Source organism: Streptomyces sp. NPDC001606, assembly GCF_053596835.1.
This window is the reverse complement of the sequence record NZ_JBSFHC010000016.1, coordinates 57348-112245: the sequence shown is the minus strand read 5'-3', so window position 1 is coordinate 112245 and position 54898 is coordinate 57348. Positions and strand designations below refer to the sequence as shown.

At 72.2% G+C, this 54898-nt stretch carries 53 protein-coding genes (2 of these 53 only partly in view); 19 read left to right on the top strand and 34 right to left on the bottom strand.

From position 1 onward, the window contains the following. From ACWCV9_RS26575 to thpD, 6 genes are all read left to right on the top strand, one after another. Positions 1-455 carry the 3' portion of a pyridoxal-phosphate-dependent aminotransferase family protein gene (locus tag ACWCV9_RS26575; RefSeq protein WP_450790192.1) on the top strand. It extends 595 nt beyond the left edge of the window, so the window shows 455 of its 1050 coding nt (coding positions 596-1050); the start codon falls outside the window, past its left edge; it ends in the stop codon at positions 453-455. 61 nt (positions 456-516) lie between these two features. Continuing rightward, positions 517-1053, top strand: a complete 537-nt coding sequence (locus tag ACWCV9_RS26570) for a DinB family protein (RefSeq protein ID WP_450790190.1) — start codon at positions 517-519, stop codon at positions 1051-1053. Positions 1054-1307: 254 nt separating this feature from the next. Continuing rightward, positions 1308-1826: a diaminobutyrate acetyltransferase gene (gene ectA, locus ACWCV9_RS26565; RefSeq protein WP_450790189.1), complete on the top strand. Its 519-nt coding sequence runs from the start codon at positions 1308-1310 to the stop codon at positions 1824-1826. A gap of 13 nt (positions 1827-1839) precedes the next feature. Continuing rightward, positions 1840-3111, top strand: coding sequence for a diaminobutyrate--2-oxoglutarate transaminase (ectB, locus tag ACWCV9_RS26560; RefSeq protein ID WP_450790187.1), 1272 nt, complete (start codon positions 1840-1842; stop codon positions 3109-3111). 24 nt (positions 3112-3135) lie between these two features. Continuing rightward, entirely contained in the window at positions 3136-3540 is a 405-nt protein-coding gene (locus tag ACWCV9_RS26555; protein ID WP_450790185.1) for an ectoine synthase, read from the top strand. Between the two features lie 6 nt (positions 3541-3546). Continuing rightward, positions 3547-4434, top strand: a complete 888-nt coding sequence (gene thpD, locus ACWCV9_RS26550) for an ectoine hydroxylase (RefSeq protein ID WP_450790183.1) — start codon at positions 3547-3549, stop codon at positions 4432-4434. Positions 4435-4498: 64 nt separating this feature from the next. Here the strand turns inward: thpD and ACWCV9_RS26545 are convergent, their stop codons facing one another. The 4 genes from ACWCV9_RS26545 to ACWCV9_RS26530 all read right to left on the bottom strand — a co-directional run bounded on the left by ACWCV9_RS26545 (position 4499) and on the right by ACWCV9_RS26530 (position 7954). Continuing rightward, positions 4499-5551: an aminotransferase class V-fold PLP-dependent enzyme gene (locus ACWCV9_RS26545; RefSeq protein ID WP_450790181.1), complete on the bottom strand. Its 1053-nt coding sequence runs from the start codon at positions 5549-5551 to the stop codon at positions 4499-4501. Between the two features lie 105 nt (positions 5552-5656). Continuing rightward, positions 5657-6376 (bottom strand): DsbA family oxidoreductase, encoded by a 720-nt coding sequence (locus ACWCV9_RS26540; protein WP_450790179.1) that lies wholly within the window; start codon positions 6374-6376, stop codon positions 5657-5659. 76 nt (positions 6377-6452) lie between these two features. Beyond that, a complete protein-coding gene (locus tag ACWCV9_RS26535; protein WP_450790177.1) occupies positions 6453-6959 on the bottom strand; it encodes an N-acetyltransferase family protein in 507 nt (168 codons plus the stop codon). After that, positions 6956-7954 (bottom strand): GlxA family transcriptional regulator, encoded by a 999-nt coding sequence (locus ACWCV9_RS26530; RefSeq protein WP_450790175.1) that lies wholly within the window; start codon positions 7952-7954, stop codon positions 6956-6958. The genes ACWCV9_RS26535 and ACWCV9_RS26530 overlap by 4 nt, the downstream gene beginning before the upstream one ends. A gap of 50 nt (positions 7955-8004) precedes the next feature. On the opposite strand from ACWCV9_RS26530, the gene ACWCV9_RS26525 reads away from it, so the two are divergent. Further along, a complete protein-coding gene (locus tag ACWCV9_RS26525) occupies positions 8005-9372 on the top strand; it encodes an MFS transporter (RefSeq protein WP_450790174.1) in 1368 nt (455 codons plus the stop codon). Here ACWCV9_RS26525 and ACWCV9_RS26520 read toward each other — a convergent pair. After that, positions 9369-10898, bottom strand: a complete 1530-nt coding sequence (locus tag ACWCV9_RS26520) for an aldehyde dehydrogenase (NADP(+)) (protein ID WP_450790172.1) — start codon at positions 10896-10898, stop codon at positions 9369-9371. The genes ACWCV9_RS26525 and ACWCV9_RS26520 overlap by 4 nt on opposite strands. A gap of 142 nt (positions 10899-11040) precedes the next feature. On the opposite strand from ACWCV9_RS26520, the gene ACWCV9_RS26515 reads away from it, so the two are divergent. From ACWCV9_RS26515 to ACWCV9_RS26505, 3 genes are all read left to right on the top strand, one after another. After that, a complete protein-coding gene (locus ACWCV9_RS26515; protein ID WP_450790170.1) occupies positions 11041-11811 on the top strand; it encodes an IclR family transcriptional regulator in 771 nt (256 codons plus the stop codon). A gap of 51 nt (positions 11812-11862) precedes the next feature. Then, positions 11863-12333 carry a GNAT family N-acetyltransferase gene (locus ACWCV9_RS26510; protein ID WP_450790168.1) on the top strand — a complete coding sequence of 157 codons (471 nt, stop codon included), beginning with the start codon at positions 11863-11865 and terminating at the stop codon, positions 12331-12333. A gap of 77 nt (positions 12334-12410) precedes the next feature. After that, entirely contained in the window at positions 12411-13865 is a 1455-nt protein-coding gene (locus ACWCV9_RS26505; RefSeq protein WP_450790166.1) for a peptidoglycan D,D-transpeptidase FtsI family protein, read from the top strand. A 21-nt stretch (positions 13866-13886) separates the two neighbouring features. Here the strand turns inward: ACWCV9_RS26505 and ACWCV9_RS26500 are convergent, their stop codons facing one another. Next, a complete protein-coding gene (locus tag ACWCV9_RS26500; RefSeq protein WP_450790164.1) occupies positions 13887-15338 on the bottom strand; it encodes an NCS2 family permease in 1452 nt (483 codons plus the stop codon). Between the two features lie 245 nt (positions 15339-15583). Here ACWCV9_RS26500 and ACWCV9_RS26495 point away from each other — a divergent pair, with 245 nt between their 5' ends. Together ACWCV9_RS26495 and ACWCV9_RS26490 are read left to right on the top strand one after the other, a co-directional pair. Continuing rightward, a complete protein-coding gene (locus ACWCV9_RS26495) occupies positions 15584-16150 on the top strand; it encodes a SigE family RNA polymerase sigma factor (RefSeq protein ID WP_385843178.1) in 567 nt (188 codons plus the stop codon). Beyond that, positions 16147-17010, top strand: coding sequence for a hypothetical protein (locus ACWCV9_RS26490; protein ID WP_450790162.1), 864 nt, complete (start codon positions 16147-16149; stop codon positions 17008-17010). Before ACWCV9_RS26495 ends, ACWCV9_RS26490 begins: the two co-directional genes overlap by 4 nt. Before the next feature lie 58 nt (positions 17011-17068). Here ACWCV9_RS26490 and ACWCV9_RS26485 read toward each other — a convergent pair whose 3' ends face one another. The 7 genes from ACWCV9_RS26485 to ACWCV9_RS26455 all read right to left on the bottom strand — a co-directional run bounded on the left by ACWCV9_RS26485 (position 17069) and on the right by ACWCV9_RS26455 (position 24369). After that, complete coding sequence (locus tag ACWCV9_RS26485) at positions 17069-17866, bottom strand: HAD family acid phosphatase (RefSeq protein WP_450790160.1); 798 nt, start codon at positions 17864-17866, stop codon at positions 17069-17071. A 131-nt stretch (positions 17867-17997) separates the two neighbouring features. Continuing rightward, a complete protein-coding gene (gene araD / locus ACWCV9_RS26480; protein WP_450790158.1) occupies positions 17998-19731 on the bottom strand; it encodes an L-arabinonate dehydratase in 1734 nt (577 codons plus the stop codon). After that, positions 19728-20639, bottom strand: a complete 912-nt coding sequence (locus tag ACWCV9_RS26475; protein WP_450790156.1) for a dihydrodipicolinate synthase family protein — start codon at positions 20637-20639, stop codon at positions 19728-19730. Before ACWCV9_RS26475 ends, araD begins: the two co-directional genes overlap by 4 nt. Then, positions 20636-21277 (bottom strand): GntR family transcriptional regulator, encoded by a 642-nt coding sequence (locus tag ACWCV9_RS26470; protein ID WP_450790154.1) that lies wholly within the window; start codon positions 21275-21277, stop codon positions 20636-20638. Before ACWCV9_RS26470 ends, ACWCV9_RS26475 begins: the two co-directional genes overlap by 4 nt. A gap of 139 nt (positions 21278-21416) precedes the next feature. Beyond that, positions 21417-22169, bottom strand: coding sequence for an MBL fold metallo-hydrolase (locus ACWCV9_RS26465; RefSeq protein ID WP_450790152.1), 753 nt, complete (start codon positions 22167-22169; stop codon positions 21417-21419). Positions 22170-22267: 98 nt separating this feature from the next. Next, entirely contained in the window at positions 22268-23431 is a 1164-nt protein-coding gene (locus tag ACWCV9_RS26460) for a hypothetical protein (RefSeq protein ID WP_450790151.1), read from the bottom strand. After that, positions 23428-24369, bottom strand: coding sequence for a 5-dehydro-4-deoxyglucarate dehydratase (locus ACWCV9_RS26455; RefSeq protein WP_450790149.1), 942 nt, complete (start codon positions 24367-24369; stop codon positions 23428-23430). Before ACWCV9_RS26455 ends, ACWCV9_RS26460 begins: the two co-directional genes overlap by 4 nt. 242 nt (positions 24370-24611) lie before the next feature. Here ACWCV9_RS26455 and ACWCV9_RS26450 point away from each other — a divergent pair, with 242 nt between their 5' ends. Then, on the top strand, positions 24612-25421 hold the full coding sequence (locus ACWCV9_RS26450) for an NAD-dependent epimerase/dehydratase family protein (RefSeq protein ID WP_450790147.1): 810 nt from the start codon (positions 24612-24614) through the stop codon (positions 25419-25421). A gap of 69 nt (positions 25422-25490) precedes the next feature. Next, positions 25491-26636, top strand: coding sequence for a TerD family protein (locus tag ACWCV9_RS26445; protein WP_450790145.1), 1146 nt, complete (start codon positions 25491-25493; stop codon positions 26634-26636). A gap of 46 nt (positions 26637-26682) precedes the next feature. Here ACWCV9_RS26445 and ACWCV9_RS26440 read toward each other — a convergent pair whose 3' ends face one another. The 3 genes from ACWCV9_RS26440 to ACWCV9_RS26430 form a co-directional block, all read right to left on the bottom strand. Next, the gene (locus ACWCV9_RS26440) at positions 26683-27249 is read right to left on the bottom strand and encodes a TetR/AcrR family transcriptional regulator (RefSeq protein WP_450790143.1); all 567 of its coding nucleotides are present in this window, start codon (positions 27247-27249) and stop codon (positions 26683-26685) included. Between the two features lie 83 nt (positions 27250-27332). Continuing rightward, positions 27333-28757, bottom strand: a complete 1425-nt coding sequence (locus ACWCV9_RS26435; protein ID WP_450790141.1) for an alkaline phosphatase PhoX — start codon at positions 28755-28757, stop codon at positions 27333-27335. A 184-nt stretch (positions 28758-28941) separates the two neighbouring features. Further along, positions 28942-30369 (bottom strand): hypothetical protein, encoded by a 1428-nt coding sequence (locus ACWCV9_RS26430; protein WP_450790140.1) that lies wholly within the window; start codon positions 30367-30369, stop codon positions 28942-28944. A 265-nt stretch (positions 30370-30634) separates the two neighbouring features. On the opposite strand from ACWCV9_RS26430, the gene ACWCV9_RS26425 reads away from it, so the two are divergent. Continuing rightward, entirely contained in the window at positions 30635-32461 is a 1827-nt protein-coding gene (locus ACWCV9_RS26425) for an endonuclease/exonuclease/phosphatase family protein (protein ID WP_450790139.1), read from the top strand. Positions 32462-32627: 166 nt separating this feature from the next. On the opposite strand, the gene ACWCV9_RS26420 is transcribed toward ACWCV9_RS26425, so the two are convergent. From ACWCV9_RS26420 to ACWCV9_RS26410, 3 genes are all read right to left on the bottom strand, one after another. Next, positions 32628-33155: a DUF3618 domain-containing protein gene (locus tag ACWCV9_RS26420; RefSeq protein ID WP_450790137.1), complete on the bottom strand. Its 528-nt coding sequence runs from the start codon at positions 33153-33155 to the stop codon at positions 32628-32630. A 127-nt stretch (positions 33156-33282) separates the two neighbouring features. Continuing rightward, the gene (locus tag ACWCV9_RS26415) at positions 33283-33978 is read right to left on the bottom strand and encodes a hypothetical protein (RefSeq protein ID WP_450790135.1); all 696 of its coding nucleotides are present in this window, start codon (positions 33976-33978) and stop codon (positions 33283-33285) included. Then, a complete protein-coding gene (locus ACWCV9_RS26410; RefSeq protein WP_450790133.1) occupies positions 33975-34130 on the bottom strand; it encodes a hypothetical protein in 156 nt (51 codons plus the stop codon). The genes ACWCV9_RS26415 and ACWCV9_RS26410 overlap by 4 nt, the downstream gene beginning before the upstream one ends. A 163-nt stretch (positions 34131-34293) precedes the next feature. On the opposite strand from ACWCV9_RS26410, the gene dapA reads away from it, so the two are divergent. Beyond that, positions 34294-35196 carry a 4-hydroxy-tetrahydrodipicolinate synthase gene (gene dapA, locus ACWCV9_RS26405; protein WP_450790320.1) on the top strand — a complete coding sequence of 301 codons (903 nt, stop codon included), beginning with the start codon at positions 34294-34296 and terminating at the stop codon, positions 35194-35196. A gap of 273 nt (positions 35197-35469) precedes the next feature. On the opposite strand, the gene ACWCV9_RS26400 is transcribed toward dapA, so the two are convergent. The 13 genes from ACWCV9_RS26400 to ACWCV9_RS26340 form a co-directional block, all read right to left on the bottom strand. Continuing rightward, complete coding sequence (locus ACWCV9_RS26400; RefSeq protein ID WP_450790131.1) at positions 35470-40071, bottom strand: CHAT domain-containing protein; 4602 nt, start codon at positions 40069-40071, stop codon at positions 35470-35472. Next, on the bottom strand, positions 40068-42119 hold the full coding sequence (locus ACWCV9_RS26395) for a caspase family protein (protein ID WP_450790129.1): 2052 nt from the start codon (positions 42117-42119) through the stop codon (positions 40068-40070). The genes ACWCV9_RS26400 and ACWCV9_RS26395 overlap by 4 nt, the downstream gene beginning before the upstream one ends. A gap of 193 nt (positions 42120-42312) precedes the next feature. Next, entirely contained in the window at positions 42313-43299 is a 987-nt protein-coding gene (gene dapD, locus ACWCV9_RS26390; RefSeq protein WP_450790127.1) for a 2,3,4,5-tetrahydropyridine-2,6-dicarboxylate N-succinyltransferase, read from the bottom strand. Positions 43300-43362: 63 nt separating this feature from the next. Next, the gene (locus ACWCV9_RS26385) at positions 43363-43896 is read right to left on the bottom strand and encodes a TetR/AcrR family transcriptional regulator (protein ID WP_450790126.1); all 534 of its coding nucleotides are present in this window, start codon (positions 43894-43896) and stop codon (positions 43363-43365) included. Then, entirely contained in the window at positions 43896-44219 is a 324-nt protein-coding gene (locus ACWCV9_RS26380; protein ID WP_385843152.1) for a DMT family transporter, read from the bottom strand. Before ACWCV9_RS26380 ends, ACWCV9_RS26385 begins: the two co-directional genes overlap by 1 nt. 103 nt (positions 44220-44322) lie before the next feature. Next, the gene (locus tag ACWCV9_RS26375; protein WP_385843151.1) at positions 44323-44655 is read right to left on the bottom strand and encodes a metal-sulfur cluster assembly factor; all 333 of its coding nucleotides are present in this window, start codon (positions 44653-44655) and stop codon (positions 44323-44325) included. Then, positions 44652-45119, bottom strand: a complete 468-nt coding sequence (gene sufU, locus ACWCV9_RS26370) for a Fe-S cluster assembly sulfur transfer protein SufU (RefSeq protein ID WP_450790124.1) — start codon at positions 45117-45119, stop codon at positions 44652-44654. Before sufU ends, ACWCV9_RS26375 begins: the two co-directional genes overlap by 4 nt. An 18-nt stretch (positions 45120-45137) precedes the next feature. Continuing rightward, positions 45138-46394 carry a cysteine desulfurase gene (locus ACWCV9_RS26365; protein ID WP_450790122.1) on the bottom strand — a complete coding sequence of 419 codons (1257 nt, stop codon included), beginning with the start codon at positions 46392-46394 and terminating at the stop codon, positions 45138-45140. Then, positions 46391-47155 carry a Fe-S cluster assembly ATPase SufC gene (gene sufC, locus ACWCV9_RS26360; protein WP_030617891.1) on the bottom strand — a complete coding sequence of 255 codons (765 nt, stop codon included), beginning with the start codon at positions 47153-47155 and terminating at the stop codon, positions 46391-46393. The genes ACWCV9_RS26365 and sufC overlap by 4 nt, the downstream gene beginning before the upstream one ends. A gap of 7 nt (positions 47156-47162) precedes the next feature. Next, complete coding sequence (locus tag ACWCV9_RS26355; RefSeq protein WP_385843148.1) at positions 47163-47480, bottom strand: non-heme iron oxygenase ferredoxin subunit; 318 nt, start codon at positions 47478-47480, stop codon at positions 47163-47165. Then, the gene (gene sufD / locus ACWCV9_RS26350) at positions 47477-48661 is read right to left on the bottom strand and encodes a Fe-S cluster assembly protein SufD (RefSeq protein ID WP_450790120.1); all 1185 of its coding nucleotides are present in this window, start codon (positions 48659-48661) and stop codon (positions 47477-47479) included. Before sufD ends, ACWCV9_RS26355 begins: the two co-directional genes overlap by 4 nt. Positions 48662-48716: 55 nt before the next feature. Further along, on the bottom strand, positions 48717-50138 hold the full coding sequence (gene sufB / locus ACWCV9_RS26345; protein WP_360747512.1) for a Fe-S cluster assembly protein SufB: 1422 nt from the start codon (positions 50136-50138) through the stop codon (positions 48717-48719). Next, positions 50135-50869: a helix-turn-helix transcriptional regulator gene (locus tag ACWCV9_RS26340; RefSeq protein ID WP_450790118.1), complete on the bottom strand. Its 735-nt coding sequence runs from the start codon at positions 50867-50869 to the stop codon at positions 50135-50137. Before ACWCV9_RS26340 ends, sufB begins: the two co-directional genes overlap by 4 nt. A 215-nt stretch (positions 50870-51084) precedes the next feature. Between ACWCV9_RS26340 and ACWCV9_RS26335 the strand changes: the two genes are divergently transcribed. The 3 genes from ACWCV9_RS26335 (at position 51085) to ACWCV9_RS26325 (ending at position 53859) form a co-directional block, all read left to right on the top strand. Continuing rightward, positions 51085-52008: an ABC transporter ATP-binding protein gene (locus tag ACWCV9_RS26335; RefSeq protein ID WP_450790116.1), complete on the top strand. Its 924-nt coding sequence runs from the start codon at positions 51085-51087 to the stop codon at positions 52006-52008. After that, positions 52005-52778, top strand: coding sequence for an ABC transporter permease (locus tag ACWCV9_RS26330; RefSeq protein WP_450790114.1), 774 nt, complete (start codon positions 52005-52007; stop codon positions 52776-52778). Before ACWCV9_RS26335 ends, ACWCV9_RS26330 begins: the two co-directional genes overlap by 4 nt. Positions 52779-52848: 70 nt before the next feature. After that, positions 52849-53859: a COX15/CtaA family protein gene (locus tag ACWCV9_RS26325; protein WP_450790113.1), complete on the top strand. Its 1011-nt coding sequence runs from the start codon at positions 52849-52851 to the stop codon at positions 53857-53859. 10 nt (positions 53860-53869) lie between these two features. Here ACWCV9_RS26325 and ACWCV9_RS26320 read toward each other — a convergent pair whose 3' ends face one another. Together ACWCV9_RS26320 and ACWCV9_RS26315 are read right to left on the bottom strand one after the other, a co-directional pair. Next, positions 53870-54610 carry a nucleotidyltransferase domain-containing protein gene (locus ACWCV9_RS26320; protein WP_450790111.1) on the bottom strand — a complete coding sequence of 247 codons (741 nt, stop codon included), beginning with the start codon at positions 54608-54610 and terminating at the stop codon, positions 53870-53872. Between the two features lie 18 nt (positions 54611-54628). Next, positions 54629-54898 carry the 3' end of an amidohydrolase family protein gene (locus ACWCV9_RS26315; RefSeq protein ID WP_450790109.1) on the bottom strand. The gene runs 837 nt beyond the window's last position, so only the last 270 of its 1107 coding nucleotides appear in the window; its start codon lies off the right edge, out of view; its stop codon occupies positions 54629-54631.

Sequence of the window (54898 nt, the reverse complement as noted above, 5' to 3'; positions counted from 1 at the left end):
CCTACCTCTCCCTGCTGGACTGGAAGGAGCGCTGGCTGGACGCCGGCCGCACGGCGCTGCCGCACGCTCCGGCGCAGCTGGAGATGCTGGCACTGGACGCATGTCTGGAGCGGATCGAGTCGGTGGGGCTGGACGCGTGGACGGCCCGGCACCGCGATGCCGCGCTGGCCGCGCGGGCGGGTGCGGTGGCCCTGGGCCTGGGGCTCGAGCCGTATGTGTACGAGGAGCGGGACGCGGCGCCGGTCGCCACGACCCTGCGGGTGCCGGCGGGGGCCGTGGCGTCGGAGGTGGTGGCCCGGGCGCTGGCGGCCGACCCGGCGCTGCCGCTCGCGGCCGGCGGCGGCGCGCTGGCCAAGGAGATGATCCGGGTCAACCACTACGGGGCGGACGCGCGGCCCGAGGTGGTCGAGGCCTGCCTCGCCGCTCTGGGCACGGCCCTCACGCAGTCGCGGTGACCCGCGCCCGGGCCGGCCGGGCACACGGTCCGATGTCAGTGGCGGCTGCCATCCTCGCGGCATGACCACGGACGACGGCAACACCCCGCAGACCCTTCCCGACGGCCGCCCGATCCCGCTGCTGACCGGCCCCGAAACGGCCGTGCTGGAGAGCTGGCTGGACTTCCACCGGGCCACGCTGGAGCTGAAGTGCCGGGGGCTGGACGACGCGCAGCTCCGGCGGGCGCCGGCCGAGCCGTCGGAGCTGACCCTGCTGGGGCTGGTGCAGCACCTCGCCGAGGTGGAGCGGCACTGGTTCCAGCGGGTGCTGGCGGGGCTGGACGTGCCGCCGGTCTTCGACGAGGAGACCGGGTACGCCCTCGACCCGGGACGCGGCCCGGAGCAGGCGCTGGCGGCGTGGCGGCGGGAGGTCGCCCGGGGGCGCGAACTGAGCGCGGGGCGGTCGCCGGACGACACCGGGCGGATGGTCGACGGACCGGCGGCGGGGGCGGAGGTCAGCTTGCGGTGGGTGCTCATCCATCTCATCGAGGAATACGCCCGGCACAACGGGCATGCCGACATTCTTCGGGAACGCATCGACGGCGCCACCGGCGTATGAATTCAATTCACCTACACAACCCCCGCGAATTCTCCGAATTCCTAGGTCGATAGCTTCCCGTCTTCTTCTGCCCGCTTTTTGCAAGGCTAAACAACCAAGATTTCCGATGGGTTTCAGGGCTGTGACACACCCCACAACAGGGTAGATTTGTCCGGGTTTGCCATGGGGCAAACCCGGCATATCACTAAGGGCGATCAGCACCTCGGCGATCACGCCCGTGCATTTTCTAATTCGCCTCGCTAAATTCGTGCCGCATGACTGCCGCACCCGCAGACCTGTTGATCGACCGACCGGAGACAGCCGACGGACCCGCGCTCTGGCGGCTCGCCAAGGAATCGAAAACCCTCGACCTGAACTCCTCGTACAGCTATCTGCTGTGGTGCCGGGACTTCGCCGGCACCTCGGCGGTGGCGCGGGGTGCGGACGGCACTCCGGTCGGTTTCGTCACCGGGTATGTGCGGCCCGACCGCCCCCGCACCCTGCTCGTCTGGCAGGTGGCCGTCGACTCCGCCCACCGCGGCCGGGGCATCGCCGCGGCGCTGCTGGACGGGCTGACCGCCCGGCTGACCGCCGAGCGCGGCATCACGGACGTGGAGACCACGATCACGCCCGGCAACACCGCCTCCGAGCGGCTGTTCACCTCGTTCGCCGCCCGGCACGGCGCGGGCTGCGAACGCGAGGTGCTGTTCCCCGCCGACCTGTTCCCGGACGGCGCGCACGACCCCGAAGTCCTTTACCGCATCGGCCCGTTGACCGACTCCACCGCCCACTGAGGAGCGATTCACCGTGACCATCACCCAGCCCGACCTGAGCGTCTTCGAGACCCTCGAGTCCGAGGTGCGCAGCTACTGCCGCGGCTGGCCCACCGTCTTCGACCGTGCGCAGGGCAGCCGGATGTACGACGAGGACGGCCATGCGTACCTCGACTTCTTCGCCGGGGCCGGCTCACTCAACTACGGCCACAACAACCCCGTACTCAAACGGGCGTTGATCGACTATCTCGACCGGGACGGGGTGGTGCACGGCCTGGACATGTCGACCACGGCCAAGCGCACATTCCTCCAGACCTTCCAGGACCTGGTGCTGCGCCCGCGGGACCTGCCGTACAAGGTCATGTTCCCGGGGCCGACCGGCACCAACGCGGTCGAGTCGGCGCTGAAGCTGGCCCGCAAGGTCAAGGGCCGGGAGGCGATCGTGTCGTTCACGAACGCCTTCCACGGGATGTCCCTGGGCTCCCTCGCCGTCACCGGCAACGCCTTCAAACGGGCCGGCGCCGGCATCCCGCTGGTGCACGGCACCCCGATGCCGTTCGACAACTACTTCGACGGCACGGTCCCGGACTTCCTCTGGTTCGAGCGGCTGCTGGAGGACCAGGGCTCCGGGCTCAACAAGCCCGCGGCCGTGATCGTGGAGACCGTGCAGGGCGAGGGCGGCATCAACGTGGCCCGCGCGGAGTGGCTGCGGGCGCTCGCCGACCTGTGCGAGCGGCAGGACATGCTGCTGATCGTCGACGACATCCAGATGGGGTGCGGCCGTACCGGCGCCTTCTTCTCCTTCGAGGAGGCCGGGATCACCCCGGACATCGTCACGGTGTCCAAGTCCATCAGCGGCTACGGGCTGCCGATGTCGCTGTGCCTGTTCAAGCCCGAGCTGGACATCTGGGAGCCGGGCGAGCACAACGGCACCTTCCGCGGCAACAACCCGGCGTTCGTCACCGCCACCGCGGCCCTGGAGACGTACTGGACCGACGGCTCCGCGATGGAGAAGCAGACCCGCACCCGGGGCGAGCAGATCGAACAGGCGCTGATCTCCATCACCGAGGAGAACCTCTCCGACGTACGGGAGTACCGCGGCCGCGGTCTGGTGTGGGGCCTGGAGTTCCACGAGAAGGCGCGCGCCTCGCGGGTGGCCCGGCGCGCCTTCGAGCTGGGGCTGCTGATCGAGACGTCCGGCCCGGAGGGCGAGGTCGTCAAGCTGCTGCCCGCGCTCACCATCACCCCGGACGAGCTGGACGAGGGCCTGCGGGTGCTCGCCCGCGCCGTCCGCGAAACCGTCTGAACCACCGACAGGAAGTACGCACACGTGATCGTCCGATCGTTCAAGGAGATCGAAGGCACCGACCGGCATGTCAAGGCCCGGTCCGGTACCTGGGAGAGCAAGCGGATCGTCCTGGCCAAGGAGCGGGTCGGCTTCTCCCTGCACGAGACCGTCCTGTACGCCGGGACCGAGACGTCGATGTGGTACGCCAACCACATCGAGGCCGTCGTCTGCACCAGGGGCGAGGCCGAACTCACCGACCACGAGACCGGGCGGACGTACACCATCACGCCCGGCACCATGTACCTCCTCGACGGCCACGAGCGGCACACGCTGAAGGTCAAGGAGGACTTCCACTGCCTCTGCGTGTTCAACCCGCCCGTCACCGGACGGGAGGACCACGACGAGAACGGCGTCTACCCGCTGCTCACCGAGCCCGAGGAGGTGTGAGAACCCATGACCACCGTCACCGATCTCTACCCCAGCCGCGGCACCACCGAGGTGACCGTCCCGCGCCAGGACCCGGTCGTCTGGGGGTCCCCCGACACGCCCGGCCCGATCGCGACCGCCGACCTCCAGCGGTACGAGCGTGACGGCTTCCTCGCCGTCGACCAGCTGATCACCCCGGACGAGGTCGCCGTCTACCAGCGCGAGCTGGACCGGCTGGTGAACGACCCGGCGATCCGCGCCGACGAGCGGTCCATCGTCGAGCCGAAGTCCAAGGAGATCCGCTCGGTCTTCGAGGTGCACCGGATCAGCGAGGTGTTCGCGGAGCTGGTGCGCGATCCCCGGGTGGTCGGCCGGGCCCGGCAGATCCTCGGCTCGGACGTGTACGTCCACCAGTCCCGGATCAACGTCAAGCCCGGGTTCGGCGCGAGCGGCTTCTACTGGCACTCGGACTTCGAGACCTGGCACGCCGAGGACGGCCTGCCGCGCATGCGCACGGTGTCCGTCTCGATCGCGCTGACCGAGAACTACGACACCAACGGCGGGCTCATGATCATGCCGGGCTCGCACCGGACGTTCCTGGGCTGCGCCGGTGCCACGCCGAAGGACAACTACAAGAAGTCGCTCCAGATGCAGGACGCGGGCACCCCGTCCGACGAGGCGCTGACGCAGCTGGCGGGCGAGTACGGCATCCGGCTGTTCACCGGAAAGGCCGGCTCGGCGACCTGGTTCGACTGCAACTGCATGCACGGCTCGGGCGACAACATCACCCCGTTCCCGCGCAGCAATGTGTTCATCGTGTTCAACAGCGTGGAGAACACGGCGGTGGAGCCGTTCGCGGCCCCGGTGCGCCGGCCGGAGTTCATCGGCGCGCGGGACTTCACCCCGGTGAGGTGACCCGCTGAGCACCGGGCCGGGGCCTTCTCGTGTGGGACGGGAGGCCCCGGCCCGGCTGGTGCCGTCAGCCGGCCAGCGCGTCCAGCAGCCGGTCCACGTCGGCCTCCGTGTTGTAGAGGTGGAAGGAGGCGCGCAGATTGCCCGCGCGGTCGGAGACCTCGATCCCGGCCCGGCTCAACTCGCCCTGGCGGGAGCCGAGTCCGGGCACGGAGACGATCGCCGAGCCGGGGGCGGGCAGCGGCGGGTGGCCGAGCGCCGCGAGCCCCTGCCGGAAGCGGTCGGCGAGCCCGAGGTCATGGGCGTGTACGGCGGCCACGCCCAGCTCCTCGATCAGCGCCAGGGAGTGCCGCACCCCGGTGTAGGTGAACAGGGCGGGGCTGACGTCGAACCGGCGGGCGGAGTGGGCGAGTTCGGTGACCGGGCCGTAGCAGCTGTTCCAGGGCTCCTCGGCCGCGACCCAGCCCGCGAGCAGCGGGGAGAGGCCGCCGAAGTCCTCGGGCACGACGAGGAAGGCGGCGCCGTGCGGGCCGAGCAGCCACTTGAAGGTGGTGCACACGGTGAAGTCGTAGGCGTCGGCGTCCATCGGCAGCCAGCCCGCGGCCTGGGAGAAGTCGACGCAGGTGCGGGCGCCGTGGGTGCGGGCGGCCTCGCGCAGCGCGGGCAGGTCGGCGATCCGGCCGTCGGCGGACTGGGCGGCGCTGACCGAGACGAGCGCGGTGCCGGGCCGCACGGACTCGGCGAGCCGCTCCAGCGGGACCGCGCGCACCTTGAGGTCGCCGCGGCTGTGGAAGGGGTTCACCACGGAGGTGAAGTCGTCCTCGGCGGTGAGCACTTCGGCGCCCGCGGGCAGCGAGGCGGCGACCAGCCCGGTCTGGCTGGCCACGGAGGCCCCCGCCGCCACCCGGGACACCGGCACTCCGGCGAGCCGGGCGAACGCGGCACGGGCAAGCTCCACGTCCTCGAACAGCGGGTCGAGGGGGCGGCCGTCGGCCCTGATCTCCGCCGCCGCGCGCAGGGCGGTGACGGTGCGGGCGGGCAGCAGCCCGCTGCTCGCGGTGTTCAGGAAGGTGTTCTTCGGGCTGAACTCGGCGCGGACGAGGCTCTCGAAGGTCTCCATGCCCCCACTCTGCGGGCCAGGGAACCCCTCGTCCATTGCGAATTTTTGCGTGGATCCGCTTAGCAGGGCTTATACATCCGCGCCGACCTGCGGTTCCGTCCCTCCTCAGCCCTGCTGCGGCACCGCGCACCCGTCCGGGCCGCAGGCCTCGGCGTCGCCCTGCCGGACCAGCTTCAGCGGCGAGCGCTCGCCCCAGGCCTGGGTCAGCGCCTGGGTGAAGACCTCGGCGGGCTGGGCGCCGGAGACGCCGTAGGTGCGGTCGAGGACGAAGAACGGCACACCGGTCGCGCCGAGCTGGGCGGCCTCCTGCTCGTCGGCGCGGACCTCGGCGGCGTAGGCGTCCGGGTCGGCGAGCACCGCGCGGGCGGCCTCCGCGTCCAGGCCCGCCTCGACGGCCAGCTCCACCAGCCGCTCGTCGCCCTCGGTGAACACGGAGCGCTCCTCGGCGAAGTTCGCCCGGTACAGGATCTGGATCAGCTCGTCCTGCCGGCCGTGCTCCTTGGCGAGGTGCAGCAGCCGGTGCATGTCGAAGGTGTTGCCGTGGTCCCGGCCCCGGGTGCGGTACTCCAGGCCCTCGGCCGCGGCCTGCACGCCCAGGTTGTCCTCGCCCGCCTGGGCCTGCGCCTCGCTGATGCCGTACTTCTTCGCGATCATCGGGACGACCGGCCCGGTGTCGCCCTTGGCGCGGCCCGGGTCCAGTTCGAAGGAGCGGTGCACCACCTCGACCTCGTCGCGGTGCGGGAAGGCAGCCAGCGCCTTCTCGAAGCGGGCCTTGCCCACGTAGCACCAGGGGCAGGCGATGTCGCTCCAGATCTCGACGCGCATTCTTCGGCTCTCTCCAGGTCGTACCGGTCGCGGAGGCTGTCTCCGCCCGGTACGTGAACGTTCAAGGAGGAACGTTTCATTCCCCCGGGGCGACGGCGTACCGCAGGAACAGGTGGTGATCGCCGTCCGCGGGCGGGTTCTCGGGGTCCGGGACCCAGCCCTGGCGGGCGTAGAAGGCCTGGGCGCGGCGGTTGTCCACGTGCACGTCGAGGACGGCCGCGCGCCGGCCGTCGGCCCGCCACTCCGCCACGCAGGCCGCGTGCAGGGCCGTACCGATGCCGGAGCGCCAGCGGTCGGGGTCGACGTGGAACTGGTACAGCTTGACGGTGTCGGCGGGGCCGTCCGGCGCGGGCCGGAACGAGGCGATGGCGGTGATGACGCCCTGTTCGACGGCGCACAGCACCCGCCCGTCGGGCCGCTCGATCGCGCCGAGCCAGGAGGCGGACCAGTCGATGCCGTCGTCCGGCAGGCCGTCCGGGTAGTACGTCGACCGCGCCCGGTGGTGCAGCGCGGCGATCGTCCCGGCCTCAGCGGGCAGAGCCGTGCGGATGGCGAGGGTCCCCTTCACACGCTCACTGATCATGCAACGGAGGACGCGGCGCCGGGGGTGCCGGTTCCATGGCGGCTGAACTGGGCCCGGTAGGCGCTCGGGGTGAGGCCGGTGCGGCGGACCAGGTGGGCGCGGAGCGAGTCGGCGGTGCCGAGGCCGCAGGCGGCGGCCACCTGGTCCATCGGCAGCCGGGTGGTCTCCAGCAGCTCCTTGGCCCGCTCGACGCGCTGGTGCAGCAGCCACTGGAGGGGGCTGACCCCGCTCTCCGCGTGGAAGCGGCGGGTCAGGGTGCGCACCGAGACCCCGGCGTGCCGGGCGAGGTCGGTGAGGGTGAGCGGCTTGTCCAGGTTGCGCATGGCCCAGCCGCGCGTGTCGGCGCAGGCGGTGCCGCGCTCCGGGGGCAGCGGGGTCTGGGTGAACTGGGTCTGGCCGCCGGGCCGTACCGGGGCGACCAGGGCGAGCCGGGCGACCTCGTTGGCGACGGCGGCGCCATAGTCGGTGCGGATGAGATGGAGGCAGAGGTCGATGCCGGCCGCGTAGCCGGAGGAGGTCAGGATCGGGCCGTCCTGGGCGTAGAGGACATCGCCCTGGACCTGGACGTCGGGGTGGCGGCGGCGCAGCTCGTCGGCGTGCGCCCAGTAGGTGGTGACCTTGCGGCCCTTGAGCAGCCCGGCCTCGGCGAGCAGGAAGGCGCCGGAGCAGATGGAGGCGATGCGCAGTCCGGCCCCGGCCGCCGTGCGCAGGGCCGTCACCACGCGCGGGTCGGCGGCGAAGGGCTCCCCGGTGCCCGCGACGATCACCAGGTCGGCGTCCCGCAGCACCTCCAGGCCGTGCGGCACATGCAGGTCGAGCGCGCCGGAGGTGGCCACGCGTCCGGGGTCGGGGGCGCAGATCACCACCTCGTACCCGGGCCGCCCGTCCACCCGCACCTTGTCGAAGAGCAGCTCGGGGATGGCGAGGTTGAACATCGACACGGGCGGCGACGCGACGACGGCGACACGCAGCATGGCCAGAACCTCCGGTTGCATGGCATTCAGGTCACTACTCTACGCCGGAAACGATCAGCAGCATGGAGCACATGTCCACGAACCAGACCCGCCAGGAACCCGAAGCCGCCGCCGTAGGCGATGAGTTGACACCCCGTCCCGCGCCCGCCCACTCCCTGCTCGCCGCCCTGCTGGGCTTCTCGCTGATCACCCTCGACGCCTCCGTGGTGAACGTGGCGCTCCCGGCGATCGGTTCGTCCCTCGGCGGCGGCATGTCCGGTCTCCAGTGGGTGGTGGACGCCTACACCCTGGCCTTTGCCGCGCTGATGCTGTCCACCGGCGCGTTCGCGGACCGGGCCGGCGCGAGCCGGGCGTACGCCCTCGGCATCGCGGTCTTCACGCTCGCCTCGGCGGCCTGCGGTCTGGCACCGAACCTGCCCGCGCTGATCGGCGCGCGGGTGGTGCAGGGGGTCTCGGCGGCCGTGGTGCTGCCCGCCTCCCTCGCCCTGGTGCGGCAGGCGTACGGCGATCCGGCGCAGCGGGCCCGGGCGGTGTCGCTGTGGGCGGCCGGCGGCTCGGTCGCGGTGGCGCTCGGCCCGGTGGCGGGCGGCGCGCTGACCACCGCCTGGAACTGGCGGGGCATCTTCTTCATCAACCTGCCGCTCGGCGTGGTCGCGCTGGCCCTGCTGCTGCGCGCCCCGCGCTCCGAGCGCCGGCCCGCGCCCCTGGACCTGCCGGGCCAGCTGACGGCGGTGGTCGCGCTGACGGCGCTGACCTTCGGGGTGATCGAGGGCGGTACGACGGGTGCCGCGGCCTTCGCCGTGGCGGTGGCGGCCGCCGCGCTGTTCGTCCGGATCGAGGGCCGGCAGGCGCACCCGGTGGTGCCGCTCGGGCTGTTCCGGGACCGGGCGGTGCGGGTGGCCGTGGCGGCCGGGTCGGCGTGCAGCGTGGCCTTCTACGGCGTGGTGTTCCTCTTCTCCCTCTTCTTCCAGCAGCTCCAGGGGCGTTCGGCGCTGTACGCCGGGCTGATGTTCCTGCCGATGTCCGGGCTGATCGCGGTGACCAATGTGGCCGCCGGGAAGCTGGCCGGCCGGTTCGGTCCCCGGCTGCCGATGCTGGCCGGCCAGGCGCTGGCGGCGGCCGGTCTGCTGGGCCTGCTCTGCGTCCGCACGGACACGCCCGCCCCGTTGGCCGCCGTCCTGCTGATCCCGGTGGCCCTGGGCTGCGCGCTGACCGTCCCGCCGCTGACGGCCGTGATGATGGACGCCGTACCGGCCGAGCGGGCGGGCCTGGCGGCCGGAGTGCTCAACGCCGCCCGGCAGGTGGCGGGCGGCCTCGGCATCGCGGTGTTCGGCGCCCTGGTGAACGGCGGCTTCACCAGCGGCCTGCGGGTGAGCCTGACCCTGGCGGCAGCCCTGTTCACCCTGACCTTCCTGCTCAGCCGCCGTCCTCTCGACTAGCGTTCCAGGACCCCGTTGAACCGCCGCGGCAGGCCGAGGGGGTTGTCGTCGCGCAGCTCGGGCGGCAGCAGGGCGGCGGGGGCGTTCTGGTAGGCGACCGGTCGCAGCCAGCGCTCGATCGCCGTGCCGCCGACGGAGGTGGAGGTGGAGGTGGTCGCGGGGTAGGGCCCGCCGTGGTGCTGGGCCGGTGCCACGGCGACCCCGGTGGGCCAGCCGTTGACCAGCACGCGCCCGGCCAGCGGGGTCAGTTCCGCGAGGATCTGCGTACCGCGGCCCGCGCCGGCGGCCTCCTCCGCGGACAGCTGGACGGTGGCCGTGAGGTTGCCCGGCAGCCGGGACAGCACGGCGGTGGCGTCGTCCTCGTCCTCGTACCGGACCACCACGGTCACCGGCCCGAAGCACTCCTCCAGGAGCAGGTCGTACGCCCCCTCCTCGGTCAGGCTGCTCGCCGGGACGGTCAGGAAGCCGGGGCTGACCGTGTGCTCGCCGGCCGCGCCCGGTGTCACCGGCGACTCCACGCCGTCCAGGCGGCAGCGCTCGGCGACCCCGGCGATGAAGTTGTCCCGCATGCGGTGGTCGAGCAGGACGCCGGACGCGGTGCCGGCGACCGCGTCGGTCAGGGACTTCACCAGCCGGTCTCCCCCGGCGCCGGAGGGCACCAGCACCAGACCGGGCTTGACGCAGAACTGTCCCACGCCGAGCGTCATCGACCCGGCGAGCCCGGTGCCGATCTCCTCCGCCCGCTCGGCCGCGGCCGCCTCGGTCACCAGGACCGGGTTGAGCGAACCGAGTTCGCCGTGGAACGGGATCGGCACCGGCCGGGCGGCGGCCGCGTCGAAGAGGGCCCGTCCGCCGCGCACCGAACCGGTGAAGCCGGCGGCGGCGACCAGCGGGTGCCGGATCAGCTCGACGCCCGCCTCGAAGCCGTGCACCACACCGACGACACCCTCGGGGATGCCGTGCTCGGCGGCGGCCCGGCGCAGCACCGTGGCGACCAGCTCGGACAGCGCCGGGTGGTCGGGGTGCGCCTTGACGACGACCGGGCACCCCGCGGCCAGCGCGCTCGCGGTGTCGCCGCCGGCGACGGAGAAGGCGAAGGGGAAGTTGGAGGCGGAGTAGACGGCGACGACGCCGAGCGGCACCTTGTAGCGGCGCAGGTCCGGGATCGGCGGGGTGGCGGTGTCGTCGGGGTGGTTGATGACGACGTCCAGGAAGGCGCCCTCGTCGACGATGTCGGCGAAGGCCCGCAACTGGTAGGTGGTCCGGGCGAGTTCGCCGGTCAGCCGGACCGGGCCGAGCGCGGTCTCGGCGTCGGCGGTCTCGACCAGGCCGTCCTTGGCCGCGTCCAGGCCCGCCGCGGCCGAGCGCAGGAAGGCGGCGCGGACCGTGCGGTCGGCGAGTGCGCCGCGCGCGGCGTGGGCCGCGCGGACGGCCGCGTCCACCTCCTGGGCCGTGGCCTCCACCGCAACCTGTTCACGCTGCTTCCCGGTGCGCGGGTCGACACTCCAGACTGGTGCTGCTGCCACCGCGGGTCCCTCCAGATAAGGCCGCATAACTAGGGAATCACTTGGGTCATCGATCAGCCGCGTTCGATATACTGAACACCGTCTCTGATGATGAATATGCTGCTCGGAGACTATTTCCCGGCGATCGAAGGGGTCAAGGCCGATGTCGGCAGGCGAGACAGGCGGGGCGCAGGTCAAGTCCGCGGTGCGGACGGTCGAATTGCTCGAGTACTTCGCCGGAAAGCCCGGCATGCACTCCCTCGCGGCCGTCCAGGAGGCGGTGGGGTACCCCAAGTCGAGCCTGTACATGCTGCTGCGCACCCTGGTGGACCTGGGCTGGGTGGAGACGGACTCGACCGGCACCCGGTACGGCATCGGGGTGCGGGCGCTGCTCGTGGGCACCTCCTACATCGACGGCGACGAGGTGGTGGCCGCCGCCCGCCCGACCCTGGACCGGCTCTCCGACGACACCACGGAGACCATCCACCTGGCCCGGCTCGACGGCACCAACGTCGTCTATCTGGCCACCCGCCAGTCCCAGCACTATCTGCGCCCCTTCACCCGGGTCGGGCGCCGGCTGCCGGCCCACTCGACCTCCCTCGGCAAGGCGATCCTCGCCACCTACTCCGACGAGCAGGTGCGCAAGCTGCTGCCGGAGACGCTGCCCGCGCTCACCGAGCACACGCTCACCGACCGGGAGCAGCTCATCGAGGAGCTGCACCAGGTGCGGGAGCAGGGCTTCGCCGTGGACCGCGAGGAGAACACGCTGGGCCTGCGCTGCTTCGGCGTGGCGATCCCGTACCGCACGCCCGCGCGGGACGCCATCAGCTGCTCGGTGCCGGTGGCCCGGCTGACCCCGGCCCACGAGCAGATGATCAAGGACGCGCTGTTCGATGCGCGGGACCGGCTGACCCTCGCGACCCGGCGGCTCTGAGCCCGGCGGGGTCCCCGGCTCCGGGTCCGGGGAGTCGTAGGCTCGGGGTCCATGGATATCGCGCTGCGCGCCGTGCAGGACGATGATCTGCCGGCGCTGTTCCGGCAGATGAGCGACCCGGAGTCGGTCCGGATGGCCGCGTTCGGCCCGGAGGACCCGTACGATCCGGACTCCTTCGCCGTCCACTGGCGGCGCCTGGAAACCTGCTCGCACGTGCTGCGCACGGTGCTGGCCGACGGGACCGTGGCGGGCAGCGCGGCGGTCTACGGCGAGGCCGGCGAGCGCGAGGTGACGTACTGGATCGACCGCGCGTACTGGGGCCGGGGCGTGGCCACGGCCGCGTTGCGGGCGCTCCTCGCCGAGGTGGAGGAACGCCCGCTGTACGCGCGGGCCGCCGCCGACAACGCCGCGTCGCTGCGGGTGCTGCACAAGTGCGGGTTCCGGGAGCGGGCGCGGGCCCGGGGGTACGCGGGCGGGCGGGGCGAGGAGATCGACGAGGTGGTCCTCGCCCTGGAGGACTGAGCCCGGGTTCCTGAGCAGTTCATGAGAATGCCGGCGTTCGGGAACGGCGGCCGCGGCCCGCTCGTCTTTTGTTCGGGATGAACAAGACGATCAGGCGGGCGTCCGTCTTCGCGCTGCTGCTCGTGCTCGCTCTGCTGGTCAGGGCGACCTGGGTGCAGTTCTACGACGGCAAGGCCCTCGCGGACGACAACGACAACCGGCGGAACGCGATCGCGACGTACTCACGGCCGCTCGGGAACATCATCGTGGCCGGAAACGCGATCACCGGCTCCGCCCGGACGACGGGGGGCGACCTCGCCTACAAGCGGACGTACACGGACGGCAGGCTGTACGCGGCGGTGACGGGCTACGCCTCGCAGGCCTACGCCCCGACCCAGCTGGAGGGCATCTACAAGGAGCTGCTCAACGGCACGGACCCGCAGCTGAAGACGGTGATGGACACCCTCACCGGAAAGCGCTCCGACCCGGGCGACGTGCTCACCACGATCGACCCGGCGGTGCAGAAGGCGGGATACCGCGCCCTGGGGAACACCAAGGGCGGCGCCGTCGCCATCGACCCGAAGACCGGCAAGATCCTCGCCATGGTGTCGACCCCGTCGTACGACCCCTCGTCCCTGACCGACGCCAACACGGCCGGAGGTGCCTGGAAGCGGCTCACCGCGGACAAGGACAAGCCGCTGACCAACCGCGCGCTGCGCCAGCCGCTGCCGCCCGGTTCCACCTTCAAGCTGGTCGTGGCGGCGGCCGCGCTGGAGAGCGGGCTGTACAAGAACGTGGACGAACACACCCACAGCCCGGACCCCTACATCATGCCCGGCACCACCAGGCCGCTGGCGAACGAGAACAAGTCGGCGCCGTGCAGGAACGCCTCCATCCGCGTCGCCCTCCAGTACTCCTGCAACAACGTCTTCGGCAAGATGGCCGTCGACCTCGGCCAGGACAAGGTGCGGGCGATGGCCGAGAAGTTCGGCTTCAACGACGACCAGCAGGACGTGCCGGTGCGCGCCTACGCCAGCGTCTACCCGAAGGACATGGACAAGGCGCAGACCGCCCTGTCCGGCATCGGCCAGTTCGACGTGACCGCGACCCCGCTCCAGATGGCCATGGTGTCCGCCGCTCTCGCCGACGGCGGCAAGCTGGTCTCGCCGCACATGGTGTCGAAGACCACCGACAGCGGCGGCGATGTGCTGAAGGACTACGACTCCGACGCCGGGAGCGAGCAGATCGTCAGCTCCACCACCGCCGCGCAGCTCCGGTCGGCGATGCAGACGGTGGTCAAGGACGGTACCGGTACGAACGCGCTGATCGACGGGGTGACCGTCGGCGGCAAGACCGGCACCGCCCAGCACGGCGAGAACAACAGCAAGACGCCGTACGCCTGGTTCACCGCCTACGGCACCTCCGACAGCACCGGCAAGCAGGTCGCCGTCGCGGTGATGGTCGAGCAGTCGGACGCGGCCCGCTCGGAGGTCAGCGGCAACGGGCTGGCCGCGCCGGTGGCCCGGGCAATGATGCAGGCGGCACTGAAGTGACGCCGTGCGCGGCGGCGCCGGCTACTTCACGCCCAGCAGCTGCTCCACCGGATCGATCGCGAAGTAGACGAGGAACAGCGCCGAGACGCCCCACAGCAGCCAGTTGATCTCCCGCGCCTTGCCCAGGACCGTGTTGATCACGACGTAGGCGAGGAAGCCCGCGCCGATGCCGTCGGTGATGGAGTAGGTGAACGGCATCGTGGCGATGGTGAGGAACGCCGGTACGGCGATCTCGTACCGGTCCCAGTCGATGTGCTTGACGTGGGTCATCATCAGGAAGCCCACCGCGATCAGCGCGGGCGCCGCCGCCTGGAGCGGGACGATGGTGAGCAGCGGGGTGAGGAAGAGGGCGAGGCCGAACAGGCCGCCGGTGACCAGGTTGGCGAAGCCGGTGCGGGCGCCCTCGCCGACGCCGGCGGCGGACTCGATGTAGGCGGTGTTGGAGGAGGCGGAGCCGAGGCCGCCCGCGACGGCGGCGGCGCCGTCGATGAACAGGACGCGGCCGATGCCGGGCACCCGGCCCCGCTCGTCCAGCAGTCCGGCCTCCGCGCTGATGCCGACGATGGTGCCCATGGCGTCGAAGAAGTCCGACAGGATGAGGGTGAAGACCAGCAGCACGGCGGTGAGGACACCGGCCTTGGCGAAGCCGCCGAACAGGCTGAAGTGACCGATCAGCCCGAAGTCCGGGGCGGCGACGAGCTTGTCCGGGACCTCGGGCGTGGTCAGGCCCCAGTTCTTGACGCCGGCGACGGAGTCGATGCCGATCGCGACGAGGGTCATCGTCACGATGCTGATCAGGATCGCGCCCTTCACCCTGCGGGCGAGCAGCGCGACGGTCAGCAGCACGCCCAGGCAGAAGACGAGCACCGGCCAGCCGGTCAGCCGGCCGACGGAGCCGAGCTGCACGGGCACCGTGGTGTGGGCGGCGTCCGGGATCCGGCTGACGAACCCGGCGTCGACGAACCCGATGAACGCGATGAACAGGCCGATGCCGACGCCGATGGCCTGCTTCAGCTGGTGCGGGATCGCGTTCATGATCGCTTCCCGCAGGCCGGTGAGGACCAGCAGACAGATGACCAGGCCCTCCAGGACGACCAGGCCCATCGCGTCGGACCAGCTCATCAGCGGAGCGAGCTGGAAGGCGACGACGGCGTTGAGGCCGAGGCCGGCGGCGATGGCGAGGGGGAGGTTGCCGCCGACCCCCATGACGACCGTCATCACACAGGCGACCAGCGCGGTGGCGGTGACGAGTTGTCCGGTGTCGAGGGAGTGGCCGAACTTGTCCTTGGCACTGCCCAGGATGATCGGATTCAGGACAAGGATGTAGGCCATGGTGAAGAACGTGGCGAGGCCGCCGCGTATCTCCCGGCCGAACGTGGATCCCCGTTCGGTGATGCGGAAGTACCGGTCGACGCCGTTCCGGGCAGGTGGCGCGGGCTCCCGCCGGCTGTCCATCTTCTGCGTCTCGGTCATGGTCCAACTCCTCGGTGCCTGATGGGCGGTGCGCGGATGCTGGCTGGATTGTTCCCCCGTTGAACCCTGTTCAGGTTTTCTCCGTGTTACGGAATCGGGTTCGATGGGCCATACGACGTCCGAACCCCCGTACACATCCGTCGCATCGTCGCTGCTACGCTTCCGGATCTCCGTCCGGGCCCCCTCCGGACCTTCACCTGTCATTCGCATGACACCCACAGAGCCGTATCGAGAAGAGGTCACCCGTGGGCACAGTCGTCGACGACGCCGCCTCCGTGGAGTTCCATGCCTTCTTCGACCGCCACTACGCCGAACTCGCCCGGCTGGCCCATCTGTTGACCGGTGAGGCGGACGCCGCCGACGATCTGGCGGCGGACGCCCTGCTGGCCCTGTGGCACCGCTGGGACCGGGTGCGCGCGGCCGACCACCCGGTGGCGTACGCGCGCGGTGTGGTCGCCAATCTGGCCCGCACCCGGATCCGCAGCGCGGTGCGCGAGCGCCGGCGGATCGCGCTGTTCTGGTCGCACCGCGAGGAGCGGACCGAGAACCCGGACGTCGCCGGGGTGGTGGACGTCCAGGCGGCGCTGCGCAGACTGCCGTTCCGGAAACGGGCGTGCGTGGTGCTCCGGCACGCCTTCGACCTCTCGGAGAAGGACACCGCGCTCGCGCTGGGGGTGTCGGTGGGTACGGTTAAGAGCCAGACGTCCAAGGGCATGGCCGAGCTGGCCAGGCTGCTCGGCGCCCAGGGTGCGCCGCAGAAGGTGCACGCGGCGATGGTCCGGGGCGGCGAGAGCGGAGGAAGGAACCGATGAGGCAGCAGGACGTGCACGACGAGCTGCGCGCCCGGCTGCACGAGGCGGCCGAGGCCCACGAGCCCGACCGCGCAGCGATGCTGGCCCGGGTGGACCGCGGCATGGCCGCACGGCGCAGCATGGCCGCACGGTCCCGCCCCGATCACCGGGCGGTCCGGTCGCCGCTGTTCGGCTGGGTGCGCGTGGTGGGCGCCACCGCGGCGGTCGCCGGGGTGCTCGCCGCCGGCGGATACGCGGTGGCGTCCGCGGTGAAGGAACATCCGCCGGCGCAGGAGCGCACGGTCGCGGTCTCCCCCACGCCCCGTGCCACGCCGGACCCGACGGCGTCCCGGTCCCCCGCCCGCACCACCGGCCCGGCGCCCGGCGCGGGCACCACCCGTCCCTCCCGGCCGGCCGGCACCCCGTCCTCCCCCGCGGCCCCCTCCACCCGGCCGCCCGTGGCCCATCGCGAGCAGAGCGGGCCGCTGTGGTCGGACGGCTCGGTGGACCTGCACAGCAACGACTTCTGGGCACAGAGCGACCTCACCCTGAAGACGTCCCGGCCGCTCACCTCCCTCACCGTCCGGTTGACGGTGGCGCAGACCGGCGGGGTGACGTCAACGGGGGCCTGGCGGTCCCTGCCGGAGGCGGACTTCACCCAGACCGTGCAGGAACGGGACGGTTTCCTCGTCTACGTCTGGACCCTCAAGGAGGGGCGCACGGTACCGGCCGGGCAGTGGATCTTCGCCGGGCAGTACAACCACGAGCGCGGCGGCCGGGACGCGAAGGACGACAGCTACACCTTCACGGGCACGGCGGACGGCCGCGCGTACACGGTGACCGGCGACTTCGCCGTACACCGGACCGGCGACGGCGGCTAGGGCCTTTCATTCGCCCTGGCAGGCGGCCGGCCGCGGCCGGCCGCCTGCCCGGAAGGGGTCAGCCGACGAAGTACGTCGGGTTCGGCAGCTTGTAGGTGCGGCCGGTGTAACCGCCGTCGAGGTCCGAGTACTGGTCGCCGAAGTCGGCGATGATCGTGTACCCGAGGTCGTCCTCGATGTGCTTGCGGGTGCCGGACTTGTACTGCACGGTGGTGCAGTTCCAGGTGCCCGCGGTGGCGCAGTCGCTCAGGTAGGCCGGCGGGTTGGCCTTGTCCTTGAGGAACATGTGGTCGGTGTCGAGGTTGACGTCGGCGCCGACCTTCTTCAGGTTCTCCACGGCACCGGCGCGCTGGGCCTCGCTCAGCCCGGAATTGTAGAAGACCTCGACGCCCTTGGCCGCGGCGTACTGCACCAGCTCGGGGCTGCCGAAGACCTCGGGGCGGTCGGCCTTGTTCACGTAGTCGTTCCACGTGGTGGGGTTGAACGTGTAGTTGTAGCGCTTCTCGTAGTCGAGGCTGAGCAGCAGCGTGTCGTCGATGTCGAAGACGACGGCCGGCTTCTCGCCGTGGCGCAGCGCCTTGCGGGCCGCCTTGTCTATGTAGCGCTTGGCGTCGGCGTCGATGTCGGCCAGGTCCTGCGCGTACGGGCTGTCCGGCGAGGCCTGGTACACCCCGTTGGCGTCGGCGTGGGTGCCGTAGTAGGTGTCGATGTCCTTCACCAGCTGCCCGATGTTGTAGGGCTCGTGGGTGGAGTTCGCCGTCGACTGGTGGGCGGTGGCGGCGCCGGCCCCGAACAGGACGCCGCCGGCCAGGGCGCAGCTCGCGGCGACAGCAGCGATTCGCAGTGTTTTATGCATGACAGGTTTCTACGCGCGTCACCATGGGTAGCGCGAGCACCGTTGCCCGATCGATATCAAGCCATCCGGCGAACGGGCCCTCGCCGCCGCTGCGTTGCCGTCGGTTCATCGTCGCGCCGACCGGGAGTCGGTCAGCCGGCGTAGGGGTCCGGTACCTGGCCGGGCCGGGCCAGGAAGGCGAAGTCGCAGCCGGAGTCGGCCTGGGTGATCTGGTCGTTGTAGAGGGCGCCGTAGCCGCGCTCGTACCGGGCGGGCGGCGGCGTCCAGGCGGCCTTGCGGCGGGCCAGCTCCTCGTCGTCCACATGGAGGTGCAGGCTGCGGGCGTCGACGTCCAGGGTGATGAGGTCGCCGGTGCGCACCAGCGCGAGCGGGCCGCCGACGTACGACTCGGGGGCCACGTGCAGCACACAGGCGCCGTAGCTGGTGCCGCTCATCCGGGCGTCGGAGATCCGGACCATGTCGCGCACGCCCTGCTGGAGCAGGTGGTCCGGGATGGGCAGCATGCCGTACTCGGGCATGCCCGGCCCGCCCTTGGGTCCGGCGCCGCGCAGCACCAGCACGCTGTCGGCGGTGATGCCGAGCGCGGGGTCGTCGATGGTGCGCTGCATGGTCCGGTAGTCGTCGAAGACGACGGCCGGGCCGGTGTGCTTGAGCAGGTGCGGCTCGGCGGCGATGTGCTTGATGACCGCGCCGTCCGGGCAGAGGTTGCCGCGCAGCACCGCGACCCCGCCCTCGCTCGCGACCGGGTTGTCGCGGGGCCGGATGACGTCGTCGTCGTGCACCCGGGCGCCCGCGAGCTGCTCGCGCAGGGTGTCGTACGAGACGGTCGGCCGGTCCAGGTGGAGCAGGTCCGGGATCCGGGAGAGGAAGCCCGGCAGGCCGCCCGCGAAGTGGAAGTCCTCCATCAGGTAGGTCCGGCCGCCGGGGCGGACGTTGGCGAGGACGGGCACGGTGCGGGCGATGCGGTCGAAGTCGTCCAGGGTGAGCTGCACCCCGGCGCGGCCGGCCATGGCGATCAGGTGGATCACGGCGTTGGTGGAGCCGCCGAGGCCGAGCACGGTGGTGACGGCGTCCTCGAAGGCCTCACGGGTGAGGATGTCGCCCAGCCTGCGGTCCTGGTGGACCAGTTCGACGATGCGGAGCCCCGCCCTTGCGGCCATCCGGTCGTGCCCGGAGTCCACCGCCGGGATGCTGGACGCGCCCGGCACGGTCACTCCGAGCGCCTCGGCGGCGGCCGTCAGCGTGGACGCCGTACCCATGGTCATGCAGTGGCCGGGCGACCGGGCCAGGCCGCTCTCCAGTTCGGCCAGCTCGCAGTCGCCGATGAGACCGGCGCGCCTGTCGTCCCAGTACTTCCACATGTCGGTGCCGGAGCCGAGCACCTCGCCGCGCCAGTGGCCGGGGAGCATGGGGCCGGCGGGCACGAACACGGCCGGCAGGCCGACGCTCGCGGCGCCCATCAGCAGGGCCGGCGTGGTCTTGTCGCAGCCGCCCATGAGCACGGCGCCGTCGACGGGGTAGGACCGCAGCAGCTCCTCGGTCTCCATCGCGAGCAGGTTGCGGTAGAGCATCGGGGTCGGCTTCTGGAAGGTCTCGCTGAGCGTCGAGACCGGGAACTCCAGCGGGAAGCCGCCGGCCTGCCACACCCCGCGCTTGACGGCCTGGGCGCGGTCCCGCAGGTGCATATGGCAGGGGTTGATGTCGGACCAGGTGTTGAGGATCGCGACGACCGGCTTGCCGAGGTGCTCCTCGGGCAGATAGCCGAGCTGGCGGGTGCGGGCGCGGTGGCTGAAGGAGCGCAGCCCGTCGGTGCCGTACCACTGGTGGCTGCGCAGCTCCTCCGGCCGCCTGCGGGGGCCGGTCATATGGACCACCCCTCGGCGATGGCGGCCACCTCGGCGCGCTCGTCCTCGGGCAGCCGGCTGCTCGGCGGGCGGACGTCCCGGCGGCACAGGCCGAGCGCGGCGAGGGCCTCCTTGACGACGGTGACGTTGTGGGCGGAGCCGTGCGCGGCGCGCAGTTCCTCGAAGCGCCGGATCCGCTCCCAGACCTTCATGGCGGCCGGGTAGTCGCCGGAGCGCAGCGCTTCGAGCATGGTGCGCGAGAGAGCCGGGGCGACGTTCACGAGTCCGGAGGTGAAGCCGGTGGCGCCCGCCGAGAAGTAGGAGGGGGCGTAGGGCTCGGCGAGCCCGGCGACCCAGACGAAGCGGTCGAGGCCGGCGTCGCGGGCGAAGGCGGCGAACCGGGCGGCGTCCGGTACGGCGTACTTGACGCCGATGACGTTCGGGCAGTGCCCGGCGAGTTCGGCGAGCCGGGTGCCGGGCAGCCGGTCGTTGCGGATGTACGGGACCACGCCCAGCTCGGGCACGGCCTCGGCGACGGCGCGGTGGTAGTCGACCCAGCCGGCGGCCGACCCGTAGGGGTGCACGGGCTGGTGGACCATCACCATCCCGGCGCCGAGGTCCCGGGCGTGCCGGGCGGAGGCGACGGCGGTGGGCAGGTCGTGCCCGACCCCGACCAGGATCACGGCCCGCTCCCCGGCCTCGTCGACGGTCAGCTCGGTGACCAGGCGGCGCTCCTCGGGGGTGAGGGCGTAGAACTCGCCGGTGTTGCCGTTCGGGGTGAGGGTCCTGATCCCGCCGTCGAGCAGGCGGCGCAGCAGGGCCCGGAGGGTGTCCTCGGCGACGGAGCCGTCCTCGGCGAAGGGGGTCACCGGGATGGCCACGACATCGGCGAGGGCCGCCCGTTGGGTCTCGAACGTCATGCTGCTCATGAAGGTCCTTCGGGGAAGGCACGGCGTACGAAGGACGCGATGTGGGCGTGCAGGGCGCTCGCGGCGCCGTCGGCGTCGCCGTCCAGCGCGAGCCGCAGGATCTCCCGGTGCTCGGCGGCCTCCCGCTCCCAGGAGGGCTCGGCGGCCCAGGCGACGGCGGCGACCAGGGCGGCCTGGTCGCGGACCTCGTCCAGCATCCGGCCGAGCAGCGGGTTGCCGCACGGCAGGTAGAGGGCGCGGTGGAAGTCGCGGTTGGCGAGGGAGCGTTCGGCGGTGTCGGTGGCGCCGTCGGCGCGGGCCAGCGCGTCGCGCGCGGCGTCGAGGGAGGCGCCGCGCCGTACGGCCCGGCGCAGGGCCTCCGGTTCCAGGAGCAGCCGCACGTCGTAGACCTCGCGTGCCATGTCCGCGTCCACCATGCGCACCGTGACGCCCTTGTATTGGCTCATCACGACGAGTCCGGTCCCGGCGAGGGTCTTCAGCGCCTCCCGCACGGGGGTCTTGGACACCCCGAACTGGGCGGCCAGCTCGGTCTCGACCAGCGCCTGACCGGGCGACAGTTGGCCGGTCAGGATGCGGTGTTTGATCGCGTCCAGCACGAACTGCGTCCGGGACGGGATCGGCGTGGGCACAGAGGTCATGCGGCCCTCTCGGATCTCACCTATCGCGTCTCATATATGACGTATGAAGTACGACGCGACGAAGGTAGGAGAGGGCCGGGACTTCGTCAACGCTTCTGACAAAAGAAGTCGGGCGGGAGGGAGAAGCCGGGCGGGGTGTTCAGACGGTGCGGGAGTCGCCCTCCCGGGCGGTGTCGGTGGGCCGGCCGGCGACGGCGGCGGCGCGCGCGGTGGCCGCCTCGCGGCTCAGCCCGGGACCGACGTGGGTGACGAGCAGCTCGCGCACATGGGCGTCCCGGGCGATCCGGCCGGCGTCCTCCGGCGTCAGATGCACCTGTTCGCCTTCGCGACGCGTGTCGAGGTCGGCCTCGCACAGGAACAGGTCGGCTCGGGCGGCGAGTTCGGTGAGCGCGACGCAGGGCCCGCTGTCCCCGGAGTAGGCGAGCACGCTGCCCTGGCACTCGGCGCGCAGTCCGTAGGCCTCGGTGTCGTGGGCGACGGCGCGGGCGGTCAGGCGGAGGTTCCAGTGCCGGACGTCATGGCCGTCGTACAGGGGGCGGAAGTCGAAGACGTCCTTGAGGAAGCCGAGGTCCGGCCGGCCGAGGAAGCCGGCCAGCCGCTGGGCGCAGTCCTGCGGAGCATAGAGCGGGATGGGCGCGGCCGGGGCCATCCCGCCGAAGGCGAAGGCGTAGGCCGCGGACAGCAGGTCGGCGCTGTGGTCGGCGTGCAGGTGGGATATCCAGATCGCGGTGAGCCGCGCGGGATCCGTGTGCCGCTGCAACGCGGCGAAGGTACCGGGACCCGCGTCCACCCACACCTCGGCGCCCCCGCCGGACAGCAGGTATCCGGAGCAGGGCCGGTCGGGGCCCGGGTGCGGGGAGGCGGTGCCGAGGACGGTGAGCGTGAGGGGCATGACAGGGAGCGTACGACGCCTCGCACCGGGCTCCCGACCGAACCCGGCACGGACCTGCGAACCCGGTGCGGATCCGGACGATGGCCACCCTCGGATCGTCAGCGTGCGGCGAGTGCCTCCCGTACCGCCGCCAGGTCCGCGTCCGACGCCAGTCCGGCGTGGTACAGCCGCAGTTCCGTCGCGCCCTCGTCGCGCGCGCGGGCCGCGTCCGCCGCGAGGGTGCCGGGGCTGCCGCCCATGCCGGAGACGACGGTGAGGTTGGCGGCCAGCACGCTGGTGTCGCGGGCGTGCCCGGCGAACGGCGCCAGCAGGGCCGTACCGCCCGTGCACGGCACCACGACGCCGTCGGCGACGGAGAGGATGTGGGCGGGATCGACGCCCGGGTTGGCGCCGCAGTGGTAGGAGACCGGGTCGGCGTGGAGCAGGACCTGGAAGGCGGGGGGTGCGGCGGCGCGGACGGCGGTGACGGCCGCCTCCTGGAGGGTGCGGGCCGCCGTCTCGCGCCACGCGCGCGTGGCGGCCGCCGTCTCCTCGCCGAGCAGCTTGCCGACCGTGGGCCAGCCCTCGTCGTCCGCCGTGCCGCGCCACAGCGGCTCCAGTGCGGACCGTACGGCACGTGCCAGCCCCTCGGCGTCCAGGCCGTGTTCGCCGTAGCCGGCCGTGCAGGCGGGGCAGAAGCAGAGGGACATCAGGTACTGCCCGGCGTCCCCCAGGGCCACGCCGGAGGTCTTGTCGTGGGCGTGCAGATGCTGGAGTCCGTACCAGCCGAGGGACTCGAGTTCGGTGCCGCGCGCCCCGGGGCGTACGGCGGCTTCGGCGGCGAGGTCGGTCAGGTACGCGCGCGTGGCGGGCTGGGCGATGCAGGGCGCCCAGGGGTAGCGGTCGCCGTAGGCGTTCCGCACGGAGGTGTCGGGGTGTTCGGCGCCCAGGCGGGAGTTGTGGGCGAGCACCACCCAGCTGTGCACCTCCAGGCCCGCCGCCGCGAGCGCCTCGGCCGCCTCGCCGTAGGCGTCGCCGGGGGCCCAGCGGCCGGCCGGGTACGGCCTGAGGGTGCGGCCGGTCCAGCGGCCGTCCGGCGGGTAGAGGACGGCCGTGTGCTCGGCGGTGACGATGCGGTGCTGCGGATGGCGGGGGGTCAGCGCGCGGGTGGAGTGGTAGGCGGCGGCGAGGGTCACCTGCTCGACACCGAGTGCGGCGATGCGCGCGGCGGCCCCGGGGTCCCCGTTGACGTCCCAGGGGTAGAGGAACGCCGACGCCTTCACGCGCCCTCCTCCAGCAGCGCGTACCCTCGCTCGATCAGCCGGGCGAGCTGCTTGACGTGCTCGTCCGCCGGTTCGTGCAGGGGCGGACGGACCTCGCCGACGTCCAGGCCGCGCAGCCGTACCCCCGCCTTGACCAGGGAGACGGCATAGCCACGGCCCTGTGCGCGCAGCTCCACGAACGGGCGGTAGAAGCCGTCCAGGAGTCGGCGGACCGTGGTCTCGTCGCCCGCTTCCAGCGCGCGGTGGTAGGCGAGGGCGAGTTCCGGGGCGAAGCAGAACACCGCCGAGGAGTAGAGGGTGATGCCGAGGGCGCGGTAGGCGAGCTGGGTCTGCTCGGCGGTGGGCAGGCCGTTGAAGTAGAGGAAGTCGCCGGGGACCTCGGTGCGGACGGCGCTGACGATCCGCTGCATGAGGTCCAGGTCGCCGAGGCCGTCCTTGAGGCCGATGATCCCCTCGGTGCGGGCGAGTGCGACCACGGTCTCCGGCGTGAAGACCGCGTTGTCGCGCTGGTAGACGACGACCGGCAGCGGGGTGGCGGCGGCGATCTCCCGGTAGTGCCGCAGCAGGCCCTCCTGTCCCGCGACGACCAGGTACGGCGGCATGGCGAGCAGCCCGTCGGCGCCCGCCCGCTCGGCGAGGCGGGCGTAGCGCACGGCGAGCGCGGTGCCGTAGCCGGCGCCCGCGACGACCGGGACCCGGCCCTCGGCCGCCTCCACGGCCGCCCGGACGCAGGCCTCGAACTCCTCCGGCAGCAGCGCGTGGAACTCGCCGGTGCCGCAGCAGGCGAACACGGCGGCCGCGCCCGCGTCGATGCCCCGGCGCACATGCGCGCGGTAGGCGTCGAGGTCGGGCGAGCCGTCGGAGCCGTAGGCCGTGACGGGGAAGAAGAGCGGCCCGCGGGGGTCGCGGAGCCGAGCGGCGAGCGGGGCAGGCGTCACGGGCGCTCCCTGTGTGCACGTTTCTGATCGTTGTCTATATCTCTGAACGATCTCACGCTAAGGGCCCACCAGGGAGCGGGTCAAGCACCCGAACAGGCATCCCGGCAGCGGATTTCCCCCTGTCACGGCACACTTGACGGGGCATGCGGGCGCTCCCTAGCGTGTCCATGCATGTGAATTCCGTCCACGCATGCGGCCGTCGGTGTCGAGGAGACGGCCCTGGAGGCCAAGGAGACCGAGGAATGCCCGCTCCCCGTACCGTTCTGCTCACCGGTGCCGCCGGCGGGCTCGGCACCCTGATGCGCTCCCTGCTGCCGGAGTACGGCTACACCCTGCGCCTGTTCGACGTGCGCCCCATCGAGGACGCGCCGGACGCGATCACCGGCGACCTCACCGACCCGGCGGCGGTGCGCGAGGCGGTGCGGGGCGTGGACGCGGTCCTCCATCTCGCGGGCATCTCCCTGGAAGCCCCCTTCGACAAGATCCTCCGGTCGAACATCGAGGGCACGTACCACCTCTACGAGGCCGCCCGCCAGGAGGGCGTGCCCCGGATCGTCTTCGCCTCCTCCAACCACGCCGTCGGTTTCGCCCCGGCCCCGCGCGCGGGCGAGCCGCTGATCCCGGTGGACACCCCGCACCGCCCGGACACCTTCTACGGCCTGTCGAAGGCCTTCGGCGAGGACCTGGCCCAGCTCTACTGGGACAAGCACGGCCTGGAGACCGTCTCGGTGCGCATCGGCTCCTGCTTCCCGGAGCCGACCAGCGTGCGCATGCTCTCGGTGTGGATGAGCCCGGCCGACGGCGCCCGGCTCTTCCACGCGGCCCTGACCGCCGAGCAGGTCGGCCACACCGTGGTCTACGGCTCCTCCGCCAACACCCGCCTGTGGTGGGACCTCGGCAGCGCGCGGGCGCTCGGCTACGAACCCCGGGACGACTCCGAGCCGTACGCCGAGAAGCTGATCGCCGAGCAGGGCGAGCTGGACCCGGACAACCCGGCCCAGCGGAACCTGGGCGGGCACTTCGTCACCGACCCGCCGATCTGGCCGTACTGAGCCCCTGGCCGGATCCGCCGGGTAAGGGAACGGTAAAGCGGGCTCGTTCGTTCACCCGGCATGACAGCTATGACCCCAGGCTCGAACATCCCTCTGCCGGCCGCCCGCGTGACGGTGGACGTCACCGCCCCGGTGCGGCTCGACGTGTCGGGCCTGCTGCTCACCACCGACGGCAAGGTGCGTTCGGACGACGACTTCATCTTCTACAACCAGCCGGCCGGGCCCGGCGTGACCTACCGGTCCGGCGGCGGTGCCGGGCCGGACGCGATCACGGTCGAGACCGGCGCCGTCCCGCCGGACATCGAGAAGATCGTGGTCACCGCCAGTCCGGACGCCGCCGGCCAGACCTTCCAGGGCATCGAGCCGACGGCCACCCTCCGCGACGCGGACACCGGCGCGGTGCTGGCCACGTTCACCCCGCCCCGGCTCGGCGCCGAGACCGCGCTGGTCGTGGTGGAGCTCTACCGCCGGGGCGGCGGCTGGAAGGCCCGCGCGGTCGGTCAGGGATACGCCGACGGCCTGGCCGGCATCGCCACCGACTTCGGGGTGACGGTGGAGGAACCGGCAGCCCCCGCGACCCCGGCAACCCCCGCGACCCCGGCCGCCTCGGCACCGGCAGCCCCCGCGGCCGGTTCCGGGAAGGTCAACCTGGACAAGGGCCGGGTCAGCCTCCAGAAGAACCAGACGGTGTCGCTGGTCAAGGGCGGCCGCCCGCTGCTGTCCCGGGTGCAGATGGGTCTCGGCTGGGAGCCGGCGTTCCACGGCAGAGACATCGACCTGGACGCCTCGGTCATCGCCTACGGCCCGCAGCGCGACCACGTGGACAGCTGCTACTTCGGCAAGCTGACCGTCCTGGACGGCGCGATCAGCCACTCCGGGGACAACCTCACCGGCGAGGGCGCGGGCGACGACGAAGTGATCACGGTCGACCTCGGCCGTCTCCCCCAGCAGGTCACCGGCCTGGTCTTCACGGTGAACTCCTTCTCCGGCCAGAAGTTCACGGACGTCGCCAAGGCCTACTGCCGGCTGCTGGACGCCGCGACCGGTGAGGAGCTGGTCCGCTTCGACCTCACCCACGCCGAGCCGCACACGGGCGTGATGATGGCCAAGCTGGTCCGCCAGTTCTCCGGGGAGTGGGACATGACGGCGCTGGGCGAGTTCGTGGCGTCCCGGACGGTGCGGACCATGGTGGAGCCGGGGGCGCGGGCGCTGTAGCCGGCCCGGCGGGAGGGGTGCGGCAGCGACCGGCGTGACCGCTGCGCTACGGCCGCAACCCCTCCACCAGCAGCGACAGATACCGCCCGAGCTGCCGCCCCTGGCCGCCCGCCAGCTCGGAAGCCGTGGCGACCCCGTGGGCCAGCCGCAGCAGCTCGATCGGTTCCAGGTCGGCCCGCAGGGCACCCTCCGCCCGGGCCGCCGCCACCAGGCGGGTCGCGGCGCCCTGCACCGCCGTACCGCACGGCGTCACCGCGGCCGGGCCGCCGTCCGTGACCGCCGAGCCCAGCAGGGCCCGCATGCCGCGCACCTGGACGGTGGCGACGCACAGCTCGTGCAGCCACTCCAGCAGCGCCTCGCCCGGCGGCAGCTCCTGCGCCAGCTCGTCGGCCCGCCGGCCCAGCGCCTCCATCCGGTCGACGTACGCCGCCTGCAACAGCGCCTGCCGGGTCGGGAAGTGCCGGTAGAGCGTCCCCGAGCCGACTCCCGCCCGCTTGGCGATGTCATCCAGCGACGCGTTCTCCCCATGCTCGGCGAAGGCCTCCGCCGCCACCCTCAGCAGCCGCTCGTAGTTGCGCCGAGCGTCCGCGCGCATGGGCCTGATCTGCGTCATCCACCCACTCCTTGCCCCGAGGCCCTCTGCGCATGCTAGTCACAAAGGGCGCCCGGGGGCCGGGGCCGGCGGTGCGGGGGCGGTTACCGCTGCTGCCGCTTCCACGGCCCGGTGATGGCGAGCATGATCCCGGGCTCCTGGATGTTGGCGAACAGGGTGCTGCCGTCGGGCGAGAAGGTGACGCCGGTGAACTCGCTGTACTCGGGCTCCTCGGCCGTGCCGATGTTCAGTTCGTTGCGGGCGATCGGGTACGTACGGCCGCTGTCGGTGGCGCCGAACAGGTGCTGGACGCCCTCGCCGTCCTCGGCGATGACCAGTCCGCCGTACGGCGAGACGGTGATGTTGTCCGGGCCGTCGAAGGAGCCGTCCGCGGCCGGGTCCGGGTTCACCCCGAGGAGGACCTTCAGGGTGAGGGTGCGGCGCCGGGGGTCGTAGAACCAGACCTGGCCGTCGTGCTGGGCCGGGCTCTCCGCGCGGGCGTAGGACGAGACGATGTAGGCGCCGCCGTCGCCCCACCACATGCCCTCCAGCTTGCGGGCGCGGGTGACCTGGCCGTCGGTGAACTGCTTGCGCACCGACACGCTGCGGGCGTCGCGGTCGGGGACGTCCACCCAGTCCACGCCGTAGACGGTGCCGGTCCTGGTGGCGCGGGACAGGTCGTCCACGAAACGGCCGCCGGAGTCGAAGCAGCGGAAGGCCTGGAGCACACCGGCGTCGTCTGCGAGGGTGCGCAGCCTGCCCCGGCCGTGCCGGAAGCCCTCCGGCGGGGTCCAGCGGTACAGCAGGCCGTTGGGGCCGGCGGCGTCCTCGGTCAGGTACAGATGGCCGCGCCGGGGGTCCACCACGACGGCTTCGTGGGCGTACCGGCCGAGCGCCTTGACCGGCTTGGGGTCGCGGCCCGCCCGGCGGTCGGCGGGGTCGACCTCGAAGACATAGCCGTGATCCTTGGTCATGCCGTTCTGGCCGGCCTTGTCCTCGGTCTCCTCGCAGGTCAGCCAGGTGCCCCACGGTGTCCGGCCGCCGGCGCAGTTGGTGGAGGTGCCGGCGATGCCCACCCACTCCGCCACCTGATCGCGGCGGACCTCGACGACCGTGCAGCCACCGGCGGCGGCCGGGTCGTACACCAGGCCCTCGACGAGCGGGACCGGGTGCACCCAGGCGGAGCGCGGGCCCTTCAGCTCGTGGTTGTTGACGAGCAGGGTGGCGCCCCGCGGGCCGTCGAAGGCGGCGGTGCCGTCGTGGTTCGACGGGGTGAACTCGCCGGACTCCAGCCGGGTCCTGCCGCTGTAGGTGACGACCCGGTAGGAGAAGCCCGCGGGCAGGGCGAGGATGCCCTCGGGGTCGGGGAGCAGCGGGCCGTAGCCGACCCCGCCCGGGCCGCCGTGTCCGGACTCCGTGGCGGCGAGGGCGCCGGGCGCGCTGGCCAGGGCGCCGACGCTGCCCGCCAGGGCGATCCCGGCACCGGTGAGCGCTGAGGTTCTGGCGAAGTCCCTGCGGGTGAGCGACATGGTGTCTCCTGAGACGGTGGGCGTGCCGTGGAGGGTGGCGGACCTCGGTGCGCCGCACACGCTCCCGCCCACGTCTGAACACCGGCTGAACACGGGGGTACTTCAGCGGTCCTTGTTCAAGAAACCGTATGCACGGCCCCATGACTTTCTTTTCCGCCGCTTGGACCCCGGTGGTCCCGTGGGCTCAGCCCGCCTGCTGCGAGCGGGCCTTGAACGCGGCCTTCCGCGCCTCCTTCGCCACCTTCTTGTCCGGGTGCAGCCGGCCCATCGCCTCCAGCACATCGGCCGTCGCCGGGTGGTCCACCCGCCATGCCGTCGCGAAGAACCCGCTGTGCTGCGAGGCCAGTCCGGCCACGAGCGACCGCAGTTCCTCGGAGTTGCCCTCGGCCTGGAGCTGCGCCGCCACGGTGTCGATGGTCAGCCAGAACACCAGTTCCTCGGAGGGCGCGGGCACCTGTGCGGCGCCCCGCTCGCTCAGCCACACCCGGGCCAGACCGCCCAGCTCCGGATCGTCCAGCACCTCGCGCAGCGCGGGCTCGGCCTCCGCGCCGACCAGGGACAGGGCCTGCTGGCAGCGCAGCCGGCGCAGCGGCGCGCCCGGGTCCGCACCGCGCGCGGCCGACAGCAACTCACGGGCGGCGACGAGCGGTTCCCGCAGTTCCAGCCACTGCTCGGTCTCGGCCCGGGCGGCGGACTGCCCGAACCGCGCGGTGCCGTCGAGCAGCACGTCGGCGCCCTTGTCGGCGAGTTCGCCGACGGCCGGCGCGTCGAAGCCGGCCTCCAGCAGCCGGGCCCGCAGACCGTAGGCGCCGAGCGGGGTCAGGCGGACCATGCCGTACCGCGCGACGTCGTCCTCCCCCACCGGTACGGCGGGCTCCTCGTCGGCGTCGGCCATCAGCGTCTCGTCCACCGGCCGGTACTCCACGAGCCCGACCGGCTCCAGCATCCGGAACTGGTCGTCGAGCCGCATCATCGCGTCGGAGACCTGCTCCAGGACGTCGTTGGTGGGCTCGCCCATGTCGTCGGGCACGATCATGGAGGCGGCGAGCGCGGGCAGCGGGACGGGGCCCTCGCCGGGGCCGTCCTCACTGACGGTCAGCAGATAGAGGTTGCCGAGGACGCCGTCGAGGAACTCCGCCTCGGCCTCCGGGTCCCAGTCGAGTGACGAGAAATCGACCTCGCCGCCCTCTTCCATGGCGTCGACCAGGCCGTCCAGGTCCGGCACGCTCGCGTCGGCGAGCACGGTCTCCAGCGCGGCGAGCCACACGCTGAGCACATCGGCCGGGGAGCCCCCGGTGAGCTGCTTCAGATCCTCGCCGGCCCGGACGGTGCCGGCCTCCTCGTCCACGATCTCGACCAGCCCGGCGTCCACCGCGACCCGCCAGGCCTCGCTGGCGTACGCGGCGGCGTCGTCACCGGACAGCCCGAGCAGTTCGGCGGCGGCCGGAAGCTGCTCCTCCACCAGTCCCCCGCCGGCGTCCACCCGGGTGTCGGGCCCCGCCCAGCGGGCGAGACGGGCGGCCCGGGAGAGCAGAGGCGTGGACAGCGCGGCGCGCGCCAGCTCCGGTTCGGGGTGCAGCCGTACGGGCGGCAGGGGGGAGCTGTCTGACATCGGCTGGTTCTCCTCGGACCGTGAACGGACTCAGCCGCTCAGCCTAGACGGATTTCCACCCATGCCGCCCGGTTCATCTCCCCGTCGGCCGCCGTACATGGCTGAAACCTTGACAACTACCCGTGCCAGGCAGGAGATTGACGCGCGTAGAGGTTCGGGGGACAACTGTTCACTCGGCTCTACGCGTGTCACAGAGGGCGACGAGCCCCGCACGCTCCCGTTCCACCCTCGTCCCGGCGCATCGTCACGTCCCCGGAGGGAACCCTTGCCGAGCAGGTCTTCCGCGCGCCTCGCCGCGCTCACCGTCGCCGCCGTCTGCAGCGCCGCGTCCGCCGTCGTCCTCACCTCCCCGGCGCACGCCGACTCCGTGCGCATCCACGACATCCAGGGCACCACCCGGATCTCGCCGTACGCCGGGCAGCAGGTGACGAACGTGCCGGGCATCGTCACGGCCACGCGCGCCTACGGCTCCTCCAAGGGCTTCTGGATGCAGGACCCGAACGCGGACGACGACCCGCGCACCAGCGAGGGCGTGTTCGTCTTCACCAGCTCCGCGCCGAAGGTGGCCGTGGGCGACTCGGTGACGGTGACCGGCACGGTCTCCGAGTTCACCCCGGGCGGCACCTCGTCCGGCAACCAGTCGGTCACGGAGATCACCAAGCCGGCCGTCACCACCGTCTCCAAGGGCAATGCGGTCCCGGCGCCGGTCGTGCTCGACGAAAACTCGGTCCCGGACGTGTACGCCCCCGACGGCGACCCCGCGGCCGGCGGCTCGATCAACGGCCTGACCCTGGACCCGTCGGCGTACGCCCTGGACGCCTACGAGTCCCTGGAGGGCATGAACGTCCAGGTCACCGACGCCCGCGTGGTCGGCGCCACCGACCCCTACAGCGAGCTGTGGGTCACGGTGAAGCCGGACGAGCACGCGAACAGCCGCGGGGGCACGGTCTACGGCTCCTACGACTCCCAGAACACCGGCCGGCTCCAGATCCAGACCCTGGGCCCGACCGCCTCCTTCCCGAAGGCCAACGTCGGCGACACCCTGGGTGGCACCACCACCGGTCCGCTGGACTTCAACCAGTTCGGCGGCTACACCCTGGTGGCCAACCAGCTCGGCACGCTGGAGAGCGGCGGCCTGGAGCGCGAGACGACCCGCAAGCAGTCCCGCCGCGAGCTGGCGCTGGCGACGTACAACGTCGAGAACCTCGACCCCTCCGACACCACCTTCGCCGCGCACGCCGCCGCGATCGTGAACAACCTCCAGTCGCCGGACATCGTGTCCCTGGAGGAGATCCAGGACGACAACGGCGTCACCGACGACGGCACGGTCGATGCGAGCGCGACGGTGAACAAGCTGATCGACGCGATCGTGGCGGCCGGCGGCCCGAAGTACGACTGGCGCTCGATCAACCCGGTCAACGACCAGGACGGCGGCCAGCCCGGCGGCAACATCCGCCAGGTGTTCCTGTTCAACCCGGAGCGGGTGTCCTTCGTGGACCGGCCGGGCGGCGACTCCACCACCGCGGTGGGCGTCACCAAGGTGAACGGCAAGGCCGAGCTGACCGCCTCGCCGGGCCGGATCGACCCGACGAACGCGGCCTGGAAGGACAGCCGCAAGCCGCTGGCCGGCGAGTTCGTCTTCCGCGGCAAGACGGTCTTCGTGATCGCCAACCACCTCAATTCCAAGGGCGGCGACCAGGGCCTGACCTCCCAGTACCAGCCGCCGACGCGCAGCTCGGAGATACAGCGGCACGCGCAGGCCACCGAGGTCAACGCGTTCGTCAAGGACATCCTGGCCGTCCAGAAGAACGCGAACGTCGTCGCACTCGGCGACATGAACGACTTCGAGTTCTCCGAGACGGCGAAGATCCTGGAGGGTGACGGCGAGCTGTGGTCGGCGATCAAGTCGCTGCCGCGGAGCGAGCGGTACACCTACGACTACCAGGGCAACGAGCAGGTGCTGGACCAGATCCTGGTCAGCCCGGCGATCCGGCGCGGCTGCGACCTCGACTACGACAGCGTGCACGTCAACGCCGAGTTCAACGACCAGATCAGCGACCACGACCCGCAGGTGCTGCGGTTCCGTCCGTGACGGGGTGGCGGGGCGTCCGTCCGTGATCGGCTAGCGGGACGTCCGTTCCTGACAGGTGGCGGGGCCGGCCGGACAGCGGTGTCCGGTCGGCCCCGCCGGCTCATGGCCGCCGGTCGACCCGGCGCGAGATCACGGTCGCCGGTCCATCCGGCACCGGATCACACGGTCACTGGTCCATCCGGCGCCAGATCACGGCCGCCGCGACGACGGCGGCGGCCGCCGCCCCGGCGATCAGCACCGGCCGCGGGTTCCGCATCGCGGCGCCCACCATGGAGCGCACCGGCCGCGGCACCCGCGTGTCGTGCTCCATGTCGTGTGCGACGTGCACCGCCCGGTCCTGAAGGGCGTGCCCGCCGCGGCCGGCCTGCTCCCGGGCGAGATGCCCGGCCTTCATCATCCGCTCCTGGGCGCCGTGCCCGGCCTTCGCCATCCGTTCCTGGGCGCCGTGCCCGGCCTTCACCGCCCGGTCCTGCATGCCGTGTCCGGCATGGGCGGCGCTCATGCGCAGCTGGACGGTCATGGCGCCTGCCTTGTCCCGCAGATCGGCAGCCCGGGCCCTGGCCCGGCCCCCGACCTCGGTCCGGCCCATCAACCGTTCGACGGTGTCGCCGAGTTGATGCCTGGCCTGCTCCATCTGCCGCCGCAGTTCGTCGGGGCCCTTGGCACCCGAGCCGTGCGGGAACTTGTGCGTCATCGATGTGCCCTTTCCCTGAGAGCCTCCGCGGGGGCCGGCGCCACGGCAGGGCGCTGGCGGCCGACTCCTCCTCGGTGACCGCCTCCCTTCCGTCCGTACGGACATCGGGTACCCCGGCCGGAGGCCGTCAGCCCCGGCCAAGGCCGCCCGGGCCGCGTTCCGCGAGGCGGGCGAGCTGGGTCTGGAACCAGTCGAGCCTCGCCTGCAACAGGGCGGCCTCGGCGACGAGTTCCGGCACGCCCGGCTCGGCCGCGCCGCCCGGCTCCGCCGCCGGGACCGCCGTACCGCCGCCCTGTGCCGACACCCGTAGCCCGGCTCCGGCCAGCCGGGCGAAGCCCGGGAGCGAGACGGCGGTACGGCCGCCCACGCAGCCCGCGCAGACCGGGACCAGGGCCCGCCAGCCGGGCCGCCCCCAGTCGGCGTCGGCGAGCGCGACGGCCACGGCGCCGCAGCCGCAGGGGCCCGCGATGGCGGTGCGCACCCGCTGCCGGGCGTAGCGGAAGCCGCGCTCGAAGCGGATGTAGGCGCCGAGCACGGTGACCTCCAGCAGGAGCGCCGTGCGGTGCTCGGTCGCGCACAGCAGGGCCTCGGCGGCCGTACGGTCGTGGAGGCAGTGGAAGCCGCAGTCGCACCGCCGCGCGGGCGGGCGGTGTCTGCGGCCGTAGACACAGGAGGCGTCGGCGAGCACGGCGTACGGCAGCGCACCGCCGAGCGACACTCCGGTGAACCCGGCCCGGGTGCCGTCCTGGGACAGCACCGGGTGGGCGATCTTGTAGCCGGTCGGCGGCTCCGTCGGGCGTTCCGCCGGGAGCCGCAGTCTCATCGGGCGGCCGGGACCTCTTCACGGGCCGGCGCGGCCGGTTCGGTGCGGACGGTCTCACCGGCGCTCTCGCCGGTGGCCTGCCGGGCCGTCTCCTCCGGGAGCGGGGTCCGCTCCTCGGCGACTCCGGTGGCCAGTGCCTTGCCGAGCTTCATGGTGCCTCCCATGGGTGACGTCGGTGACCCTCCGGCCATAGTGACCCATGAGGTGCCGGGTTGGACATAGGACCCCTGCTCGCCTTAGCAATGCTTATCCTCAACCCGTAGAAGATTTAAGTGGAGCTTTATTCTCCTGGTGCCGAGACTGTCCTCCATGACCATGACCATGAGCACCCGCACGCCCCCGCCCTTCGGCCGCACCCTGTGCGCGATGATCACCCCCTTCACCGAGACCGGGGCACTCGACCTCGACGGAGCCCGGAGCCTGGCCCTCCGGCTGGTGGCGGCGGGCTGCGACGGCCTGGTGCTGAGCGGCACCACCGGCGAGTCGCCGACCACCACGGACGAGGAGAAGACGCGGCTGGTCGCGGCCGTACGGGAGGCGGTCGGCGACCGGGCCGCGCTGGTCGCGGGGGTGGGCAGCGCCGACACCCGGCACACGGTCGAGCTGGCGCTGGCGGCCGGCCAGGCGGGTGCCGACGGGGTGCTGGTGGTGACGCCGTACTACAGCAGGCCCCCGCAGGACGCGGTGGCCGCGCACTTCCTGGCGGTCGCCGACGCGAGCGAGGTGCCGGTGATGCTCTACGACATCCCGGGCCGCACCGGCACCCGGATCGAACCGGACACCATGACCGGCCTCGCCGCGCACCCCCGGATCGTGGCCGTGAAGGACTGCTCGTACGACTTCCTCGGCACCCAGCAGGTGCTGACCCGGACGGACCTGGCCTACTACGCCGGCTGCGACGAACACATCCTGGCGCTGTACGCGATCGGCGCGGCCGGCTGTGTGAGCACGGTCGCCAACGCCGCGCCGGGCCATGTCGCCGCGATCCTGGACGCCTTCGACGCGGGCGACACCGCCCGGGCGCGGGACCTCCAGCTGGCGGCCATCCCACTGATCGAGGCGATGATGGCCGCGGGCCTGCCGGGCACGGTCACCGCCAAGGCGCTGCTGGACCGCCTGGGACTGCCCGCGGGGCCGGTGCGCGCGCCGCTGCTGCCCGCCGGCCCGGAGACGGCCGACGGGCTGCTGGCCCGCCACCGGGAGCTGCCGGCGCTGTGATCGGCGCCGCCGGACAGCTCCTGGTAGCCGCTGAGCGGGGCGGACCGACGAGCGGGAGGCCTGGCCGGCGGCGGATCAGCCGCTGCCGCTAGGGCCTCTCTTTCGGATCTTGCCGGCGTCGCGGGCTCTGGCACGCACATCTGCGGCGTTGTCGTCCCTCGCCGACGCTCCGCGTCGACTCGGTCCTCCGCCTTGCATCTGCACGCACCAGAGCCCGCTCGGGGTGGCCAGAAGGCGCCGGCGCCGCAGCCGACCTGATCCGAAAGAAAGGCCCTAGGCCGGTCCGGCGGACGAACCTCCGGCGGCCTCCCTCGCCCGCCCGTCCCCGGGGCGCGGCAGGCGCCAGTCTCCCACCAGCACGAACGGCGCCCAGTAATGGGGATGCCGGAAGGGGAACGCCCGGTCCTCCTCGCTCAGCCCGGCGGCGGCCAGGGCCTCATGGCGCTCCTCCGCCTCCAGCGCCGCGTCCCGCAGGGCGGGATCGGAGCTGACGGCCAGCGCGGCGCGGGCCGTGGCGAAGTCCGCGCTCAGGGCCGCCGAACCGATCCGCAGGGCGCGCCGGGTGGCCGGTTCCGCCCCGGTCAGGCCTCCGGCCGTGTCCGGTGCGGTCAGTTCCGCCACCTGCTGCCGGGTCAGGGAGCGGACCCGGAGCACCGCGTCGCGCAGCGCGTGGGCGAGCGAGGCGGGAGCGCCGTCGGACCCGGCGGCGCCCACACGTTCGTAGAAGGCGCGCATCAGCAGCGAGGTGGACAGGTCGTCCACCGACCACTGGCTGACGATCACGGAGGCCGCTCCGGCGGTGAGGAAGCTGCGGACCAGCCCGGTCAGTTCGTCGCCGGGGCGCATGCCGTTGACCCCGCTGGTGCAGCAGCTCAGCACGACGAGGGCGGCGGAGAGCCGGGCGCCGCGCAGATCGGCCGCGCCCAGCACCTGCCGCTCGCGGTCGTCGGCGGCGCGGGCACCGCCCAGGACGATGCCCACGGCCCCGTCGGCGGTGTCCAGGATGCCGTGGGCGGCCAGATGGACCAGCCCCGGCGGCGACTGGGTCCGCAGCAGGGCATCGGTGACCAGGCGCTTGGACACGTCCTGGCCGAGCACCGGGGGGATGCCCAGTTGCCGGGCCACCGTCACGGCCTCGATGCGGGCGTGGGCGAGGTCGCCCCCCGGGTCCCCCACCACCAGCGGCTCGCCGGACGCCTGCGGCGCGCTGCTGGACAGCCGGCGCACGAGCAGCGAGGCGCTGGGCGCGTAGCAGACCGGGTTGCGCAGCCCCAGCGGCACGCCCGCGACATCGAGGACGTGCAGCGGGACGTCGTGCAGCGCCCCGTGCGGGACGAGCGCGATCAGTTCGTCGGCCGGCAGTGCGGCGAGCGGTGCGACGAGCGGTGCCGCGGCCCGTTGCAGCCGCTCCAGGTCCACCGTGCGGAAGTCGAAGCGGGTGCCGCGCACGGCGGCGTCGAGGACATCGCCGATCTCGTACAGGTCGACCTCGACGGTGACCGCGCGGGGCTCGGCGCCCGCGCCCGAGGTGAAGAGCAGCACCCGGCCGCTGTCGAGGACGTGGTAGAGAGCGATGTGCGCGGCCCCGCCGACGGCCTCGTGCAGCCGCTGCCAGCCGACCGGTTCCACACCCTGCCGGCGCATCGCCTCCACCTGCGCGCGGTCCAGGTCCCGGGTGAGCGCCTCGTGGTCGTTGCGGAGGCGGTGGCGGATGTCGCTGGTGTCGATGCGGGTGGTCGGCGTGTGGACGCGGAACCCCTCGGGCAGCTCCCGGCTGCCGCCGTAGCGGCCTTCGAGCAGCAGCAGCCGGGCCACGTCGGCGGCGGTGTAGGGGGTGGTGAGCGCGTCGAGCCAGTCCAGTTCCTCCTGCCGTTCCCGCTGGGCGGTGACCAGCGCGTCGACCTCGGGGTCCGCCAGCGCGTCCTCGTCGAGAAAGGCGCGGGCGCGGGCCCGTTCGGCGAAGTCGAAGGCCGCCAGGGTACGGCCCGCCGCGAGGCACGCCTCGATCGCCGTGCGGTACAGCGGGACGGCGGTTCCCGACCACGCCATCCGCAGTTCCCAGCGGGACAGGTTCAGCCTGCTCTCCTCGGCCCGGGCGACCAGCCGGACGACCAGGTCGGCCGCCTCCGCCGCGTTGCCCCGGCCCAGCTCCGCCCGGCTGCGCAGCAGCTCGAAGGCCAGCCCGTACTCCGTGACGGAGGACGCCGCGGCGTCCAGCAGCTCCAGGGCCTCGTCCCAGCGCTCGTGCAGGAGGCAGAGCTGCGCCCGCATCGTCAGCAGGGACGGGCGCTGCCAGTCCGCCGCGTACTCGGTGGCGAGGTCCAGGTAGCGGGTGGACTCCGCGAAGTCGTCCACCACCAGGGTGGAGAAGGTGGCGTGCGCTCCGGCGTGCCGGGCCCCCTGCTCCGTGGTCAGGGCCGTGGTCAGCAGCTCCGCGGCCCGTGCCCACTCCCCGGCGTCGCGCAGGATCTGGGCCAGGCTCATCACGCCCGTCACCGACAGGCCCGGCGCGACCACGGTACGGCCGTCCTCCTCGACGAAGACCCAGGAGCCGTCGCCGATCTCCTCCGCGGCCGCCCGTACGTCACCGGAGCGCGCGGTGAAGGTGATCCGCAGGCCGCGCAGTACGTTGATGTACTCCTTGGCGCCGATGCCGTAGACGTCCAGGTACTCCAGTTCCATCCAGGCCACCTGGTCCTGGGGATGGTCCAGCGTCCTGAGGTTCGCGGTCAGGGGCTTCGCGAGCAGCAGCGTCATGCCGTCGGCCCGGTCGAGATGGGCGGCGACGGCGTCCAGGTCCGGCACCCGCAGCAGTGCGTCCGCGATCGCCAGGCTCGTCCGGGCGGCACTCACCGGGAAGCCCGCGGCCTCGAAGGCGATCTGCACGGACTCCCAGGTGTCCGCCGCCTCCCGCCACTTCCCCTCGCCGACGAGCATGCCGGCCTCGTAGTGCCCGACCAGGGCGGGACGCAGCTGCGGCACCGCGGCCAACCACAGCGATTCCAGGTCCAACAGGGCGGTCAGGGCAGCCGCGTTCAGGAAGCGCGAGGCACCGAACATGCGGTCCAGCAGCCAGACCAGTGCCCCGGTCGCCTCCCCCTCCGGGTCGCCTCCCTGTTCGGCCGCGCACAGGACCGCCCGGCCCAGCGCCTCCAGTCCCGACATCAGGTCGATGCTCTGGGAGTCGCCCTCGCCCGGGTCCATCCGCACACAGCTGAGCCCCAGCAGCAGGTACGTCCGCCAGGCGGTGTGGCCCGCGGCCACGGCGGCGCGGAGATCGGCCAGGGCGCGGCGCGGGCGCTCGGCCTGGAAGTGGGCCAGGCCGCGCACCGCCAGCGGCCGGGCCCGGCCGGGCAGCCGCTCCACCATCTCGTCGAGGATCTCGACGGCCGTCTCCGGGTCGTGCTCCCGGGACGCCAGGCGTTCCAGGACGTCGAGGGCCTCGTCCTCGCGGCCGGCGCGCAGCAGGAGGCGTGTGTGCAGCTCCAGCACACCGGCGCTCGGCTCGGGCGCTCGCTCGCACTCCGCCAGCGCACCCTCCAGATCCCCGCGCCGCTCGCACAGCTCGGCACGCACCGCATGCCCGGCGGTACGGGCGGCGACGGACGGCCGGGCAAGAAGCCGTTCGGCATCGGCCGCGGTCAGCTCCATACGCCCCCGGTCCCGATTGATCAGCGCCCGCTCGGTCAACGCGACGTCGATCTGCTGGGCAACGGACTCGGGCAGCGGGCGAGGGGCGCCGACGGGGTCGGACGGGGCCGCAACCGGCCCGGAAGGCGTCGCAACCGCCGGCCCGGAGGGCGTCGCGGCCGGTCCCGAGGGCATCGCAACCGGCTCTGCGGCAGGCTCTGCGGAACCGCCGGAGGCCCCCGCTTCGAGTGCCTCGCCGATGCGTATCACCTCGCCGAACTCGGCCACGGCCGCGTCGAGATGGCCGTTCACCGCGAGCGCGCGGGCATGATGGACGCGGAACCGCAGCTCCTCCGGCGCGGCCGCAGCGGCGCGGGCCCACGCTTCCAGGGCGCCCTCCGGTTCCCCCGTCTCCGACAGGCACACCGCGAGGTTGTTCCAGGCGAAGGCGCTGTCGGGCGCCACCTCCAGCCAGGCTCGGTAGGCGGTCACCGCGTTGGGATAGTCCTTGAGCAGGACCAGGGCGTGCGCCCGCACGCGCAGCGACTCGAACCGTCCCGGCGCGAGGGCCAGGGCGTGTCCGGCCGCCTCGGCAGCCGCCTGCGGCGCGTCCTGGAGAAGCTCGTTGGCGAGTTCCGCCCACGCCAGGGCGAGCTCCTCCCCGGTGACCCCGCTGGCGGACACCCCGCCGGCCCTGCCGTAGGCCGCCAGCGCCAACTCCAGGAACTCCTGGGCGAGATGGGGCTCGCCGGCCGCCAGATACGCCCTCGCCGCCTGCATCGCGGCCGGCCATGTGTACTCGTGCCGCTGCGCGCCGTCGGACATGACCGTGGCCTGGGCGAGGAGCACGGCCGCCGGACGCCAGCGGTTCAGCCGTGCAAAGACGCCGGAGACCTGGACGAGGGTCCAGAAACACAGCCAGCCGCTCTCTTGTCGGGCGGCCAGGTCCGCTGCGGAGCGGCACCAGGCGAGCGCTGCCTCCTCCTCGTCCTCCGCCTCCGCGAGGAGCACCCGGAGATGCACCGCGTGCTCGGTGCTCCCGGTCAGGGTGGCCAGCGCCTCGCCCTGCCGGACGATCGACAGCGCCTCCTGTGGTGCGCCCTGCTCGATCAGCGCCTCGGCCGTCTGCCGTACGGAGTCGAGGAGGACGTCCAGGTGCTCGGCATCCGGCGGAGACGCCAGGCAGGCGTCCAGCTCCTCGCTCAGGGCCGCGGCCGACGGCTGTGGCCTCCCGGGGTGCGTCATCGTCGTACCGTTCCCTCCGCCGGGTGGGCCGACGGCCCGAAGGTGCGCAGGGTGACCAGGGCGGTCGTCCATTCCGGGGCGTCCGGGCCCGCGCTCCCCAGGTCCCGGGTGGCGGCCGGGCCGGCGAGCCGGTCGAGCAGGGTCCGGCCGGTACCCGCGCGTGACGGCGCCCGGCGGGACGGCGGTCCGTCGAGGACGGGCAGTTCGAACGCGTCGGGCGAGAAGCGCTGTTCGGACGCGATGAGCTTCAGATGATCGAGCACCTCGGCGCCGGCGACGCCGAGGCGTTCCGCGGGCAGGGAGACGTCGACGGGGCGGCCGTCGTAGGCGACCGTCACCGCGCCCGCGGGCAGCAGACCGCCGGGATACAGCAGGCTGTGGCACCGGTAGCGGTCGGTGAGGTCGAGCAGGGTGCAGTAGAGGTCCGCGGGGCTGTCGTTGTGGAGGTGGATCCAGACGTACGGCCGCCGCCAGCCGGTGCCGGCCTTCCGGTAGTGCAGCCGGATCCGTCCATCGGCTCCGGGCGTCAGCGGCGGCCGGGTGCCGGGCGCGGGCGGTGCCGTCTCGCCGGGCTCGGCGGGGACGATCTCGACGCGGACGAGGTCCGCGATCCACGATCCCGGGTTGTCCAACCGCTTGATCAGATGCCAGCGGGCGAGATGTTCGAGGCGGCGCCGCACCGTGGCGGCCCCGTCCGCCGTCGCAGGGACGGGGCCGGCCAGCGGGGTGCCGTCGGGCCGCGCGATCAGCAGCGCGGGTTCGGCGCCGGGGCGGGACGGCTCGCCGGTCAGGACGAGGAAGCGGTCGCTCTGGCCCCCGGGGTCCACCGTGCCCTCGGCCGCGCCGAGGTGCGGGGAGTCCGCGATGGCCGTGCGCACCAGCACGGCCGCGGGGCCGTCGCCGCGCACCTCGACCGTGGCCTGGGGCACGGGCACGTCCACCACGACAGCGGGATAGCGGCTTGCGGGGCGCGGCCGCCAGTCCGACGGCTCGACGGCGACCCGGCTGCGGGCGGGCTCCACGGCGGTGACCCGGACCCGGCCGAGCGGCTGGCCCGTCCCCGTCCCGGGCCGTTCCTCGGGCGGGAGGACGGCGAGGACGACGGACTCGTCACCGCGGGGCGGCTGGATGCCGTGCACCGTACCGGCGTCGATCCACCACTCGCCCTGCCGGTGCTCCAGGGAGATGCCGTGGGCCCGCGGCCGTAACGCCCCGCCGAAGAGCGGCTGGTCGAGCGCCTGCGGGGGCATGGCGTACCCGACGGGGTCCTGCTCCCCCACCCGGTCCCTGACCCCCGCCGCGGCGGCGCCGAGCAGGTCTCGGTAGGTGGCCTGGGGTCCGAGCCGGGCGAGGGCGCGCTGGAGCATGAAGGAGAAGACGCCCCGGTGCCGTCCGCCGAAGGGCAGTTCCTTGGCCGTCTGGAGAGACTCGCAGGCCGACAGCGTCACCTGCCGCGGCGGCCCGCCCCCGTCGCCGCCGCCCCCGTCGCGGACGGTCGCCGCCCAGGCGGTCCGCAGGGCGGGAAGGTACTGCTCGAAGGGTCTCGGCGCGGTGGCGGGGGGTGCCGAGCGGACCCCCACCTCCGGCAGGTCCCGGGTGGCCCCGCCGGAATGGCAGCTGTCCAGAACCCCGAGCACATGGGCACCCGAGGCGGCGACCGTGCCGACGAGCTGGTTGATCTCCTTGTCGGCGAGGTCGGGCACTCCGGGCAGCCGGCTGTCGGCGCACACCAGGGTCTGGTTCCAGCCGGTCGGCTCCAGATGCCGGAAGCGCTCCTCGACCGGTTCGAGCGAGCCGTGCCCGGCGAAGCAGAACACGGCGACGTCCTCCGGTCCCGCCTGGGCGAGATGGGTCAGAAAACCGTCGATGACGGCCTGTCGGGTCGCCTCCCCGTCCCGCAGCACGCGCACCCGCAGCCGCTCGTCCGCCACCCGGCCCCGCAGAAACGCCTCGAAGGCGAGCACATCGGCCACACAGCCCCTGAGCGACCTGAGCCGGCCCTGGTAGTCATCCACCCCCACGAGCAGGGCGTACACGGTCTGCACCATACGGCCGTCCCTTCGCGCTCCGCGACCCCTTCGCCACCGAGGCGGTAAATGCTAGACCCTGTACGGCAGTTGACGCACCAGATGCCGCAACACACCAGCTTTGCACCGATACCGCCCACGGCCGGCAGAACACCGGACAGCACGAAGCGCCCTCCCGCACCACGGCGGAAGGGCGCTCAGCGCGACACGTGGGTCAGTTGTGGCTGTGCAGGATGTCGTTCAAGCCGCCCCAGACCGCGTTGTTCGGGCGGGCTTCCACCGTGCCGGTGACCGAGTTGCGGCGGAAGAGGATGTGGGAGGCGCCGTTGAGTTCGCGGGCCTTGACGATCTGGCCGTCGGGCATGGTGATGCGGGTGCCCGCGGTGATGTACAGGCCCGCCTCGACCACGCACTCGTCGCCGAGGGCGATGCCGACGCCCGCCTCGGCGCCGATCAGGCAGCGCTCGCCGATGGAGATGATCACGTTGCCGCCGCCGGACAGGGTGCCCATGGTGGAGGCGCCGCCACCGATGTCCGAGCCGTCGCCGACCACGACACCGGCGGAGATCCGGCCCTCGACCATGGAGGTGCCGAGCGTGCCGGCGTTGAAGTTGACGAAGCCCTCGTGCATGACCGTGGTGCCGGCGGCCAGGTGGGCGCCCAGCCGGACCCGGTCGGCGTCGGCGATGCGGACGCCCTTGGGGGCGACGTAGTCCGTCATGCGCGGGAACTTGTCGATCGAGGTGACCTGGAGGTGCAGGCCCTCGGCGCGGGCGTTGAGCCGCACCTTCTCGATGTCGTCCACGGCGACCGGGCCGAGCGAGGTCCAGGCGACGTTGGCGAGGTGGCCGAAGATGCCGTCCAGGTTCTGGCCGTGCGGCTTGACCAGGCGGTGCGAGAGCAGGTGCAGCCGCAGGTAGGTGTCGTGCGCGTCGATCGGCTTCTCGTCCAGCGAGGCGATGACCGTGCGCACCGCGACCACCTCGACGCCCCGGCGGTTGTCCGGGCCGACCGCCGCGGTCGCGCCGCCGCCCAGCAGCTCCGCCGCCTGCTCGGCGGTCAGCCGCTCGGTGCCGGCCGGGCCGGGCGCCTCGACCAGCTCGGGGGCCGGGAACCAGGTGTCGAGGACGGTGCCGTCGGAGGCGATGGTGGCGAGGCCGGCGGCGATAGCGCCGGTGGTACGGGAAGCAGACTCGGTCATGGGGGAAAACCTAACGTGAGCGGGGTGGTGAGGGCGAATGGCGTCTCATGTGCCGGGCGCGGCTCAGGGGATCAGCCGAGTCAGCGCGGTGCGGGCGTACTCCTCGTCGTAGGAACCGCCCGTGAGCAGCACCTGAAGGCCGATGCCGTCCATCAGCGCGAGCAGCGCCCGGGCGGTGACCGGGTCGGTGCGGCGGGTGAGCAGCGCGGTCGCCTGCTCGGTCCACTCGGCGGCGACGGGCCGCAGCGCGGGCCGCCGCAGCGCGGCCAGGTACAGCTCGTACTCCAGCTCCACCCCGGTGCGCTCGCCGCCCAGCCAGGCTCCGAGGGCCGCGGCCAGCTCGGTCGCGAGGTCGCCGTGGCCGCCCTCCGGCAGCCGCTCGGCGAGCACCCTGCCGAAGCCCTCGTTGGCCTGCCGCAGCGCGGCCACCATCAGCTCTTCCAGGGTCGCGAAGTGGTACGTCGTGGAGCCGAGCGGTACATCGGCCTCCGCGGCCACCGAGCGGTGGCTCAGCCCGGCGATGCCGTCCCGCCCGACCACCCGGATCGCGGCGTCGATGATCCGCCGGCGCCGCTCGGGGTCGTAGCGCCGGGGCATCAGTGACTCGCCCCGCCCAGGTTGAGCACCACCACTCCGCCGATGATCAGCAGGATGCCGGCGACCTTGGCCACCCCGAGCCCCTCCCCGAACAGCAGCAGCCCGAGCACGGCGATGGCCGCGGTGCCCACCCCGGACCAGATGGCGTACGCGGTCCCGATCTGCACGGTCTTCAGCGTCTGCGCGAGCAGCGCGAAGGAGACGAGGTAGCCGAGCACGGTCACGGCCGAGGGCCCGAGCCGGCTGAACCCCGCGCTGTACTTCATCGCCGTCGTGGCGGCGACCTCGGCGGCTATGGCGCCGGCGAGCAGCAGGTATCCCATGTGTACGAGCGTACACAGCGTAGGTGTACGGCCGTACACAACGAGGGAACGGGAAAGGGGCCGCGGCATGGTGCCACGGCCCCTTCCCGCACTCGGGCGGTGCTCAGACGTTGAAGCCGAGCGCCCTCAGCTGGTCGCGGCCCTCGTCGGTGATCTTGTCCGGGCCCCACGGCGGCATCCAGACCCAGTTGATGCGCAGCTCGTTGACCAGGCCGTCCGTGGCGGACTTGGCCTGGTCCTCGATGACGTCCGTCAGCGGGCAGGCCGCCGAGGTGAGGGTCATGTCGACCGTCGCCACATTGGAGTCGTCGATGTGGATGCCGTAGATCAGCCCGAGGTTGACGACGTCGATGCCCAGCTCGGGGTCGACGACGTCCATCAGGGCTTCACGCAGCTCCTCCTCGGACGCGGGCTTCATCTCTGCGGTGTCGGTCATGCCGTCTTCCTTTCGGCGTCGGCGCCACCCAGCGCCTGGGCCGTCGCGTCCTTCCACGCCATCCAGCTCAGGAGGGCGCACTTGACCCGGGCGGGGTACTTGGAGACGCCTGCGAACGCGACCGCGTCCTCCAGGACCTCCTCCATCGCGTCGTCCGGCTCGATCCTGCCCTTGGACTGCATCAGCTCCAGGAAGGTCTCCTGGATCCGCTGCGCCTCGGACAGCTCCTTGCCGACCAGCAGCTCGTTGAGGACGGACGCGCTGGCCTGGCTGATGGAGCAGCCCTGGCCCTCGTACGAGACGTCCTCGATCCTGCTGCCCTCGTACCGCACGCGGAGGGTGATCTCGTCGCCGCACGTCGGGTTCACGTGGTGCACCTCGGCGTCGCCGTCCCTCAGACCACGCCCGTGCGGGTTCTTGTAGTGGTCCAGGATGACGTCCTGGTACATCGAGTCCAGCTTCACGGTCTCAGCTCACGCCCTTCAGCCGAAGAAGTTCCGAACGTGCTCCAGCCCCGCGACCAGTGCGTCGATCTCGGCCGGCGTGGAGTACAGATAGAACGACGCTCGCGTGGTCGCAGGAATTCCGTACCGCAGGCAGACCGGGCGGGCGCAGTGGTGGCCGACCCGGACCGCGATGCCCTGCTCGTCGAGGACCTGGCCCACGTCGTGCGGGTGGATGTCCCCGAGGGTGAAGGAGATCGCGGCGCCCCGGTCCTCGGCCGTCGTCGGGCCGATGATCCTGAGGTCGGGGACCTCGGACAGCCGCTGGACCGCGTACTCCGTCAGCGCGTGCTCATGGGCGAGGATCTTGTCCATGCCGATCGACTGGAGGTAGTCGATCGCGGCGCCCAGACCGACCGCCTGCGCGATCGGCGGGGTGCCCGCCTCGAACTTGTGCGGCGCCGGGGCGTAGGTGGACGAGTGCATCGAGACGGTCTCGATCATCTCGCCGCCGCCCAGGAAGGGCGGCAGGTCCTCGAGCAGCTCCTGGCGGCCCCACAGGACGCCGATGCCGGTCGGGCCGCACATCTTGTGGCCGGTGAAGGCCACGAAGTCGGCCTGGAGGGCCTGCACGTCCAGCGGCATGTGCGGGGCGGCCTGGGAGGCGTCGACGCAGACGAGCGCACCGACCTCCTGGGCGCGGCGCACTATCGCCTCGACGGGGTTGAGGGTGCCCAGGATGTTGGAGACCAGCACAAAGGAGACGATCTTCGTCTTCTCGGTGATGATCTCGTCGATGTTGGACAGGTCGAGCCGGCCGTCGTCCGTGAGGCCGAACCACTTCAGCTTCGCGCCCGTGCGCTGCGCGAGCAGCTGCCACGGCACGATGTTGGAGTGGTGCTCCATCTCCGTGATGACGATCTCGGTCTCGTGGTCCACCCGGTAGGGCTCCTCGGCCCAGCCCAGCATGTTGGCCACGAGGTTCAGCGACTCGGAGGCGTTCTTGGTGAAGATCACCTCGTCGCGGCTCGGCGCGTTGATGAAGTCGGCGACCTTGTCGCGCGCGCCCTCGTACAGCGCCGTGGCCTCCTCGGCGAGCACATGCACACCGCGGTGGACGTTGGCGTTGTGCTGCTCGTAGTACTCGGAGAGCACGTCGAGCACCTGGCGCGGCGTCTGCGAGGTCGCCGCGTTGTCCAGGTAGACCAGCTTCCTGCCGTCGTGGAGCACCCGGTCCAGGATGGGGAAGTCCTTGCGCAGCGCCTCGGTGTCGAGGAGGCCCGGCAGCTGTGTCACGCGGATGCGCCACCCTTCACGTATGCCTCGTAGCCCTCGTTCTCCAGCTTGTCCGCGAGCTCGGGGCCGCCGGACTCGACGATGCGGCCGCCGGCGAACACGTGGACGTGGTCGGGCTTGATGTAGCGCAGGATGCGCGTGTAGTGCGTGATCAGCAGGGTGCCGACCTCGCCGGTCTCGCGGACACGGTTGACGCCCTCGGAAACGATGCGGAGGGCGTCGACGTCGAGACCGGAGTCGGTCTCGTCCAGGATCGCGACCTTCGGCTTGAGCAGCTCCAGCTGGAGGATCTCGTGGCGCTTCTTCTCACCGCCGGAGAAGCCCTCGTTCACGTTGCGCTCGGCGAAGGACGGGTCCATGTTGAGGCGCTCCATGGCCTCCTTGACCTCCTTCACCCAGGTGCGCAGCTTCGGGGCCTCGCCGCGGATGGCGGTGGCGGAGGTGCGCAGGAAGTTGGAGACCGAGACGCCGGGGACCTCGACCGGGTACTGCATCGCCAGGAACAGGCCGGCGCGGGCGCGCTCGTCGACGGACATCTCCAGGACGTCCTCGCCGTCGAGGGTGACGGTGCCGCCGGTGATGGTGTACTTCGGGTGACCCGCGAGGGAGTAGGCGAGGGTCGACTTGCCGGAGCCGTTGGGGCCCATGATGGCGTGCGTCTCGCCCTGCTTCACGGTGAGGTCGACGCCCTTGAGGATCTCCTTCGTGGCGTTGTCGGCCTCGACGGTGACGTGCAGGTCTCGGATTTCAAGCGTTGCCATGGGTGCCTCAGGACTCCTGGGAGAGGGAGACGAGAACGTCGTCCCCTTCGATCTTTACGGGGTATACGGGGACGGGGCGCGTGGCCGGGAGGCCGGACGGCTTGCCGGTGCGGAGGTCGAAGGCGGAGCCGTGCAGCCAGCACTCGATCTGGCAGTCCTCCACCTCGCCCTCGGAGAGGGAGACGTTCGCGTGGGAGCAGATGTCGTGGATCGCGAACACCTCGCCCTCGGTCCTGACGACCGAGACCGGCGTGCCGTCGAGTTCCACCCGCTTCGGGGTGTCCTCCTCCAGCTCGCTCAGCCCGCAGGCGCGTACGAAGGTCATGCGACCGAAGCCTCCAGCTCCTCCTCGATCTTGGCGAGCAGGCGCTCCTCGATGTCGGCGACGCCGATCTGCTGGACCAGCTCGGCGAAGAAGCCGCGGACCACCAGGCGGCGGGCCTCGTGCTCCGGGATGCCGCGGGCCATCAGGTAGAAGAGCTGCTCGTCGTCGAAGCGGCCGGTGGCGGAGGCGTGGCCGGCGCCGACGATCTCGCCGGTCTCGATCTCCAGGTTCGGCACCGAGTCGACGCGCGCGCCGTCCGTGAGGACCAGGTTGCGGTTCATCTCGTAGGTGTCCGTGCCCTCGGCCGAGGCCTCGATGAGGACGTCACCGATCCAGACCGCGTGCGCTTCCTCGCCCTGGAGCGCGCCCTTGTAGACGACGTTGGACTTGCAGTGCGGGGCGTTGTGGGTGACCAGCAGACGGTGCTCCTGGTGCTGCCCGGCGTCGGTGAAGTACAGGCCGAACAGCTCGGCCTCGCCGCCGGTGCCGGCGTACGTCACGCGCGGGTGCAGCCGGACCACGTCGCCGCCGAAGGTCACGACCACCGACTTGACGGAGGCGTCCCGGCCGACCAGCGCGTTGTGCTGGGCGACGTGGACGGCCTTGTCGTCCCAGTCCTGGACGGAGACGACGGTCAGCTTGGCGCCGTCGCCGAGGAGGTAGTCGACGTTGGCGGCGAGCACGGCGTCACCGGTGTGGTCGATGACCACGACGGCCTCGGCGAAGCTGCCCAGCTCGATGACCTGGTGGGCGAAGGCGGTGCCGCCCTGGCCGTGTACGGCGATGCGGATGGGCTCGGTGAGGACGGTGTCCTTGGGGACGGTCACGACCGAGGCCTTCTCGAAGGCCGAGTACGCCTGCGCGGCGACGCGGTCCACCGGGGTGCCCGCCTTGCCGAGCCGCGCGTCGTCGCGGCCGACGGTCTCGACGATGACGCCCTCGGGGGCCTGTACGTCGACCTTCACACCGTCGCCGTTCGCGACGGCGGTGCCGTCGTGCAGCCCGCGCAGGCGCTCCAGCGGGGTGAACCGCCACTCCTCCTCGCGGCCGTGCGGGACCGGGAAGTCCGCGACGTCGAAGGACGGGGGCGCGCTCATGCGCGAGACGACGGTCGACTCCGCGGCGACCGCGATCGAGCCGGCGGTGGTGGAGCCCACCGGGATGTTCTGGGCCTCGGCCATGGCTGTCGTAGTGCTCTCTTTCTGAGTAAGGCGTCTGCTGGCGATGCGGGCGGTGTCAGCCGACCGCGCCTTCCATCTGCAGCTCGATCAGCCGGTTGAGCTCCAGCGCGTACTCCATCGGCAGCTCCTTGGCGATCGGCTCGACGAAGCCGCGCACGATCATCGCCATGGCCTCGTCCTCGGAGAGGCCGCGGCTCATCAGGTAGAAGAGCTGGTCCTCGGAGACCTTGGAGACGGTGGCCTCGTGGCCCATGGACACGTCGTCCTCGCGGACGTCCACGTAGGGGTAGGTGTCCGAACGGGAGATGGTGTCGACCAGCAGCGCGTCGCACAGCACGTTCGACTTGGAGCCGGGGGCGCCCTCGCCGATCTCGATCAGACCGCGGTAGGAGGTGCGGCCGCCGCCGCGCGCGACGGACTTCGACACGATGTTGGACGAGGTGTTCGGCGCCATGTGGACCATCTTGGCGCCGGCGTCCTGGTGCTGGCCCTCGCCGGCGAAGGCGATGGACAGGGTCTCGCCCTTGGCGTGCTCGCCCATCAGGTAGACGGCCGGGTACTTCATCGTCACCTTGGAGCCGATGTTGCCGTCGATCCACTCCATGGTCGCGCCCTCGTAGGCCACGGCGCGCTTGGTGACCAGGTTGTAGACGTTGTTCGACCAGTTCTGGATGGTCGTGTAGCGGCAGCGGGCGTTCTTCTTGACGATGATCTCGACGACCGCGGAGTGCAGCGAGTCCGACTTGTAGATCGGGGCGGTGCAGCCCTCGACGTAGTGCACGTAGGCACCCTCGTCGACGATGATCAGGGTCCGCTCGAACTGGCCCATGTTCTCCGTGTTGATGCGGAAGTAGGCCTGGAGCGGGATCTCGACGTGCACGCCCTTCGGCACGTAGATGAAGGAGCCGCCGGACCAGACGGCCGTGTTCAGCGCGGCGAACTTGTTGTCACCGGCGGGGATGACGGTCCCGAAGTACTCCTTGAAGAGCTCCGGGTGCTCCTTCAGCGCGGTGTCGGTGTCGAGGAAGATGACGCCCTGCTCCTCCAGGTCCTCGCGGATCTGGTGGTAGACGACCTCCGACTCGTACTGGGCGGCGACGCCGGCGACCAGGCGCTGCTTCTCGGCCTCCGGGATGCCCAGCTTGTCGTAGGTGTTCTTGATGTCCTCGGGCAGGTCCTCCCAGGACTCCGCCTGCTTCTCCGTGGAGCGCACGAAGTACTTGATGTTGTCGAAGTCGATGCCGGAGAGGTCGGAGCCCCAGTTCGGCATGGGCTTCTTCTCGAAGAGCTTCAGGCCCTTCAGGCGCAGCTTGGTCATCCACTCCGGCTCCGACTTCTTGCCGGAGATGTCGCGGACGACGTCCTCGTTCAGGCCGCGCCGGGCGGAGGCACCGGCCACGTCGGAGTCGGCCCAGCCGTATTCGTACTTGCCCAGGCCCTCGAGTTCGGGGTGAGCAGTCTCCGTGGGGAGAGTCATGCGGGGTTCCTCCCGGCCGTGCTTGCAGGTGCGTCAGTGGAAATCTTGGGGATGAACGTCGTGCACACGCCGTCGCCGTGCGCGATGGTCGCCAGTCGCTGGACGTGGGTACCGAGCAGCTCGGCGAAGATCTCCGTCTCCGCCTCGCACAGCTGCGGGAACTGTTCCGCGACATGGGCGACCGGGCAGTGGTGCTGGCAGAGCTGCTCGCCGACCGGTGCGCTGCGCGCCGTAGCAGCGTACCCGTCCATGCTCAAGGCCTTCGCCAGCGCTTCGGCGCGTTTGTCGGGGGTGACCGCCTCGATCGCCTTGCGGTAGGCACTCGCCTGGGCGGTGATCCGCGCACGCGCGAAGGCGGCGACCGCCTCGGCGCCGCCCTCCTGCTCGGCGATCCAGCGCAGGGCGTCGACGGCGAGCTTGTCGTACGACTGGTCGAAGGCGTCCCGGCCACAGTCGGTGAGCGCGAAAACCTTGGCGGGGCGGCCTCGCGTGCGCGTGCCGTACACACGCTGCTCGCGGGCCTGTACGACGTCGTCGGCGACGAGCGCGTCCAGGTGACGGCGGACGGCCGCCTGGGTCAGTCCCAGCCGGCCGGCGAGTTCGGCGACGGTCGACGGACCGTGGTCCAGGATGGACCGCGCGACCCGGTTGCGCGTGGAGCGCTCACCGGTCGCTAGCTCCTCCTGCGGGGCCCCCGTGAGGGGCTCCCGAGCCTCGCCGACGTTTTTCACAACGCCATTGTTGCGTAATTCCGCGGAGCCTGACAAGCGACGTCCGGATCATCGGACGGTGCCCTGCATCACTTAGGCATACCTAATGTGACCTGCGGAAACGATCTTTGATCGATCATCGGAATGCTGCCCGCACCCCCTCCGACCGGCCCTGTTGTCCGAGTTGCCGCACCCGCGCGACCGGACCGCACGCGGTCTCCCTAGACTCTGGATCCATGCGAAGTGAGCCTGTCGTCCAGGTCCAGGCCCTGGTGAAGCGGTACGGCACGAAGACCGCGGTGGACGGCCTCGACCTGGTGGCCCAGACGGGTGTGACCGCCGTCCTCGGCCCCAACGGGGCGGGGAAGACGACCACGGTCGAGACCTGCGAGGGGTACCGGAAGCCGGATTCCGGCACGGTGCGCGTCCTGGGCCTCGACCCGGTCCGGCAGTCCGCGGAGCTGCGGCCCCGCATCGGGGTGATGCTCCAGTCCGGCGGTGTCTACTCGGGCGCCCGCGCCGACGAGATGCTGCGGCATGTCGCCAAGCTGCACGCACACCCGCTGGACGTGGACGCCCTGATCGAGCGGCTGGGCCTCGGCTCCTGCGGCCGGACCGGCTACCGGCGGCTGTCCGGCGGGCAGCAGCAGCGGCTCGCGCTCGCCATGGCCGTCGTCGGACGCCCGGAGCTGGTGTTCCTGGACGAGCCGACCGCGGGCCTCGACCCGCAGGCCCGCCGCGCCACCTGGGACCTGGTGAGGGACCTGCGCGCCGACGGCGTCTCGGTGATCCTCACCACCCACTCCATGGAAGAGGCCGAGCAGCTCGCCGACGACGTGGCGATCATCGACGGCGGCCGGGTCATCGCCCAGGGCTCCCCGGAGGAGCTGTGCAAGGGGGGCGCGGAGAACACCCTGCGCTTCACCGGGCGACCCGGCCTCGACGTGGCCTCGCTGCTCAAGGCGCTCCCGGCCGACTGCACGGCCGCCGAGCTGACCCCGGGCGCCTACCGGGTCGTCGGCAAGGTCGACCCGCAGCTGCTGGCCACGGTGACCTCCTGGTGCGCCCAGCACGGCGTGATGCCGGACCGGATCTCCGTGGAGCGGCACACCCTGGAGGACGTCTTCCTGGAGCTGACCGGCAAGGAGTTGCGCTCATGACCACCGCTTCCGGCACCTACGCGCCCCGACCGGGGGCGGCGCCGCTGCCCCGCATGATCGCGGCCCAGGCGGCCCTGGAGACGAAGATGCTGCTGCGCAACGGCGAGCAGCTGCTGCTGACGGTGGTCATCCCGACCCTGCTGCTGGTCCTCTTCAGCTCGGTCGACATCGTGGACACCGGCAAGGGCAAGGCGGTCGACTTCCTCGCCCCCGGCGTCCTGGCCCTCGCCGCGATGTCGACGGCGTTCACCGGGCAGGCCATCGCGACCGGCTTCGAGCGCCGCTACGGCGTGCTCAAGCGGCTCGCCTCCTCGCCGCTGCCCCGCTGGGGCCTGATGACCGCGAAGACGGCGTCCGTGCTGGTCACGGAGGTCCTCCAGGTGATCCTGCTGACGGTGATCGCCTTCGCGCTGGGCTGGTCCCCGCACGGCAACCCGGCATCCGTCCTGCTGCTCCTCGTCCTCGGTACGGCCGCCTTCTCCGGGCTCGGCCTGCTGATGGCGGGCACGCTGAAGGCGGAGGCGACGCTGGCCGCCGCGAACCTGGTGTTCCTGCTGCTGCTGGTCGGCGGCGGGGTCATCGTGCCGCTGGACAGGTTCGGCCCGACCGGACAGCACCTCCTCGGTCTGCTGCCCATCTCCGCGCTCTCCGACGGCCTGCGCGACGTGCTCCAGCACGGCGCCGGCGTGCCCTGGGGCGACCTGGGGATCCTCGCGGTGTGGGCGGTCCTCGGGCTGGCCGCCGCCGGACGGTTCTTCCGCTGGGAGTGACCGGCGGCCGCGCCGCGTGACCGGTGACACGGCCCCCCCTCGTGAAAGCGTGCACAAGCGGCGGCCTACGATGGTGCGCGTGTCAAAGCTGAACCGCGCCGACGCGACGGCGGCCCTGCGCAACCCGCTCGCCTTCATCGCCGACCGCTGGACTCCCGAGCCCCGGACCGTCCAGCGGGCGGCCCTCGCCGCTCTCGTGATGTCGGTGGTCATCGTCGTCACCGGCGGTGTCGTCCGGCTGACCGCCTCCGGCCTCGGTTGCCCCACCTGGCCCGAGTGCACCGACGGATCGCTCACGCCGACACAGGCGCTGAGCTACCACAGCGCCATCGAGTTCGGCAATCGCATGCTCACCTACGTGCTGTGCGCGGCCGTCGGCTGGGCGATCATCGCCGCCCGCTCCGAGAAGCCCCGGCGACGCAGCCTGACCCGGCTCGGCTGGGCCCAGTTCTGGCTGGTGATGAGCAACGCGGTCATCGGCGGCATCGTCGTGCTCGTGGGCCTCAACCCGTACACCGTCGCGGTGCACTTCCTGTCGGCCACGGCGCTCGTCGCGGTCGCCGCGGTGATGTGGCAGCGCACCCGCGAGGGCGACGGCGCACCCCGGCCGCTGGTCGGCAAGGCCGTGCAGCAGCTGGTGTGGGTCCTGACGGCCGCGTCCCTGCTGCTCATCGTGGCCGGCACGGTGGTGACCGGGGCGGGGCCGCACGCGGGCGACTCCAGCGACGTCAAGCGGATCCCCATCGACTGGGAGACCGTGGCCAAGCTGCACGCGGTGCTCGCCTGGATCGTGGTGACGCTGACCTTCGCGCTCTGGTTCGTACTGAAGGCGGTCGACGCGCCGAAGGGGCCGCTGGACCGCACCCGTGAGCTGTTCCTCGTGCTGCTGGCGCAGGGCGTCGTGGGCTACGTCCAGTACTTCACCCACCTCCCCGAGGCGCTGGTCGCGGTCCACATGCTCGGCTCCTGCGTGATGTGGATCGGGGTGCTGCGCGTCCTGCTCGCCCTGCGCGAGCGCCCGGAGACCACGCTGGACCTGCCGGGCCCCTCCGCCGAGGTCACGGTCGGCACGCGCGCGTGAGGCGTGTGCGTCACCCGTAGGCGCCGACCAGGGCGTCGATCGCCGGACCCAGATACGCCCGGGTCAGCTCCGCCCGGCGGGCGGGCCAGTCCGCGGACGCCGGAGCCGGGACCTCGTCGTAGCGCCGGCGGGCGATGTCCGCGACGACCTCGGCCGGCGCGCCGAGCGACGCCAGCTCGGTCAGCGCCTCCCGCTTCGGGATCAGCCGCCCGTCGCGCAGGGTCACGGTGGCCCGGGCGAAGGTCAGCAGGCCCGCGTCGACCCAGATGTCCCGTGTCCACAGCCGGGCCCGGTCCACATGGGGCCGCCAGTACTCCCGCTGGTCCCGTACGACGAAGGCGCGCAGCTGCTCCTCCGGCACCGCCGGCAGCAGCCCGGCCGGTGTCCCGCCGTACAGCACCCGGCCGAACGCGTGCAGCTCGCGCCGGGTGACGGGGGTGACCGGCCGGCGCAGGACGCGCTGGTGCGCCCAGGTGAGATGGGACCGGTCCGGGTCGTCCAGGGTGGCCGGGGTGGGATAGCTGCAGTGCAGCTTGGCGGCGAGCGGCTCGGTGCCCAGCCCGCGGTGCAGACGCACCACCCGGCGCACCGTCCTCAGGGACACCGGCTCCGGCAGTACGGCGATCAGGTCGAGGTCGCTGCGGCCCTCCTGGTAGTCACCGCCGGCCAGTGAGCCGTGCGCCCACACCGCGAGAGGGCGCAGCGGCAGCAGTCCGTCCAGGAACCGGTCGAGCAGGGTCGGGGTCGGCATGCCCTGAGTCTGGTCGGCTCACCCGAGGCCGTAAACCCGGCGCGCGTTGTCCGCCGCGATCAGCCGGGCCACCCGCTGGGCGTCCTCCAGCGACCACGCGCCCTCGGCGACCCAGGTGCCCAGGACCCGGGCCAGGGCGTCGCGGAAGAGACGGGCGCCGACGACATGCAGCTCGGGCAGGCCATGGGCGCCGGTCGAGAAGAGGATCTTGCCGAAGGGCGCCAGTTCCAGCATCTCGGCGAGGACCGCGGCCGCACGGGCGCCGGTGCGCACCAGCGCGGCGCCGGA

Excerpts from the sequence above, each read along its gene's own strand:
- thpD (WP_450790183.1), top strand. The coding sequence starts at position 3,547 with ATGACCACCGTCACCGATCTCTACCCCAGCCGCGGCACCACCGAGGTG.
- ACWCV9_RS26435 (WP_450790141.1), bottom strand. The coding sequence starts at position 28,757 with ATGTCGCTCACCCGCAGGGACTTCGCCAGAACCTCAGCGCTCACCGGT.
- ACWCV9_RS26430 (WP_450790140.1), bottom strand. The coding sequence starts at position 30,369 with ATGTCAGACAGCTCCCCCCTGCCGCCCGTACGGCTGCACCCCGAACCG.
- ACWCV9_RS26440 (WP_450790143.1), bottom strand. The coding sequence starts at position 27,249 with ATGACGCAGATCAGGCCCATGCGCGCGGACGCTCGGCGCAACTACGAG.
- ACWCV9_RS26475 (WP_450790156.1), bottom strand. The coding sequence starts at position 20,639 with ATGAGCAGCATGACGTTCGAGACCCAACGGGCGGCCCTCGCCGATGTC.
- ACWCV9_RS26490 (WP_450790162.1), top strand. The coding sequence starts at position 16,147 with ATGAGGCAGCAGGACGTGCACGACGAGCTGCGCGCCCGGCTGCACGAG.
- ACWCV9_RS26500 (WP_450790164.1), bottom strand. The coding sequence starts at position 15,338 with ATGACCGAGACGCAGAAGATGGACAGCCGGCGGGAGCCCGCGCCACCT.
- ACWCV9_RS26400 (WP_450790131.1), bottom strand. The coding sequence starts at position 40,071 with ATGACGCACCCCGGGAGGCCACAGCCGTCGGCCGCGGCCCTGAGCGAG.
- sufC (WP_030617891.1), bottom strand. The coding sequence starts at position 47,155 with ATGGCAACGCTTGAAATCCGAGACCTGCACGTCACCGTCGAGGCCGAC.
- ACWCV9_RS26355 (WP_385843148.1), bottom strand. The coding sequence starts at position 47,480 with ATGACCTTCGTACGCGCCTGCGGGCTGAGCGAGCTGGAGGAGGACACC.
- ACWCV9_RS26450 (WP_450790147.1), top strand. The coding sequence starts at position 24,612 with ATGCCCGCTCCCCGTACCGTTCTGCTCACCGGTGCCGCCGGCGGGCTC.
- ACWCV9_RS26485 (WP_450790160.1), bottom strand. The coding sequence starts at position 17,866 with ATGCATAAAACACTGCGAATCGCTGCTGTCGCCGCGAGCTGCGCCCTG.
- ACWCV9_RS26395 (WP_450790129.1), bottom strand. The coding sequence starts at position 42,119 with ATGGTGCAGACCGTGTACGCCCTGCTCGTGGGGGTGGATGACTACCAG.
- ACWCV9_RS26505 (WP_450790166.1), top strand. The coding sequence starts at position 12,411 with ATGAACAAGACGATCAGGCGGGCGTCCGTCTTCGCGCTGCTGCTCGTG.
- ACWCV9_RS26465 (WP_450790152.1), bottom strand. The coding sequence starts at position 22,169 with ATGCCCCTCACGCTCACCGTCCTCGGCACCGCCTCCCCGCACCCGGGC.
- araD (WP_450790158.1), bottom strand. The coding sequence starts at position 19,731 with ATGACCGGCCCCCGCAGGCGGCCGGAGGAGCTGCGCAGCCACCAGTGG.
- ACWCV9_RS26445 (WP_450790145.1), top strand. The coding sequence starts at position 25,491 with ATGACCCCAGGCTCGAACATCCCTCTGCCGGCCGCCCGCGTGACGGTG.
- dapA (WP_450790320.1), top strand. The coding sequence starts at position 34,294 with ATGACCATGAGCACCCGCACGCCCCCGCCCTTCGGCCGCACCCTGTGC.
- ACWCV9_RS26415 (WP_450790135.1), bottom strand. The coding sequence starts at position 33,978 with ATGAGACTGCGGCTCCCGGCGGAACGCCCGACGGAGCCGCCGACCGGC.
- ACWCV9_RS26470 (WP_450790154.1), bottom strand. The coding sequence starts at position 21,277 with ATGACCTCTGTGCCCACGCCGATCCCGTCCCGGACGCAGTTCGTGCTG.
- dapD (WP_450790127.1), bottom strand. The coding sequence starts at position 43,299 with ATGACCGAGTCTGCTTCCCGTACCACCGGCGCTATCGCCGCCGGCCTC.
- sufD (WP_450790120.1), bottom strand. The coding sequence starts at position 48,661 with ATGGCCGAGGCCCAGAACATCCCGGTGGGCTCCACCACCGCCGGCTCG.
- ACWCV9_RS26375 (WP_385843151.1), bottom strand. The coding sequence starts at position 44,655 with ATGACCGACACCGCAGAGATGAAGCCCGCGTCCGAGGAGGAGCTGCGT.
- ACWCV9_RS26515 (WP_450790170.1), top strand. The coding sequence starts at position 11,041 with ATGTCGGCAGGCGAGACAGGCGGGGCGCAGGTCAAGTCCGCGGTGCGG.
- ectA (WP_450790189.1), top strand. The coding sequence starts at position 1,308 with ATGACTGCCGCACCCGCAGACCTGTTGATCGACCGACCGGAGACAGCC.
- ACWCV9_RS26385 (WP_450790126.1), bottom strand. The coding sequence starts at position 43,896 with ATGCCCCGGCGCTACGACCCCGAGCGGCGCCGGCGGATCATCGACGCC.
- ACWCV9_RS26510 (WP_450790168.1), top strand. The coding sequence starts at position 11,863 with ATGGATATCGCGCTGCGCGCCGTGCAGGACGATGATCTGCCGGCGCTG.
- ACWCV9_RS26330 (WP_450790114.1), top strand. The coding sequence starts at position 52,005 with ATGACCACCGCTTCCGGCACCTACGCGCCCCGACCGGGGGCGGCGCCG.
- ACWCV9_RS26420 (WP_450790137.1), bottom strand. The coding sequence starts at position 33,155 with ATGACGCACAAGTTCCCGCACGGCTCGGGTGCCAAGGGCCCCGACGAA.
- ACWCV9_RS26410 (WP_450790133.1), bottom strand. The coding sequence starts at position 34,130 with ATGAAGCTCGGCAAGGCACTGGCCACCGGAGTCGCCGAGGAGCGGACC.
- ACWCV9_RS26540 (WP_450790179.1), bottom strand. The coding sequence starts at position 6,376 with ATGCGCGTCGAGATCTGGAGCGACATCGCCTGCCCCTGGTGCTACGTG.
- ACWCV9_RS26570 (WP_450790190.1), top strand. The coding sequence starts at position 517 with ATGACCACGGACGACGGCAACACCCCGCAGACCCTTCCCGACGGCCGC.
- ACWCV9_RS26535 (WP_450790177.1), bottom strand. The coding sequence starts at position 6,959 with ATGATCAGTGAGCGTGTGAAGGGGACCCTCGCCATCCGCACGGCTCTG.
- ACWCV9_RS26320 (WP_450790111.1), bottom strand. The coding sequence starts at position 54,610 with ATGCCGACCCCGACCCTGCTCGACCGGTTCCTGGACGGACTGCTGCCG.
- ACWCV9_RS26380 (WP_385843152.1), bottom strand. The coding sequence starts at position 44,219 with ATGGGATACCTGCTGCTCGCCGGCGCCATAGCCGCCGAGGTCGCCGCC.
- ACWCV9_RS26530 (WP_450790175.1), bottom strand. The coding sequence starts at position 7,954 with ATGCAACCGGAGGTTCTGGCCATGCTGCGTGTCGCCGTCGTCGCGTCG.
- sufB (WP_360747512.1), bottom strand. The coding sequence starts at position 50,138 with ATGACTCTCCCCACGGAGACTGCTCACCCCGAACTCGAGGGCCTGGGC.
- ACWCV9_RS26545 (WP_450790181.1), bottom strand. The coding sequence starts at position 5,551 with ATGGAGACCTTCGAGAGCCTCGTCCGCGCCGAGTTCAGCCCGAAGAAC.
- ACWCV9_RS26335 (WP_450790116.1), top strand. The coding sequence starts at position 51,085 with ATGCGAAGTGAGCCTGTCGTCCAGGTCCAGGCCCTGGTGAAGCGGTAC.
- ACWCV9_RS26525 (WP_450790174.1), top strand. The coding sequence starts at position 8,005 with ATGTCCACGAACCAGACCCGCCAGGAACCCGAAGCCGCCGCCGTAGGC.
- ACWCV9_RS26325 (WP_450790113.1), top strand. The coding sequence starts at position 52,849 with ATGGTGCGCGTGTCAAAGCTGAACCGCGCCGACGCGACGGCGGCCCTG.